Source organism: Ornithinibacillus californiensis, assembly GCF_001038485.1.
Classification (GTDB): Bacteria; Bacillota; Bacilli; order Bacillales; family Amphibacillaceae; genus Ornithinibacillus; species Ornithinibacillus californiensis.
Map to the genome: position 1 here is coordinate 1 of NZ_LDUE01000045.1, position 55,316 is coordinate 55,316.

A 55,316-nucleotide genomic window follows, 5' to 3' on the forward strand; every position below is an offset into this window, starting at 1 on the left:
CCGAAACCCCATGAAGGTATTGTAGGAATTTCTTTTGTAGTACCAGTCCACAATAGTATCTAATAAAAATATAAAAGCCTCTGGTTTAACCTTCTTCCTCGCCTCACAAAAGGCCTGTTTACTTACTGTTACCTCCTTTTTATTAAGAATTTTAAAGAAGTCATCCAGTTCAATCTGAATGCTCTTCTTTACAAAATTAAGCATAAATAACAATGTGCTTGTAAAACTCAACTTGTTTTGCCCTTCACGGGTAAAATAGGTTGGTTTGGATCGTGATTCACACTTAAAAATATAGTCATGAATGACGTTCCGAGTTACCTCAATAGCCTCTAAAAACATACTTTTCCCCATAAAAAATCACCACTTCATCGTTGATATACCTAAAAAATCGGTATTCAAATCGATTATTGTGGTGATTTTAAAAAGTCAAGTGCTTTTTGGCATATTTTGGTTATTTTTTGTCTTTTTTAATTCATTTACATATTTTGTCATCTTAGCTTGATGACATTGGGACTGTCCCCCCTTTTTAAGCTTAAAAGTCTACTAATGTTCGATAAATAAATATAGCGAATTGAGACCGTGTAATCGCATTGCCAGGGTTAAACGGGTCTGCGACGGTTACATTGTTAAAATAAATAGTGTTTACTGCATCGGGATTCCAGATTTTTGCATGGTCCTTGAAGATATGCATTTCTGTTGGTTTATCATAATAATCAGCGAATGCTCCCGTCATAACTTGAGCCATTTGGGCACGTGTGAAATGCTCACTTGGACGAAGCTTTCCGCCGCCACCTAACAAACCATTGTACTCTGCTTCAGCTAATTGTTCATAGTATGGGTGACTATCAGTAATATCATCTGCTTTTACCTTATAATCTGCTGGTTTAGTCAATTCTAGAATATTATCTAAGATAACGGCTACATGCTCCCGTTTTAATGGATTACCAGAACCAAAACTACCATCTGGATATCCTTTCACATAACCATTCATTACTGCAAATGCTAATGCTGCAGCACGCTGGTCATCCATAGGATCTGTAAATAGAAGATCCTCACTGCCTTTTAGTAAATAAGCAGAGGCAAGAGTCCCATTTGCTTTAACACCTTTTACTTCATAATAGACAAAATCATTATTAAAATTATCTGTCTCAACAGGTTCTGCTGTAATTGTTAATGGTGTATATGGCCACAATTTGCTAATAACGTCTGATCCATTACGTAGATTTACAGATCCATCTCTACCATCTACATATACAATGTCACCTTTAGAATACATTTGCTGAGATAATGTGGTTTTACTTGTTACATAGTTTATACCTGGTGGAAAAAACATGACTTCATTATTATCCTCGTAACGGAGGTCAAACTCAGGAAAAACAAACTCACCTGTAATAAATGATGAATTCGCGATTCGCTTATAAATTTTTTCCTGATACGTATTACCTGGATTCTCTTTCGGATCATTCGATTTAGAAAGTCCATTATAAGCCATAATAGCAAAGTACCAATCTTCTAATACAGCCTTATCATGGTTATTAATCTTTGGTAAGTATCCAAGGTTCCACTTCTCCAATAAAACTAGAGCACCAATCTCGATGTTATATTCGATATCCATTTTCAAACGGTCCATGTCAACAGGTATGTCGATCTTGTCTGGTGTAATCTGCATAATTCCGATTCCGCCATCTGAGGATATATTCGGGGTCCCGTCGTCATTAAATTGTTTATATTTAGATTCCTCTACGGCTATGGCTTTTAAAATCTCTGGTGGTATACCATGTTCTCTAGCTGTCTCTGAAATTAGCGTTTTGATTTCAGGTAAAGATAGATTAGTTGATTCTGACTCTGCAGAAACATTCAACACACCTATTACAAAAAAAATAAGCGTAAATAGAATAATTTTGTTCATGTATTTCACTTTATTCCTCCTCCCTATTACTCTACTTCATTATAAGGTAAAAATAGTATTCGTTAAACAGGTAAAATGAAGTATTTTAGAATAACAATACTTATTTAAACACACACTACCCTATATGTACTTTTATAAGCAAGTCAAAATTGGAGGTACTCATGAATATTATCAATTATCGGTTACAAGAAACTGATGACGGATATGAGGTTTACATATACTTGGATCCAGGCTTAGAGGAATTTTCTCAAGAGTTGGGAACCAAGCCTGAAGAACAAGAGAGAAATATTAAAAAAATGGTAGAGCAGTTTGTAAAAAAGCAATTAAAAGGGGCTAAAGTAACGACTGTTAAAGTCTTGGTTGGAACAACACTATTAACTTCCATAGTTTTTCCTACTGGCCAAGCTGATGCTCATGACGCCGATTTTAATATGTCTTACCTATATTTTGGAAACACTCAACAACAACTAAATGCAGTAGCACAAACTAATGGTAACCTAGATGTGATTTCACCATCATATTTTAATCTAAACGATGATGGAAGCTTGTATTTGACACCAATGCTTGATCCAACATTTATTGACGAGATGCATAAACAAGGTATTAAGGTTGTCCCATTTGTAAGTAATCACTGGGATAGGGCAGAAGGTCGAGCAGCATTGCAAAACCGGGAAGAATTGTCTGATCAGATAGCAGAAGCCATCATACAATATAACCTAGACGGGGTAAATATCGATATTGAAAATGTAACGGAGATTGACAGAGACAATTATACAGACTTTGTCCGATTATTACGGGAGAAAATCCCAAAGGATAAGGAAATTTCTGTTGCAATTGCAGCCAATCCAAATCAGTGGTCAAAGGGTTGGCATGGTTCCTACGATAATAAAGAACTAGCAAAATATGCAGATTATTTAATGGTAATGGCTTATGATGAACATTATCAAGGAGGGGAACCAGGTCCTGTAGCTAGTATTGGCTGGGTTGAAAAATCAATCCAAACATTGATTAATGTAGAAGGAGTTGCACCTGAGAAAATTGTACTTGGGCTTCCATTTTTTGGTCGGTACTGGAATCATGCTGAATCAACCGGTGGTAGGGGTGCCTCAATGCATCAGGTTGAAACATTAGTTGCCAAATACAATGGTACGATTACCTTTGACCAAGCTTCTCTCTCACCCAAAGCAACATTTACCATAACATCAGGTGATCCAATAACTAAGATTTCTGGAAGAACTCTTCTACCTGGCACTTACGAGGTTTGGTTTGAAAACAATGAATCTATTCACGCTAAAATGGATTTAGTTCATAAATATGGATTAAAAGGAACTGGAAGCTGGAGTCTTGGACAGGAAGACCCTGATATTTGGGATGATTTTTCCACTTGGCAGGTACACCATGCAGCACATGACTTTATAATGATTAATAATGATAACTTCCCATTTACGGACGCTAGAAACCATTGGACGAGAAATGAGATCCTATACACCTATCAAAAAGGATGGTTTCAAGGTAATGAAAGAAGTCAGTTTAATCCTAACGATGGACTAACTCGAGCACAAGCAGCGGCTCTATTTGTAAAGGTATTCAATCTGAATCCTTTGGAACCAATTGGTAATTCCTCCTTCACTGATGTAAAAGATAGTCATTGGGCAAAAGAACCAATAGAGATCGCTGTACAACATGGTGTCTTTAAGGGGAAGGAAGACGGGACATTTGATCCAAATGAGGTTCTTACCCGACAACAAATGGCAGCAATATTTGATAATACATTGAAAGATATTTATGATACAACCAAAATGAATGAACCAGTATCCTTTAAGGATGTATCGAAAAGCAGTTCATTCCACAATGCAATCGTGAATGTAAGACAACAAGGAATTATTATGGGGTCTGGAGAAAACTTTAGACCAGGAGATGAAGTAACAAGAGCTCAAATGGCAGTAATTCTAACAAATGCTGCAGATTATGTTGCTAAGAAAAATGGTGAAACTCTATTCCCAAGAACATTACGTTTGAAGGATGAGGGGGCGGATGTTACACTGTTACAGATTTACTTGAATCGAGCAGGTATATCTAACGCTTATGCAACTGGTATTTTTAATTCAAAAACTGAAATACTCGTTCAACAATTCCAAAGCGATAATCAACTAACAGTTGATGGAATGGCAGGACCAAATACAATCAATAAGCTGAAAGAAAAGTTACCTTAGGAAATAGAAGAGGGGCAGTACTTAAGGCTTTAATAGCTAAAAACTTAAGACTGTCCCTCTCCAATTTTAAATATCAACCTCAATTAAATGATACTCATTTATTATTCTTTAGTCACTATTACTCTAGATATTACCCGTTGAAGCTCCACTATGGACTACTTTAAGCCATTCTTATATTCAACTGACAAATACAAGAAAGTAGCAAATTGGCCACGAGTAACAATCTCTTTCGGACGAAAATTCTCTAATTGATTGGTGATGCCTAAATCTGCGAGAATCTGAACATTTGCTTTGTGTGATTCTCCCACATTATCCAACTTAATATCTTTCTGACTACCATTCGTTTCCAACCCAAAAGCATTCACCAATGTAGACGCCATTTGTTCGCGGGTTAAGTTTTGATTTGGTAGGAATTGACCATTACTTCCCTTGAAAACGCCAGCTTGTGCTACAGCAGCCATATACTCTGCGTATAGGTCATCTGCTGTAACATCCTCAAAGTAATCCTCAACTACTTTTTTATCAGGTACACTTAAGCCTAATGCTCTAACAAACATTATTGCTGCATGTGGGCGAGTTAACTGGTTACCAACACCAAATGTCCCATCTGCATATCCTTTAATCCCTCTTTCACTCAACCAACGAACACCGTCATAGTGTGTTTTTCCTGGACTCATATCTTTATAGTAAAGCCCATTTTCCTTCGTTACAGCATAAAAGATATTCGGCACGCCTCGTTGTCTACCATCTGACGGAGAGTTGGCAACTTCAACTTGAGTCCCACCAGGAAGACGAACAGCCATCGTAGTAGATCCTCCACCATCAATATTTAAAGCACGATCTACACCTAATTCAGCTAGATAGTTTGCAAACTGGGATAAGTTCATCCCTTTGCTGTAACCAGTTTGGCGGCCATCAACCGTGATAAAGTAATACTTCTCACCCGTTTTATCAATAGCAATTGCTGACCGTGGTGCAATCTCACGGGCACGCCTATTGCTAGTATCCATCGTAAGATTCACTTTTCCATCTTTCACAAGCATTGGTCCACCTGCAACCATGAACTCTGTGTTCTTCCATTTGCTATCAATATCCATTGAAATCGTAACAGAATCTCCTAGGTTAATAGTTTTAAATTTTTTCCCATGGAAAGACAGAACAAAACCATTCTCTGGAATAGCAATTTTTCGATTGTCTCCGTAATCGCGAAAATCAATTATCTCCCCGGTATACGTATCACCAAACTCAAAATCAGGTGCAGAAGAAAGTGAAACCACTACCTCTTGACCATACTCATTTGTTTCGGTGTAATCACTATAAAAGTCTGTAGTATATAAAATTGTTTCTCCTTCTGAGCGGGGTTTGTTCACACTTGTAATCGCATATGTATCTCCCACACCAATAGAGTAATTCAACTTCATGTTGTAATAATCAATGATTCCCTTTCCAGAGTTATCTACTCCAAATGCAATCGGATTATTAATATATCCACCAATTTCGCCACCAAAAATAAGTCTATTATTCTCGGAAATTAAACTCATTGGAAATCTTGGTTTTGTATCCAAATGGGCAAATGACCCATTAATCGCACCAACCACATAATTTCCTTCCATATGGTAGTTTAATGCTTGGGTAGTTGTAGCTTGTAAAGTAGTTATGTTATCAGGTCTTCCAAAATGAACAGAGAGGTCTGGATTATTTGTATTAATTTCTAATACACGAATAGCATTATGCTCTGTCAGAATATCATTTTGTTTTTCCTCTTCTCCCACTGGGCTCTCATTAATTGTTTCTTTCTTTATGCGAATATCCTTATACTCTACTCCCTTAGCTACCGTAAACTCATCTACACTAACCGTTTGAATTACTTTTACTTCAGCCGCTTCTGCCACATATGAAAAACAGCTAGAAGCAATCAACAACACTACAACTAAACCGATAAAACCGACGCGACTCTTGTTGTAAAACTTCACTTATTTCTCCCCTTTTTTAAAACTTAATTATATCTATCTATTATACTATGACCCTCTTAAAAATGATGTAGATATAAAGTAGGAAATGTCGTTTCTTGATGAAAAATAAAAAAAGATAGACCTTATTAGCCTATCGATTTCCTATAAAATCTCTAATTTGGGTAAAACTAGCACGAGGAACTAGATTAATCATCATACTGAACTGACTGAAAACTTCTAGTTGCGAGTATTTGGGATGGATTTACTTTTCTAATTCTACTAGTCAAGCAGGATCAATCTCTGAACTGAGCTGAGCCTCAATAAACTATTTAAACGTATATCTATGAAATATTCTAGGCAATACCAATTTATAACAAGTCTCTTGGTATCACCGATAAACTAAATTTATTTCTCCATTATAGTACAACCTAAGAAAATCCAGATAACCTTTTATAAAATGTATATGTCTGCATATTTCTACCCAATGTCTGACATCCTATTAATATCTAACAAATTTTGCCGATAAAAATATAAGCGAATTATTACACATTTTGACGATAATTAGCCTAAAACACGCTAGAATACTTGTATTTTACCATATTATGGTTTATATTTTTTATATTATAAATTTTTAATGGTTGCTATTGGGAAAATAACATTTTTATCCGTAACTTGAACTATTGTTATTTTTCCTTCATAATGATTTAACAATCAAATTTTTACGAGGTGCTTACATTTATGAGCAAATTAAAAAGAAATGAGCCTTGTCCATGTGGTAGTGGCAAAAAGTATAAAAAATGTTGCGGTTCCTCTAACATTGATGAAGTAAACCCTGGCGTTATTAATACTGATTTAAACCGCTTGCACCAAGATTTCATTTCTTTTGCAATTAACAAATATGAACATCAAATTAATGAACGGTTAAAACATTATGTAACTCCTGCTCTTCAGGCTCAAAAAGACACATTGGATGTGTATCATTCTGGCCTAACAACATGGGTTATATTTAATGATCGATTTCTAGAAGGAAACAGAACTATCTTTGATTTATATTTAAATAATCATTTAGAAATAGACAGACCTGTTACTAAAAATGTATTTACTAGTTGGGGTTATACACCACCCTCTGTTTATGAGGTTATTTCAGTTGATAAAGAGCGAGAGAACTTTGCAACATTAGAAGAAATTGTAACGAAAGAGTTTGTTTATGTTCCATCCAATCTGGGAGATGAATTCTTAGAGGGAAGTCTTATTGTTAGTACACTACTTCCAATGGTTGATTATCATACTTTTGCTTATGCAATGGTTAAATTATATCGCCATAACAAAGAAAAAATTATCGATTTACTCCAAGAACAATTAAACAAGCATGGTAGTCTGGATAAGAACTTCCCAGATTTCCTAGCAGATGCATTACTGATTGGATCAGATGCACATCAATGGGAAAACTCTACCTATGAGAAAGTTGCACAATTATATACTGAGCATCTTGTGGAGAAAGATGTTCCTGACAATATTATATTTGCTGGAATTGACTTATGGATTCGCTATTGCTTGCAAGAAAAACCAAATGTCAAAAAGATTGAGACATATGCGGCAGCAATAGAGTACTATGTACAACGAACCTTGTTGAATAACTCTTCGATAACACAAGGACAAATTGCTAAGGAATACGGAACATCGGCAGGCACCGTATCGACAAACTACCGTAAGCTAACAGCAGTATTCGACAACAACATATAATACTTAGGGGACAGTCCCTCAACGCTTTAAAGTGATAAAGTGTTGAGGGACTGTCCCCTAAAAAAAACCTATAGCCATTAATTTGGCTACAGGTTTTTTTGTGTTTATTAGTTCTGTGGTATGTTAATAGATACAGCTGTTGTATCTACAGTACCTTGAGCATTTGATAATGTGAAGATGATATTACCTTTGTCTCCAGCTTTTGTTTGGTAATCAGTATTAGCAGTTACCCCACTAATTGTACTATCAGCAACCCACGCAAGTGAACCAACGCTAATATCTCCTGCAGATTTTGTATAGCCTTTTTCCCCATCTTTATCAACATAAAGAACTAAAGAATCAAAGTATACCTTTTCACCAGTTGAAACTGTTACACCACTTACTTGATTCGTATCTTCATTAATAGACAATACTGTAGCAGCGTTTACTGTTTCATCAGCTTTTGTAATAGCTGATACTGATTTAAAGCTAACGTCGTTGATTACAGGAGTTGAATTTTTAACCGAAACTGTTTTCGTTACCAATTCAGTTGCTCCATAGCTGATTGTAACTTTCACTTCTCCAGCTTTTTGACCAGCTGCTACAGTGATTTTGTTATCTACTACAGTTACATTTGCTTCAATATTATTTTCAACTTGTACAGTATACTGATCAGCAGTTTGTGCTTTTTGTTCGATTAATTCTTCACCAATGTAATAACCAGCAGCATTATATTTGTTTAATGCAAATGTTACTGTTGAGTCCTTTTCTGCATCAGCACTAGAACCGATTGTATAGTAATCAATTGCTAGGTCAGCAGATTCTCCACCTACCACTTCAAGTAAGCGTGTTGCAACTTTAACATCATTAGAGATATCTACAGAAACAGTCGCTAATGTATTACCATCAGTTTCTTTGTCAGAAATAACTAGGTTACCTTTACCAGCATAATCACCAGCAACAACAGTGAATGATGCTTGGCCATCAGCTACGTTTAATGTTGTATTTTCAAGATCTACTAAGTTAACATCCGTGTTTTCCACTTTTACAGTTGGAAGTTTAACATAAACATCACCAGTGTATACTTCGCCAAATTGGTCTGTAACTTTTAAAGTTAATGCTTTTTCATTATCAGTTGTTAATTTAACAGAACCATCTATTGTTACGTTAGATGCAACACGCTTTTCATCAGCAGATACTGTTAATGTAAAACTTTTAGTCACATCTCCAGCTTTAATAGTGATTGTAGTTGTACCAGCTTTTAGTGTTGTAACAACTCCATCTGCACTTACGTAAGCAACGGAAGGATTAGAAGATTCCACTGAGTACCCATCTGTTGCAATTGCTTGTTCTTTATTTCCAGCTTTAGTTGTACCTTCAACTGCAGAAATATTTAAAGTTTCCCCTACTAAAACAGTTTTACTATTTTTCAGCTCTAGCTCTCCAGCTTTTAATACATAGCTGTCAATTGAGGTATATTGAGAATCCAAATCTTCCACTTTTACTTGTTGTAGTGCTGACTCGGCAACTACCTTACCTTCTTTATCACTAACTACAACTTTATAGCTGAACGTGTTACCAACAGTAAGGTTAGATACTAGTTTACCAGTATTAGAAGTAATAGCGGTAGTTGGTTGCCCACTTGCATCTTTAGCAGCAAAGATATCACTTGTTGCTTGGAATTCTACCTTATAACCAGCTCTTTCAACCGCTGCAAGATCAGCAGCTTTAGAATCACCATTAATCGCAAAAGCTAAAGTTTCTTCAGCACTATCGTCTACAAGTGTAGTTATTGCACTTACACTATTAACCTCAATTGGTGAAACAGCCAAATTAGCCTTATACAAGAAAGTTGCAAATTGGCCACGAGTAACAGCTTCACCAGGACGGAAATCATCTAATTGGTTCGTAATTCCTAGGTTTGCTAGAATTTGAACATTTGCTTTATGAGTTTCAGCAACATTATCAAGGTTGATTTTTACTTCTTTTTCAACTTTGATTGTATCAAGATCAAAAGCATTAACTAGAGTTGATGCCATTTGTTGACGGGAAAGTGGTTCGTTTGGTAAGTATTTTCGGTTACTACCTTTGAACACGCCAGCCTCAGCAACAGCAGCTATGTAATCGGCATATAAATCATCAGCAGAAACATCTGTAAAATATGAACCTACTTCTGACGCATTTGGGCGTTCTAATCCTAAAGCATTAACAAACATAATTGCAGCATGTGGACGAGTTAGTTCTTTACTAACACCGAAAGATCCATCTGCATATCCTTTAATTCCTTTTTCTGCAAGGAATTGAATGCCTTCATAATGTGAATCACCAGATTTTACATCTGTAAAATTAATATCTGCTGCAAGTACAGATGGTGCAACAGCAGCTACAACAGTAGTCGCAGCCATAGCGGATGCAGCGAATTTTTTATATGACTTATGATTTGCCATGAAATTATGTCCTCCTAAGGTGTATCTTATGATATATGGCTTAAGACTTATTCTAAAGCCTAGATTCATATTAACATAGATTTTATTATAAATCTTATGTGAAAAACATGTATTTTAGTTAGGTTTTACCAATTGAGGCAATAATCTCTTGGAGTAACAAAAAAGCCGCAATACCATAAATATACTGTCATTCTACCTATCTAGATTATGTATTACTTCTCCATACCATCTCCTGTATTGATTCCTGCCTAAACAGTTCAGAGCTGATGTAAGTTATAAGGCTGTTGTACGAAGTTTAACTAACATAAATAGCTCTCAGATACTACTGAGAGCTAATTTATAACTATACATTGAGTAACAGTTTCTCCTAATCACTCAATTTGATAATAGCTACTTCTCCTATAATTTGAATAGATTCCTTGGATGGCCATGGGACCATTTCTTGAACTAAATCACTCGCTTTTAAGGAATCTAACTCTTCTCTATTTACTAAACCTATCTTAGTTCCTAGTTGATTCTCTAGCATAGCTGAAAAATGGTAAGGCTGAACAAGAAATACTTCGCCCATCGCACCAGTCATTTTGGGAATGCTTTGGGTTACCCTATCGGTACTTATATTCGTATGAACTGGCTTTCTACCAATTATCGCAAGCTTGGTAACTTTTTCATAACCTTCTGTTTCTTCTACTCGATCAAGAATTCGATTAGCCAAAGAATATGATTTTTCATATTTGAGAGTCATATTAAAATAGGCGATATTACTAATGATAGCAAAATTAAATATAACTAAGGCTAGAGTTATCACTGCCCCCCAGGAAAATAACTTTCCTAAGGCGTTTGGTTTATCTAGTCTCTCATAAAATATTATTGGAACAAGGTATATAGAGACTAAAGCCATAACCATTAACATATGATAGCTAACTCCAGGGGATACAAAGTAAAGAATATATGAAAATACCGGTAACAATACTAGACTAGTTACTAATAAGGTGGTTTTAAGAATTGATAATTTATGTTGAATAAATAGAACTATGATTCCTATTACAATTAAAATTAGAAGGAAGATATTCAAAACTTCAAATAAATTCACAGGGAAATCTGATACGAAGCCTCTTAAGAAAAAATCGTTAACTGTCTCTTTAATAGTTCTGAGATTATCTTTAATCCCGCCTAGTTGTCCACCTATTTGATTTAGCCCCTGATAGCTGGTTATTTCTCCATGCTGTTGGTATATCTTAAATGTAATAGCATATAAAACCATGCCAATAACACCCATTATAACCAATCGACTAAGTTCAAATATCAAAGGTTTGTATTTCCTATGAACAAGTAACTCATTAATGAACCATAAGGTGATGATAGTCAATAATACTGATAGGTTTGCTTGATATATTCCCACACTAATGTATAGGATTAATCCTCCGGCTAAAAATCCAAACTTATATTTTTGGGTAACAAATATTGCTAAAAAAGCTAACAAGATACCTGCCATATATGCATCTGCTGTAAACATGTAGGAGAAAGTTGATGCAACAGTAGGAAATGTGACAATTAGACCCGAACTTAATATAATTGCTGAGGTTTGTTTTAATCGGAATAGCTCCACATATAGTACAGATGTTATAGATAAATATAGAATTGAAAATACACCGATTATCCAAGGCAAATCAAAAAATGATGTAATTCCACTACTTTGACTTAAAAAGAAACGACCCGAAGAGTACTTTTGTTGTTCACTATAAATATTAATTAACCCATCATGATTAGGTAACATGTTGGTAAATACATACATATGCGTTAAAAAACCAATAATAACTGTACTGTAAAAAGCTATTTTCCATTCCTTTTTGATGGCCAATCTAATCCACTTAAATACATCTTCTGGCATACTATTGCTCCTTAAAACTTTTTTCCTTAATCAGATAGGGTGGTCTTTGCTTTGTTTCATAATAAATGCGACCTATGTACTCTCCGATGATTCCTAAGAATAAGAGTTGTATCCCTCCTAGAAAAATAATAGTAGAAATAGTAGTTAAATACCCTGGCGCTACTACACCATTTAATAAATAGTTAATCAACAGCCAAACTATGTAGCAAAACCCAAATAAGGTAATCAATAAACCGCTATGGATAGCTATTCTTAAAGGCTTGTTATTAAAAGATAATATCCCATCTATTGCATAGTTTAAAAGATTTTTAAATGACCATTTACTAGAACCATTAACTCGAATATAATTATCAAACTCAATTATTTTCTCTTCAAAACCAATCCATGAAAATAAACCTTTTGAAAACCGATTACGCTCATTTGTTTCTAAATAAGCATTTAATGCCCGGCGGCTGATTAAACGGAAATCTCCAATGCCATCTGTAAAAGTTACATCTACTAGTTTATTAGCAAACTTATAAAAAATATTTGTAAGTAACCTACGAGCTATCTTTTCCTTCTTACGATTTCTCTTTGCAATTACTTGATCATATCCTTCTTCAAAGTATTTCCACATGGTTGGAATTACAGAAGGGGGATGCTGTAAATCGGCATCCATCAAAATAACTGCATCTCCAGTAGCATATTGAAAACCAGCAAGTATTGCAGCTTCCTTTCCAAAATTCCTGCTAAAAGAAATATACTTCACATCATTATATTGATTTGCTAATTTCTTAAGAATAGACAGAGTCCCATCCAGACTACCATCATCTATAAAGACTATTTCAGTAACAATTGGAAGATTCTTAATGTATTTTTGAGTTTCCGAATAAAATGAAGTTAAATTTTCTTGTTCATTATAGCAAGGCACTATAATGCTAAGTTTCATTTTTATCCCTCTTCTTAGACTTTAAAATTTTCCCCGATAAAATAAATGTAAAAGGTATTGCGAATCCTGAAGCTAATAGAGCTCCTAATTTAGGATCAACTCTAAAATACTCAGTCAATATATAAAGAGCACTAGTTGAAGCTAATATATTTACTAGGTATGTTAATGGAAATCTTAAAAATTTCCTCCAGCTAGGTTTAGTGTTGTAAGTAAAATAGGTATTTAGAAAGAAGGACCCTATCATACTTAGTAAAAAAGCTACCCAATGACTTATGATATAGTGTAACTGAAATAGTTCACTGAATAATAAATACCAAATATAATAGTGACCCGTATTAAAAAAGCCAACTAAAATAAACTTTATCATTTCATTTTTTATATATATCTTCATATGTATAATCTTCTTCACAACTAATATTTATTTTTTCTATCCTTTAGGATAAGTGGTACGGTTTATTCCTTTTCACTGCCCTAAGTGATAGTAAAAGCTTACCCCATTCATTATGGTCCTTGAAAAATGATGTTATACATTCATTATTTAGTTTTTATATTTTCACATTATTATAGACTATGCTCTTTTCCCTATAAATGTCGGTGCTAGTGAATAGTATTTCTAAAACTAAATATTATTGAAAATAATGCGAAACTGTAGTAAGTGAGGTTATAATATTTAAATTATTGAGCTAAACGGGAACCGCATACTCTACCAAAACGACAAATTGGCGACTATCAAAGATAGTCGCCATTAGTGATAAAACTTAAGTTACAACCCTCATAAATCTATGAAATTTATCACAAATATCATACCCATATACATTCGGCTTCCCCCAGAAATTCGTTACTATTTTCAATGGAGGAAACTCATGTATAGGTGTACCGTTTACATTAGCAACAACTGCCATTCCATTCCCGAACCTGCTCTTGGAATAGTCCCAATTACCGCCATGGTTTTCTATCACATACTCACCAAGCGCAGCACTTGCTTGAAGGATAAAGTCCCAATCTGGATTACTATTCTTGTTTATCCTTTCAAGCGTCTTCTCTTTTATTAGTGACACGTATTTAGAATAGTCTCCTGAAAAGCTAATTTCTTCATGAAAATCATTGGTTAAACTACTAGCATTACTTATGACTTCCTCATTTAGGCTAGAAGGAGGAACTAAATCAGGCTTTTCTGCCGCTTCTAGATACGGTAACCCAAATTCTAAAAGCAATCTTTTTATATCTTCCATAATTACTTCTAAACTTTCTTCCCGGTATTCCCACATGTATTTATCTTCTGTACTATTCTTCTCGAATACTAGTAAATTAACTGGATTAACAGTAGGTATTCCATCAATTTCTAAGAGAACTTTAAGGGAGTTTTTTGTAATATCGCTTTTCTCAAAAGCAATAATCTTTTCATAAACATCTTTTTTTGAAAATTCCCAGCGAAAAGATGCTATTTTACCTGTGTATTGATATCCTTGTTTTTCTAAAAGGGGGATAAAGTTATTCTTAATATTATTTCCTAAGCTCATTCCTTTAAGCACTTTCTCACATCCTTCAGTTGCCAGTAAGAGATTGGGAGCTTACTAGCCACATACATGATTTTTTCCAACCAATGCCTTTTCACAACTTTAAATAATAGTTTACTATTTTTCAAAAATACTATTGGCTGCAGCATATTACCATCAAAAGGTAAATTATTCTAATAAATTTTCCAAATCAAGATCTTCCGAAAAATAATTAAACATTTCGGAAACCGGTTTAAACCTAAAATTTGTAAACTTATTATTATAAACAAATATCCAGTTTATTTACAGAAATAGTGCCTATAGTTTCAATATATCCTTTTAACCACCCTTGATTGTTAATAATTTGAGGTGCAATAAGAAATTCATGTGATAATAAATTATCTGGTATTGCTTTTTGGCTAGAAAGATAATTAAAGATGAATATCAAATGTCCTTTGTTCATAATTGGGGCATTAAGTGTCATTTTGGCATTAATAACTACCCCAAAATAAAAACATCATCTTTTGGCTGAATAATGAATACGTCACCCTCTTTATCAAAAGGGAGTTCCTATTCATTCACTAAGTCACTTCTATTAACAGAAAAGGTGATAAATAGAATGAAAGTAGAGATAACTATTGCATAAAATACTACTGCCTTTTTGATAGGATCACCCCTTAAATGTTATGGGACGTTGGAGAACAGCTTTTTAAAAATCGTTCATAACTACACCTTGCCTTAATTGAAGATTCCAAATTCTAGCTCCATTATAACTTATATCAAAGTTACTTAAAGTATTTTTTACATCTATTTATTCGCTTCTACAACATTAGGAACTTGTGTAAACTTTCTTACTAGAATTTCTAATACACACGACTGCAATCATTATGGAAATGGCATGGCTTTTCTAACAGTATAATAAAATATGGAATTGACTGAATTTAAACTGAATTTAAAGGATATCTATTCGCTAATAAATAGAATGCGAGAGAACGATCCACCCATAAAGAGAACCTTGAAAGGCATTTAGCCAATCAAGGTTCTTACTAGATATTTCAATTAATTTAAATCATTTTTTAATTCTTTTAAGAAATCAGGATCAATCCAAACTTCTTCTACTTTGTAATCATCCAAATCATCTTCATGGTGATATGGTTTCATTAGACCTAAGAACTCTTCAAAATTTACCGCAACTTCTATTAGAGAGTTAGTAGACAAAAGATTTTCATTCATAAGTTCCGTATCATGGTCCCACAAACTTATTAACCCATTATCAATGTTTAAACAAACTATATTACCTCCCTCTACTCTGCATATAGGAATATTTCCACTTGGTATCCGTTCTTTATAAATTATATATTGTGATTTCAAATCATTTATATTCATCTTATTGACTCCAAAGAAATCTGTTACAGAGAATGACTTTATTTCTTTATTTTGAAGTAAAACAATATTTGATTCAGGAATTCCACCATTGTTTTTTTCTAGGAATTTTATATATTCCTTTGGCAAATTAACCCCTAGCTCTTTTTGAAAGTTGTTGAACTCTCTCTCATTAAACTTTACATTACTTGGTTTTATATTAATCATTATTACACCTCTTATAGATAACTTTTATCAAGGTCTACTTTAAACTGCCATAAATAATTCCACTAAAGCTATGATTATTTAATTCCTCATTTAGGTATAAACTCATCTCTTTTGAAGTAGGAACTACCTTACTAACTATAAATTGATAATCATAACTTTTGTAGATTAAATTGGCGACTATCATTGTGATAGTCGCCAATGTTGATAGAACTTATGTCACAATCCTTATGAATCTATGATATCTATCACTAATATCATACCCATATACATTCGGCTTCCCCCAGAAATTAGTTACTATTTTCAATGGAGGAAACTCGCAGAATTACCGAGAATTCTATAAATTATCATACCATTTATAGCCTATTGTACACTAAAGCTATTTGGTCTTATATACTTGCATATATACAAACGAGTAATTCTTGTTGGACAACAAATTGCAAAAGAAACCTTGAAAGGCATATAACCCTTCAAGGTTTTCAATGTATTACTGTTTCCACTTTTTTCTTAGTTTTGAGTAATCATTCTAGAATTTCAGATTACCCGCTCTCCATTGTCTGAGAGTCATTTTAGCTGAGAAAGGTAAAATCCCTTTTTTCTCACATAATTTTTCCAGAGTCTTTTCTGCTTTTTCAAAGTTAAGTGTCAATAGTTTTGTTGCTGCTTCAAATTGAACACCTTCATTCTCACTATCCAATAGTCCATCAAGTTCGTGAAGTTTACCTTCATTTCGAAGTTCTATAGCAATAGCGAGTAGCTCATCATAACAATTATTTGCTTTGGTGCTATCATCATTGTTGAGGTATTTCCATCTTTTCATTGCAATTTCACCAAAATTAACCACTCTTCCATCCATTCTAGTAGTTCCTCCTTTATTAAAATTCTTTAAATATCCATCCCTTATTCGTTGCAGTCACAGTACCAAATTGTTCAAGAAGCTCTTTTCCGTATTTAAATTGATCCTCAAATGATTGAGTCCCAAGCCAATCACGAACAGTTAAACCCTCAGTAAAGTCAAATTTTGATGAATAGTGAGCTGAGATTTTTGAGTGAATTGAACCACTTCCATGTGGTATTGAAATAACGTTATTTACATTATTTACTTGATTTGCTGGGAAATTAGCTCTCTTTCCAACTTGAGACTGTTCTACAATATGATGCCATGCTTTTCCTTCTCCTGGACTTCCTAAATAGTTTTTCAATTTAGGGAAATTGTCAAACCCCTTATTTGGGATTATATTAGGTATATATTTAAACTTACTAATTACACCCTCAATTAATTGTTTATCCCTAGGGGTAAGGTTATCTAACTTCCCAATTATGCCTTTACCAGAACCAATCTTACCAAATCTTAGAATATCATCAACATTATTCAAGCCAATTCTACTTGTTGGATTGATAACTTCTATCCAGATAGATGATAACACTTTTGTAGCATCCTCTGGACTTCCATAGGTAAGTACATTGAGCTTTTCATCGATTGTCATATCTTCTAAGTCTTTAAAATATTTATCTGCTGAGACCTGTCTATCCAATGTATCTCTAACATTAGTTAATACTTTACGGTCAGAAGAACTGATATCATTGGCATAATCAGTATATCCTGCGTAATAGTGAACTTCAAATGCTAAGAATTCATCAAGTTTATCTAGTAGTATTCTCTGGGTGCTGATATGTTGTTTGGATATTCTTGTTTCACCAGTCATCTCTTCCAACGTTACCGGAATAAATGCTGAATAACTATCTACAGCATTTTTACCTGTAAGCTCTGGTTCTGGGAGTTCACCATACAGGTCTTTTAATATTCCTTGCTTCATAGCAAATGTTTCAAAAGCGGAAATAATATCTGTGTAGTACCCCCAATAGGTTTCTGAGTAGAACTCCACTCCTGAATTTTTAATCATGAGTGCTCCATCATCCATTTTACCTTGGAAATAGTTATACAACCAGGTACTCTTTCTTAGTTGCTTATAATATTTATAAGTTTCTTTGTTATCACTAGAGACCTCGCTATATAAGAAGATCATTGGTTCTAACTCATAATCATCAGAAGCCTGAAGATACCACGCTTCAAAGTTAAAATTCAATTCATCTTGACGATTGCTATACTCATAATGGCTGTCATTTCCAACCCAATCTGGGAGACTGGAATTACCTATTCCTGAACCTCCACCATTACCAATATGCTCCGCCACATTCCCCGTCGGATCCCACATATTAATCGGATTATTTAACACATAAGAATAACGGTTCAATGTTAATGGATTCATCATATCGCCGCGATACGTATCTTGTGTTAGGAAACGTCCTACCGTTGGATCATACCAGCGAGCATTCATATCAACAAGTCCAGCTTTATCATCATAGCGTTGACTTGTATAACTAAAGTGGTTATATGGTGCTGTTATACCTGTTTGGATTCCACCGAACACATCATAACGATAGTTCTCAATGATATCTCCATGGCGATCGGTTACGGCACTTACCGTATTCAAGCCATCATATTGGTAGTATAACATGCCACCTGTAGTCTTCAGATCTGGATCATGGGATGGATTGCTTAGTCCATGATTTCCAAACATCTTACGAGAAACAAGCTGGTTGTTGGCACCCATATAGTACTCTGCATAAGGTGATCCTGATACACTGTACTCCTTATGGATGTTATTTGAAAAACCTTGATATAGGTAAGCTGTTTCTGTTACATCCATCTTACCTTTCAGTTCTTCATTTTCACCCCACTTTTTGTAGAGTCCGAACTTATTACCCTTACCAGGATTGTTTAATGGTCCATTTCCATTGTTTTGGCCTTTGCCCTTTCCATTACCTGGATTGGAATCACTTGGCGAACAATCTGCGAACTGTTGACCATTACCATTTCCTTTGCCTTTTCCATTAGAAACATTTTCTTCTTTTTTCTGCTGACCTTTATTGTCTTCTTTATTTTTGCCGTATGCGTTACCGTTGTTGCCTTTATTACCTTTGTTGCCTTTTTCTTGTCCATCGTAATCCTTCCAAGACATCTCCTCACGATAAACTTTTCTTCCTAGTCCATCATAAGAATAGCTAGCATAGCTACCATCTTCAAATTCAATGTTAGAAAGACGGTTTTGACCATCATAGTTGTAATAAGCAGTTCCTTCATCTGTTGTTCTCGAAATGACATTACCATTTTCATCATAAACATATGATAAGTCACCAGCTTGTAGGAGCTGATTAATCGCATTATATTGATAAAGGGTTGTACCTTCATCAGTTGTCATACTTAGACGGTTACCAACTGCATCATAGGTATAGCCTACTTTGTTATAAGGATCTACTAGGTAATCTGGTTGTTCGTTTATCGGCTTAATAATTTCAAGTTGCTCGATTACTTCTTCTGGCGTTAAGTCACTGGTTATACGACCTGGAGGACAGGCTTTATTATTTCCTTGGCCATTCCCATTCCCTTTTCCATTACCGTTGTTATTACCTTTGCCGTTATTGCCATTTCCAGCTTCATTAGGTTTTCCTTTGCCATTGTTGCCTTGATTTCCGTTATTACCGGCTGGATTATCGTTTTCATTCTCACTTCCGGATTCATTACCATTGTTGTTATTATTGCCTTTACCTTGGCCATTGGAATCGCTATTACCCTTTCCGCTGTTTCCTTGGCTATCATCAACAACTGGTTCATCCTGACCACTGTCAACCTCTGTATCCGCTGTTTCATCTTGGTTCTGGTTATTTCCATTACCTTTGTTGCCATTATTAGAACTATTTCCGTTAGAACCGGAAGTTGCCTCTTCTTCAGCTACAATTTCTTCGCTTGCATCTGTGTTTCCATTGTTTCCTTGGCCTTTTCCAGTATTACCGCTTCCATTGTTCTCGCTGTTGGCTGCATTCATATCAATGGTATACAATTCAACATTGGATGCTTCAACAGTCAGGTCTTCTTCTTTGCTTTCCTCATTCGGTTCCTTATCTGAATCTGCGTTACCTTCCGTACGACCTTCCTGTGGTGTATCTGGTTCATTCTTCAAATCTAAAATCTTTTCCTTAGGATAGGTCACTTCTGTTAATCGGTTTAAGTCATCATAGGTGTAATTAGATACCGCACCATCTTCCTCGATTTGCTTCACTCGGTTACCAGCTTTATCATACTGATACGTAAAGGATGAAAGAATATCGTTGTTTCCGTAATTAGTGATATTAAGTAAATTTCCATCTTCATCAAAAGAACGTGTAATACTGTTTCCGTTTGCTAAGCTGCGTTCTACTTCCCGGCCAAGTGCATCATAAGAGAATGTTGAAATGTTTTCATCTGGATCTTGGACACCTGTCAGTAGGTTTCGTTCATCATACGTATAACTTGTTGTCCTATCTTCGCTATTGGTTTGTTCGAGAAGATTTCCAGCTGGATCATATACGTAATTAATTGCCTTCTCAAGTCCAACGTTATACTGGCTAATTAATTGACCTACTCCGTCATAGCTGTATTGATCGGTTGAAAAAGGAGATGTCATCGACTTTATTTGTCCAAGAGAATCATATCCATATTCATAGGTCTCACCATTCGAGTTAATTGACGTTGTTAAACCAATCGCATTGTAACTATAATCAACGGTCATCCCATTTGGTTGGTTAACCTGCGTCATATGACCAGCAGCATTATATTGATAGGTTGTTTGATAACCTAATGCATTCGTTTCACTGGTTAACTGACCTAATAAGTTATAGCCAAATGAGGTAGAATTCCCATTAGCATCGTGAATCGTGCTGACTAACCCTTGCGCATTATAGTCATAAGTCGTTAGGCCACCGAGAGCATCTTTCACTTGCTTTAGGCGACTTAATGGATCGTATTGGTACGAAGTTTCGCTACCAAGTGGATCTGTAATCTCAGTCACATTATTCATCTCGTCATAATCGTATGAGTATACAGATCCTTTTGGTGTTTCAACCTCTGTAACTCTATTAAGCTTGTCATACGTATAAGAAGTAGATTCACCTAAAGCATTGATTACTTCCGTTACATTACCAAGATTGTCATACTTCCATTCTGTGCTGTAACCAGCTGGGTCGGTTTCTTTAACGATTCGACCAACATCATCGTACGTGTAGCTCGTTTTATTATGATTTGGATTCGTTTCACTTAATAGATTTCCTTCCGCATCATATTCATAGCTGTACGTATGGCCTAATGGATTCTTAACGGTTGTTAAATAGCCAAGCTCATTATAGTCATACTCCCAAGTAAACCCTTCTGCATCCGTCATTTTGGTCATTTGATTTAATGCATTATAATCATAGGCTGTCTTATGTCCGAGGGCATTAATTTCCTCAATTATATTCCCCACAGAATCATACGTATATTGCGTACGTGCCTGTAGTGGATTAATCTCAGCTATCGTCCGTCCTAATGCATCATATTGATAAGACCAGGCTGCTCCCTCTGGATCTACATAGTTTACTAGATTACTAGTTGCATCGTATTGATAGGATTCTGTCCCACCAGATGGATACACTACATTTGATAGTCTGTTAAGCTCATCATACGTATATTCTGTTTGTTCGTTTAATGGATTTGTTTCTAGTAATAAATTACCTGATAAATCATATTGATACTCATAGACTTCGCCACGCTTATCAATGTATTTCTCTATATTTCCTACCTCATCATAGTTGTACTCTACTTTCTGATTTAATGCATCGATAACTTTCGTCACATTACCTAATGCATCATACTCATAAGAAGTAGAATACCCCTTTGGATTCACAACCTCGATTAATTGGTCTAGGGCATTATACTGGTATACTGTCTCCTCACCCTCAGCATTTACTTCCTTCACACGGTTTTCTTTATCTAAATACTCATAGGAAGTAGTTTGATCCAATCGATTTGTCGTAGATAGAAGTCTACCTAGCTCATCGTACTGATAGGTTGTCTCGTTCTTCAATGGATCAATTTGTTTCACTAGCTGGTTAAGGGCGTTATATTGGTAGGATGACTCTTGCTTCATTGGGTCTACCATTGACGTAACACGACCTAAGGCATCATAGTCATAGCTAGTCTCTTGACCTTCTGCGGTAACCTCTCGGACTAATTGGCCTAATGTATTATACTCATAGACTGTTTCTCCTAAAAGAGGATCGATAATCTTGGTAGCTTGTCCGAGTTTATTATATTCATAGACTGTTTGATGTCCAAGCGCATCCTCATAGGTTAATAGTTCACCTGCAGCATTATACGTTAGTTCTTCTTTATTCCCTAAAGCATCAGTAACTGATGTTAGCTGACCTAACTCATTATACTCGTAGCTAGTTTTACTACCTCTAGGGTCAATTTCACCGATGACTCGACCTAGTTCATCAAAAATGGACTCCCACACTGCGCCATTTGGAGCAATCACTTTCTCAACACCACCAAGTGGATGATACTCATAGCGCCATTTATTCTTCATGGGATCTATGGAAGTAACGAGTCGACCTAAGTCATCATACTCAAACGTCGTGACATTCCCTAGTTCATCTTCCATGGATAAAACGTTTCCTAGCTTATCATAGGATAGTGTTTGAGTACCATGTAAATCAGTGATTGTCTCTATATTTCCAGCATCATCATACGTATAGGTAGTTTTTTGACCTAGTGGATTAATACTTTCTTCTAAACGGCCAAACTTATCATACGTATATTCGATTAATTCCCCATCAGCACGGACTTGCTTAACGATTTGATCTAGAGCATTATATTCAAACGTCTCTTCTTGTCCTAATGGATCAATTCTTTTCTCCAGACGACCCGCCTTATCATATTCTAAGATAGTTTCGTTTCCCTCTGGATCTACAATTGAAATCGGCTGATTTCGTTCATTATAGTTGTACGTAACTTTTGCGCCATTAGGCTGCGTGTAAATCGTTTTTCGTTCCTTATTGTTATATGACCATTGGTGAATACGACCTATTGCATCCTTTTGTTCTACTAAGCGATCTAGTTTATCATACTTAAATGTTACCGTATTTCCTTTTGGATCCTTCATTTCCGTTAGGCGTCCCGCTTTGTCATACCCATATTCAATGGTTTCCTCTAACGGATTGGTTACCGTTTCAACCCAAGAATTTGCATTATAGGTATATCGGTAGATTCCACCTGCTGGATCTGTTTGTGTTTCAACACGACCAAAATCATCATAATCATAACCCATCTGCTGTTCTAATGGATTTTGAATAAGAGCGAGCTGCTCATTGACATATGAAAAGACTTGGTTCGTTCCATTTCGTTGCTCCTTATCCGTTAAACGTTTTAAGGAGTCATAAGAAAATACCTCTTTTGTTCCATCATTGTATACTTTCTCTTTGATTAAACCTAACTGATTATAGTTATACGTGATTGATTGTCCAGTTGGTAACTTCTCCGTTTTTAGACGACCATGATTGTCATACGTATATGAAGTGACACGTTTATACGGATCCGTTATGGACTTCACACGATTATATTTATCATAGGTGTAATCGGTTTTTCTACCTAATGGGTCTTCTATATAATCGAGTAATCCTTTAGGTGTGTATTCATAATCCAACTTCCCATTAGCATCCGTGATAGCCTCAATTCCATAGGGCCCATATTCATATTTTGTTTTCCCATTCGTATTACTAGTTTGAACGGTTCTCCCTAAGTCATCTACAGATAGAGTGGTCTTTTCCCCAAGGGGATTAATAAGACCTACATTCTGACCTGCTTTATTATATTCGTACGTATACACTCTTTCTAGTGCATCCGTGTACGTTTCCAATTGACCAAGTTCGTCATAGCTATATAAGAATTTACTATCAAGTGGATCGATAATCGTTTCTAGTCTACCTGCATTATCATATTGATATTGGTAGACTTGCTCTCCCTTGGTCTTTTTCAATAAACGGCCCGTTTCGTCATTTTGAAAAACTTCTTTTGTTTGGCCAGGGTATTGGATAGCAGTTACATGACCAAGTGCATTTAAGTCATAATCGGTAACCTCATCGAGAGCATTGATAACCTTGTCAATGTTTCCAAAGGCATCATATTGAAAATCTAGCTCTTCCTTATTTTCATCAATTACCTTCGTCATTTGACCACGTGAATTATAGCGGAATTCAGCAGTTACCCCGTTATCAGTCTTGGAAATAACATTCCCTTTACTATCATATTGAAAGGTCTGTTTACGGCCATCAGAGTACACAATACTAGTTGGAAGCTCCCATTTATCGTGGTATTGATAATCCACCACTAAGCCATTCGGGTAAGTTTCCTTCATCTTTTTCCCATCTTTGTATTGATAGGACGTTTTTCCAGCTGTGGAAGTGTGCGACAAAAGATTTCCTTCGTCGTCATACTGGAACGTTACGCTATGATTGAGTGGGTCTACTTGCTTGGTTATTTTCCCATCCTTAATTTCATAATGCCATTTCTTTTTAAGGGCATTAGTTTTTATGATTTCAGTAACTTCATTGTCACCATTTACTTCATAAATATAGGAAAATACCGTTTCTTGCTTGTTGTTTTTAATCGTGTCTACACGATCATTGCTGTCATAGTCATAATATGTGGTTTCTTCGCCATTACTAATAGATGTAATACGATTGCTACTATCATACGTATAAGAAATGGTTCGCCCGTCTGGCTTAGTAACCGTAGTTAAACGATCCTGATTGTCATAACTATATGTAGTGGCTTGTCCTAGTGGATCGATAACTTTAGAAATGAGATCTCCATCCCAGGCAATTCGTATATGTCGATTGCTAGTATCATAGATATCAGTCAGTTTACCGTTAGCATTATAATCGTATGTAGTCTTGTTCCCAAAACGGTCTTGACGCTCAATCATCTTACCAGCCTTCGCATCTTGCTCTTCCCGCCAAGGCGCAAAATATCCATGATACGTAATTTTAGTACCTAAAGGTGTCGTTACTACATAATCATAATTTCCTGTCTTAGTATAATCATCATCACTGATTCGTTCTAATCGGTCTTGATTGACAGCTGGTTCATAGTGACCTTCATGTAGTTCATAGTTGGTCATGTCATCGCCATCATAACGAATCACGAATCCATCTGGATCATCCTTTATAAACTCATAGTTTAGGACTGTCCCATCGGCACGGTATTCGGCAATTGCAAACTCAGCAAACATTTGCAAATTAGAATGTAGATTATAATCCCATCCTTTACCAAATACACCTGTTTCTGTGTTATCACTCGAGTAACTACGCTTTAGTTGAAAATCGTTGCCTATCCCTGGTAGGAACATATCATTTTCTTCGATTGTTAAATATCCTGTTGTTGGGTTTATTAGATCATCTAATGTATCGATTGGGGACGATGGTCCATGCTGACTAGATACACTAGAGTCTACCTGGGAACCAGGAGCCATTTGCGTCAAATCTGTAGTTGGAAGACCTGGTTGTGTAGTCTGAGCTGGTTGTGGTAAGTACGGACTTTGCTGATTAAATTGAGGTAAATAATCTAAAATAGATGAAAAGTCCGTTGTGTTACTTCTACTCTCCGCTGCAAGAACTTGAAGTGGAGAAGCAAATAAAGAAAATATTAATGTAAAGATAAACAATACATTTAATGCTTTTATTGCAATTTTTCTCTTGCTCTTTGACATTTTATCCTCCTGTTTAGAGCTTTCAGTAATCCCTATTATTAGAAAAACTCGCATTCGCTCGTCCTTTAGCGAATGTGTTAGTTTTTCTTATGCAGGCAGGCTGGAAAGATTTTTATACTTTCCTATCTGCTAAAAAAAACAAAATCCTCCTTTATCACGAAAAAGACACCATGAAAAAGAGGATTATCTCTATATATGGCAGTCCAGCCGTCTTACATGATACTCATGCTTTAGACCCGTGACTTTGCGTCCCTATTTTTCAACAGGTTTGCCTTTTTCTATATATTTTTTGGTTTATTTGTACTATTTGATAGATAGTTATAATAGTCATATTAACCTATGTAATCGGCGCTATTCAACAAAATTTTCCAATTATTTTAGATTATTATGGAAAATGGTTATAAAGTCATGGTATCTATTGGCTAATAATGGGTATTTTGTCATGTGTTTTCATAGCTTTATTAAAATAGTTCTGGTAATATTGGGCACCGCCTCTCCTCTGTGTATCAAAGAAAAACCCTGTAAAGTTTTATCTTTACAAGGCCAAACATTTACTACCTATTGAATCTCTATGGTATAAGAGATTGGTTGAATTGGGATTGGTGAATTCTCAAATGAAATAATTAATTCTGCTTCTCCGGTGATTGGTGTTTCACTAACTATATCATTAATTGTTACATTATATAGGCTTAATCCGTTCAATTCTTTGGTATACTTTACACCGCCTTGTTCAACGGTTATCGTACCAGGAACACGTTTATCAGGCATTTTCAAATTATAATACTCTTTCAATGTATTAAAGCTCGTGACCTTATGGCCCAAACTATTTTTAATATATAGTCCAAGATAGTTATCTAAAGATACTGTTGCGTTGACAGAATTATCAGTGCCCATCCAATTTCCAACAATTAATAATCTATCGTTTGTTGTAATAGTTGTTGGTTCTTGAATGTCCATTGGACCTGTAGAAAATTGTATTTCCCAAAAATTAATATTATTATTATTCAGTTGATAGGTTAAATTTATCTTGCGATAGTTTCCTTTAGAGATTAGTATATTCTCTAATCCGCTGCCCGCTGCTCCAGAATAATCCTCTTCTGTACCTTTGTATGGAGTAACATAATAAAACTCATAATTAACCGGGGTGTACTGGTCAAGTTCTACGTTGATATTTACAATATCTGAATCGTTAAATTCTACAGCGTTATTTGTTTCAGAAATTGTCACACTTTCCTTGAAAAGATTATAGGACATTTCGGGTCTATCGAATTGAACATTCACATTATAAGTCCCATATGGAACACGTGTATCCTTTGATAGCATTACGTCGTAAATTGCTCCCGATACATCTTTCTTATAGATTCGAATCGGCATTAGATCATCTGCCTCTAGCGTTGCCCCTGGAATAGATACTTGAAATGGCCTGTATGTTTCATCTACCTTTATAACTTTAAAGTAGCCTTCCGCAGCCTCCGCTTTAGTCAGTTTATCAAAAAGTACATAACCATTTGTCTCAATTGATACAAATACATCTGGTGAAATATTTGCTATATAAAGGTCAGTAATCTCTATCCACATACCGTTTTCTACTAATGTTCTACTAATTTTTTTCTCTGAATATGCGGAGTCCTGAATCTGTACATAAGCAGATTCTTCCGCAAAATCATCACTTTCAATGAAGTAGGTGATTGATGAACCAGTAGTCATTTCGCTTGGCAACTCACTTATGACAGTTTCAATTTCTTGAACAACACTATCGATAGCAACTTGAGTTACTCCGTCTTCCGCGTATAATAGCTGACTTGCTTCTTCAATCAGTATAGTAAATTGGCTATAGGTATCCCCTGGGAAATCACTCTGTGGATTCTGATTAATAATCCGACCTGCCTTTGAATATGCATATTGAAGTTGAGTAAGGTCTACTACTACTTTTTTCGTCTTAAAGGTACCAACTGCAGCTTGTAGGACTTCAGCTTCACTGTCTATAGTTTGTTGGTTTTCTATCGTAACATCTACTATGTTATCAAGAACCAACTCTGCACTATTGATAGATGCTTCAAGGTTATCTATATCGCTTTGATTGTATTGTCCATCAGCACTTCCTGGGACTGCACTTTCAAGATAAAATCTAGCCTCTGTTAAGATTCGGTTTAATTGATGCTTGTCTAATACTGTCTCAAATACAACTAGTGAGCCATTGGCATATGTTGCTTCAATTTCAACGTCTACACGTTTTGTAGGATTAGTAATAGTAGCATTTTCACCTAGAACTAATGTCGCACTACTACGTATAACCAACTCATCCACTACATCATTAATTGTAACCTGGTGGTTATAAGAATCAATTACGACTGTTGAAACTGGTGCATCAATTTTTGTATTTGCTTCTGATTCAATCCAAATTGTTCCTTCTATTTTGGACTCTGGGTTGTCGGATGTAATTCGTAGGTCGGTACCACTTGTAATCTTAATATCTCCTACGAATACTGTATCACCACTTAAGTGAATCGAATTTGCTCCACCACCTGCAAATGTGTGTTCAGAGCCACTTGCATCTTTGACATTTTCTAAAGTAATATTTTCCACTTCACTGCCAATAAGCAATGTGGACACTGTAGCATTTTTAATGGTGATATTATCTCCATTAACTTCTAAACTGGATAAAGTAGTCCCATTAAAATCAAAGCTTTGTCCTTGAACGGAAGAAGGAACTACAATTGGTATATTTACAGGGTTATTATTGGATGCTGTGAACCCTGAAGTTAGTTCTATTTTTGTTATCGTGTTTTGCTGTAATGCCTGTGTAAATCCTTGATCAGAAGAAACAACTGCTGTTGCTCCATTATCCTTAAGTTGAAATTCTGATGTTTGCCCCCCATTTGAAGGCGACTCGACGGAAGGGATTTGTGTTAATTTCAGTATTTTATCTAGGAAAATAGCAAACTGTACTCGTTTTATGGTATCTCCACCATCAAAGTAACGATTACCTTCTTCGTCAACTTTCCCTACAGTAACTTGATGTTGAGCTAATATATTTACATTATTACGATGAGAAATGTCGATATCCTGTAAATCAATTAATTCAACTTCAAGATTATTATCCTGTAATTGAAACGACTTAACTAAGACGGTTGCTACTTGCTCCCTGTTAATCATTTTTTCAGGACCAAAGCTACCATTACTTCCTTGAAAGATATCAGCCTTTGTAACTGCTGCTATCTGTGATGCATATAGATGATTTTCATCTACATCATGATAGACCGAAAGTATTTCAGAAAGATTTTCTGGAATTGGTAGATTAAGAGCTTTTGTTAGCATCACGGCAACATGTTGTCGCGAGATATTTCCCCATGGTTTAAAGGTTCCATCTCCATACCCGTTAATAATTTCTCGTTCAACAAGTGACAGGACCTCACTATAGCCTTGATCATCAACTGATATGTCAGAAAATATAGTTGATGAAGTTTTTGCTGCTACTATTGGTGTGTACAGTGACAGGATAATTGCAATGATTGAAACAATGGATAGTATCTTTTTGTTAGTATGACTTTTATTACTAATCATGAGTTCCTCCTTCATCCTTTATTATTTAACTCATTATTATATTTCGACATATTTTTCAAATTGTTTAATCTATTTGTATTTGAAAGAAGTAACATTGAAAGAAGTTACATTAAAAAATCCTTGTAGAAAGTATTCATTTTGGATTTGAGGTTCAGGTGTGTAACCCGAGAAGTGGACAGAAAAAGGTAACGTAGAAAATAAAGTTGGTTATGTTCGGTATAATTTCTTTAGTACGTCACCAATAATGAATAGCTTTGAGGAATTGTCAGAAACACTTCGTGTTCAGTTAACGAAGGATAGAGAAAGGCTACACTATGAAAAAGATGAGTTAATTGAAAATCTTTGGATTAAAGAAACTAAATATTTATTAGACTTACCTTCACAAGACTATCCAGTATTTAAAGATACTGACGTAAAGGTAAATAAATATAATGAAGCTAAAATTAGATAACTCGGTTATACATATACCAAGAGCTGCAAACTATCCGGTCATTCATTTGATTTTAACATGGGACAGGTATAAAGCTGTATCTACTTATAGAGGCATTCTCAGTGAAGACTATAGACCTTATATGAATAAAAGTAGAGCAATTCCATGGACGACTGTGCTAAAGGATTGGATAAGGAAGCCTAGAGTGGTTCCTTACTCTAGGTATAAATAAGTATTTACCAGGTAGAGTACAAGATTATTTATTAGTGGACGATTTAACGCTTAGAAAAGAGAGATTAAAAGAATTAGTAAGCCTTTTGGTTACACATGACATGAAGAGAATTAATGAAGAATTCTATGATTTAATATCAGGAGAAAATGGCAACCCCTATGGGGTTAATTGATCACTTTATGATTCCCTAACCCCCTCTGAAGATAGGAGGATTGTAAAATGAGGGATCAAATCCGTTTCATGTGCAAATCGTTTAGACTTGCATACGTGGCAGATATTTACGAAGAGATACAATTTGACTCGCCAACACAATTTTTAGAGGCATTATTCACTGAAGAATTTCGTTTAAAAGAAAAAGCTAAATACAACGGTTGATTAAAAATGCAAAATTCTTAGATTCTAAGAATCTAAGTAATTACGAATGGCATGAGCAAATTAGATTTCCAGCACAATTAGATAAAGAGGAGCTAATTAGTCTTCAGTTTATTGAAAGAGGAAACAAAATGTCGTTCTAGTGGGATCGCCAGGAACAGGAAAAAGTCATTTAGCAACTGGATTAGGTAGAAAAGCATGTGAACTGGGATACGAAGTCAGATTTCTTAGGGTTTCACTTCTAGTAGAACAACTAGAGCATGCATTAATAGAAAACAAACTACCAGCTTTTAGGAGGAGATTGGAGAAGGTTGATTTAATCATTTTAGATGAGATGGGTTACTTGCCGTTTAGTAAGGAAGGATATGGATTACTATTTCAATTAATCGCGGAGTGGTATGAGCAGAAAAGTTTAATTATTACTTCTAACTTAGAGTTTAGTCAATGAGGGATCAAGGTTTGATATATAGCGAATGTTCATAAATATAAAATATGGTATATGATAATGTTTAAAGTTAGGTTTGTTTCCCTATGCTAGTCTATTAGCTTAAAAGGTATATTAACATGTTGAAGCAAAATACATAGATATAATAGAGTTTTTTTATGGTAAACCTTATATAGAATCGCGGTTACGAAAGGTGTTTCCAAAAATAAGTTGACTAGCCTAATTAAAAGTCACTGGTACTACTTTCCCTTTTACTACCAAACAATCTATCTCAATTGCTTTATATACAAGTGCAAGTAGCACAGTTATTAAGGATTAGAATAAACACTAATTAGCATAAGTTAGTGTTTAAACATGGTTAATTTATTCTATTTATAAATTCAATTAAAGATATATCTAGAATTCTAATCTTAAATTTTTTATAAAATTAAGATTATATAAAGGTTTAACAGCTGAAGATAATGAATGACAGATTTTTTAAAGTTTATTATATACCATGCACCATAGAAAGTAATAATCAATAATAAATGAAACAAGACTTCTGTAGCCTTTTTTCTACTGAACATTATGTAATTTATTTCATTACATGTAAAAGATCTCTCTTAGATTAGAAGTCTTTCTTTTAATAACCAGTTTAGATTGTCACTTTTTGATAGAATTGCCAAATTCCCGATACAAATCAGTCAAAATATGCACAAAAAAACAGAGAGTATTTAACTCTCTGTTTTTTACAAATCAATTATTAGCGAGTTGCAGTTTTTACTGTACCTACTACTAATGTATTTGAAGCACCATCTACTGGTAGAGTAGCATCGTCTAATGTTTTAACAGTAATTGTACCAGTTGCGAAGTTATAACCTGTACCAGTTACAATATATTGTGTTGCATTAGATGGGTTAACACCTACTACTAGGTTCCCAGAAGCAATTTTAGCACCGTTAATTGTTACTTCTAAGTCAGTAGCAGTTACACCAGTTACTGCTTCACTGAATTGAACTACTAATTTGTTAGAAGAATTAATTGACGCTGAAAGTAGTTCAGGTTTTGTATTATCTGTAAATGGAGCAGTTCTTGTATCAGTATCCATCACATTTCCAGCTAAATCTTGAACACCAGAGACTGTAACTAGTTTTGTTCCAGAGTTAGAAATTGTACCTTCAGGAACAGTAATAGTTGCTAATGTCTTGGCTTGATTTAAATAGATAGTAGTTCCAGATGGAAGAGTTACCCCATTAATTTTATAGTTTGCAAAGTATGTCGCAGATCCAGTAACATTTCCGCCTTTAACTGGTTCACTAAATAGAACTTCGAAAGTGCCTTTACTAGTTTCATTCACAGATGTTACTGTTGGAGCACCTGAATCAGATGAGTCACCAACAACGAACTGAATAGTGTGTGCAACTGTAGCATTTGGAGTGTTTGCTTCATCCGTAAACGCGCCAGCACCAATAGTTAAATTATAAGTACCGTTTGTGAATTCAGAAGCATTAAATACTACTGTATCTTCACCTGCAGCTACATCAACTGCTGCAATTAATTCTGTATCTGGTGATCCAGCAGCTGCAGCAGCATCAGTTACATCATATCTTACACCACTTGAGTCAGTTACAAATAATTTACCATCAAAATCAGCAGCTAATTCAGCAGCTAATCCTTCACTAAATGTAACAGTTAGTAATTCTGTATCTGAATCATATTCAGCTTTTTGAGCTACTGGTTTTACAGTATCTTTTACAAGAGTAACACTATTTTCATATTTAAGACCAACGTTATTTTGAGCATCTTTGTAACCTTCAATTACAACTCTTAGAGTTGAAGAAGTTTCACCTGCTGCATAAACATCACCATAAGCAAGATCAACACTGAAAGTTTTATTATCAGATGTAGCTGGAGAAGAAGAGATTAAGGATGCACCTTTATAGACTTTAACTGTTGTGCCGTCTACAAGGTTACCACTTAACGCTTCATCAAATTTTACTTCAATAGTAGTTTCACCATCAGCTTTAACTGAAGTAACTACTGGCATTTCGTTCACGATAGAATAAGTAAACGTTGAAGAATATAAACTCATAGCATTTCCAGCTAAGTCAGTTGCGCCAGATACTACTACAGTATATGATTCTTTGTTAGATAGAGAACTAACAGCTGGATCTGCAGCAGCAATTGTTACAGTACCGTCACCATTGTGTGTAACGTTAGCTTCATTAACAGTTACTTCATTTAATACGATATCTGGTTTTACAGATTCATTTAAACGCTCACTAAATGTTACAGTAACATCTCCACTTTCATCTGATTTTACAGAAGACACAGTTGGAGCTTTAACATCTTTGAAAACAATAGTTTTTGATTGAGCTGAACCTAATGTGTCGCCATTAGCCAAAACTAATGCTTTATTTACTGCAACTTCGTAAGCTGTGTTATTGCTTAGAAGTCCACCAGTAATTGCTCCATTAGCTCCTAATTTAATAACAACTGATTTCTTATCACTACGAAGTGAAACTTTATCGTCATTTGCCAATGCATCAGTATCAATAGAGTAGTTACCGATTGATTCAGCAGATGCTTTGTTTAGTTCTTTATTAAAGGTAACAAGAATTTCATTAGCGTTAATCGCACTTACACTTACAACTTCAGGATTAGCTACTACTTCTAGTGATTTAAACAAGAAGCTAGCAAATTGTCCACGAGTTACAGTTGCTTTAGGATTGAAATCTTCTAATTGATTAGTAATTCCTAAGTTTGCTAGAATTTGAACATTAGCTTTGTGAGTTGAACTCACGTTATCTAAGTTTACATCTACATCAGCACCAGTAGATGATAGATCGAAAGCATTAACTAGAGTTGAAGCCATAGCTTCACGAGTTAATTCTTTATCGATTTGGAATTCACCGTTGCTACCTTTGAATACGCCAGCTTTTGCAACTGCTGCAATATAACCAGCATATTGATGATCAGCATCAACATCTGAGAAATAGTCTTCTACTTCTGATGCATCTAATGCTTCTAGGCCTAATGCATTAGCAAATAGTACTGCTGCATGTGCACGGCTTAGGTCTTTACCAGGTTGGAAAGTACCATCTTCATAACCTTTGATTACTCCTTGTTCAACAAGACTAGTAATCGCTTCATAGTGTGAATCTCCAGCTTTTACATCTGTAAAGCTAGTGTCTGCTGCAATTGCAACAGGAGCGATTGCTGCAACTGCAGCTGTTGCTGCGATTGATGATGCAGCTAATTTACGATAAGTTTTCTTATTACTCATAAAACTTAATCCTCCCTTTTTTAAATAAAACTATTATTTTGTCTATCTTTCTAGGACTTTATTATGTATCGAGAAAAGAACTTATGTAAAGTCTAGAAAAACAGCAATTAACCTACTAATCTATTGGTTCCTACTTAGTATAGTGATTGCAGCGAATTTTGTCAACAAGTTAATAGGAAATTATTACAAATAATTCAACAATTTATTGTAGATTTCTAGAAAACCAACTTTTTAGCTAGGAACAATTTATATTTTACTAGATTAAATTATTAGAATCAAGCGTTATCATACAAATTTCCTAGTTTAATAGGTTGAAAATCTTGGTAATAGTTCCATCCCGTCCTATTATATAGAAGGAAATGGAAACTTATGATTATTATTTCTTATTTTTTAATACCATAATTAAAAATTTTGGCAAGGCAAGTTGTCTCTTCCACCGGGATGGTTCTAAAATCAGACGATACAACCATTCCAAACCAAATTTTCTAAATCCAGCAGGAGCTCGTTTAATGGAACCAGATAAAACATCAAATGAACCACCCACTCCTTGTAATACTTTCACATTTAATTTCGAACGATTTTCTCGGATCCATTCTTCTTGCCTTGGACTGCCCATTGCTACAAATAAAATGTCGGCTTGGGAATTATTGATTTCTTCAATGATTTCAATTTGTTCTTTTTTATAGCCATGGATGACTCCAGCTATTTTTAAATTGGGGAATTGTCTAAGCAGTTCCTCCATTGCCTTATCAGCAACACCTGGTTTTGCACCGTAAAGGAAAATACTTTTTCCTTGGTTAGCGGCTTCCTTTACCAATTCCATCATTAAATCAATTCCGGTAATTCGGTCTCTAATGTCTCCACCTTTTAACTTTGAGGCAATAAGTACTCCGACCCCATCCGGGATTTGATAATCGGCGGAATTGATTAGTTCTCTCAGATGGTCATCCGCTTTGGCTTTCATAATCTTCTCCGGGTTAACCGCAACTATAAAGGATTGTTTTCCTTCATTAATATAATGAAATAATTGTTTCACTAAACTGTCGTATGTTTCATTCGATACATCAACGCCTAGTATTGTTTCTTTCTTTGGCATGTTGTTCACCTATTCTTTGCATCTCCTAAACGAATAAATTGGAATCCTGCTTCGCGCCAGTCGATTTCGTCTAGTAAGTTTTTCGTATCGAATACCACTCGGCGGTTCATCGCTTGTCCAACTTCTTCTGGGTGGTACTCTTTAAATATTTTATGATCCGTTAGAATTACTGCAATATCTGCCTCTTCAATAACTTCTTGTAGAGAGAGTACTTGATGTGGTACACGAACGTCTTTGATATGTGGATCAAATACTTTATAGCTAATTCCTTCCTTATTAAGATGTTCCATAATTGTTAAGGATGGACTTTCGCGCATATCATCTACATTACCTTTGAAGGATAATCCTAGTAAAGCAACTTTAGGATTAGTAATTCCTTCAGTCAGCTGCTTAATTTTATCTACTGTATAAGCAGGCATGTCATCATTTGTGTGACGTGCAAGTGTAATGATTTTTGCAATATCTGGCTGTAACTCAGCTAGGAACCATGGGTCAACTGCGATACAGTGACCTCCTACACCAGGCCCTGGTTGGTGAATGTTTACACGTGGGTGATAATTCGCAAGTTTAATTGCTTCCCAGCCGTTAATACCAATTCGGTCACTGATTTTTGCAATTTCATTTGCAAAAGCAATGTTTACGTCGCGGTATGTGTTTTCAATAACTTTTACCATTTCAGCAGTCGTTGCATCTGTTAGGTGAATTTCACCTTCCACGAAAGATTTATATAGTTTTTTTGTTAGCTCAGAAGATGTTGGGTCAATTCCTCCAACGATACGGTCATTTGAAACTAACTCTTGAAAGATTTTTCCTGGAATAACTCGTTCAGGTGAGTGAGATACATAAAGTTCTTCACCTAACTTTAGTCCCGTTTTTTCTAATACAGGAAGCATTACATCTTCTACTGTTCTAGGTGGTACGGTTGATTCTAATATGACTAAGTTTCCTTTTTTAATGTAAGGCACAATGCTTTCTGTTGCTGTGCGTACATAATCAAGGTTTGCTGTTTTATCTTCACGAATTGGTGATGGTACAGCAACAATGAAGACATCCGCTTCTTGTGGTTCTGTTGATACTGATAAGTTTCCTGAATCCATTACTTCTTCTAAAGCTTCTTGTAAGCCTGGTTCTTCAATATGCAATTGTTTCTTGGCTAAAGTTGCTACTGCTTTTTCATTTACATCCATTCCATGGACTTGGAAGCCATGTTTTGCAAACATAATTGATGTTGGTAGTCCGATATATCCTAGTCCAATAACACATATTTTTTCCATTATATTGGTCCTTCTTTCTATAAATACTATTGATTAGTTATTTTCACGTCTTGGTACAAGTGGTTCGCTCTTTCCTCTTCTAACTGTTTCTAACCATGCTAATAGGGCGAAGAAGATCATCGGGAAGACTTGGTTTTCCCATACATTGTAAACAATGCCAACGACTCCAATAAATAACCAGAATAGAATGGCTACGTTGATTGTCTCTGGATAGTTTTTGCGCATAGTCCACATACGATACCCGATATTCAAAAGGAATAAGGCGAATAATAATGTACCGATGATACCTGTTTGTACAATAATTTGAATGTATTGGTTATCGGAGTAGAAATCCTTACCCATATAATAGTAGATATCGTTCAGTCCGTAATCTTCATAAATTGGTGACGAGTATACGAGTGCTGCAGAATCTCCAAATGTACCGAAGCCGGTTCCGATGATTGGGTAGTCCTGTAGAATTTGAAATCCTACTCGAACAAAGAACATGCGACCGGTATTTAGCGTACGATCAAATTCTTCGGAATCAACATCAAGTCGATCACCTATTCCACCTTCTCCTTGTACCAAGTTCGCTCTATCTTCGGCACTTAGGGAGTTATAAACTAATTTATCTCCTGCTACCATTGGTAAGTAGACCAGAACAAAACCAGCTACAACAACAATCGCGAACTTCTTCAGTAGCTGCCAATTTCTAGTTAGCAGGAAGAATGCAACGAAAGCTATCATTGCGCCTAGCCAGCTTCCTCGAGAGAAAGTTAGTAGGAATGTACCGAATGATAGTACTAATGGAACATAGTAAATTTTCTTTTTTGTCATTTGTAATAGTATCAAACTTGCGATAACAGCAACGAACATGTATAGTCCCATTGAATTCGGGTTACCTAGAAGACCATAGATACGATCTGCGTTTGCTGGTGAAACGAATTGTTCCTTCCATGCTGTTGGTAAGAGCCATTGTCTTTGGGATAGTTTTTCAATAAACCCATGTACAGTTAGTACTGCAGCTACTCTTAGGATTAACTTTAGTATACGGAACATATCTTCTTTGTCCCATGAAAGTCGTTTTATTCCATAGAAAAGTAAGTACATCGTTAGAAACTTTCTTAATTGGAAGACAATCGCTACTAATTCTACTCCTGTGATTAGGGCTGCGATTGCTCCTACTACGTTGAATAGGAGATATGCCCATTCAAACCATTGCAATTGGAAGATTGATTTGAAGTCCTTTCTTCTAACTGCATCAAATAATACTCTAAGTACTAATACAAATATTCCAATATCCCCTGCTAGTTTTAAGCCATCATTTATTTCGACTAGGAAAGGTCGAAATGGGAAATAGATGAATAGCATTGGGATTAATAATTTTGGTTTTAACCATGCAACTGCGGCAAAAAAGATAACTGATAAGATCATAGCTATATTGCTAGGTAAGACTAGTCCTACTAATAGTAATACAACAGTTGCAATGATGATGTTTGTGAATTTCAGCCAATTATCCATTCCAGTTCCTCCATGTGCATTTTACAAGCATAACAAAACGGTGTGCTTTTATTTTTCGCTACACACAACTAATTATCCACTTGTATTTCTCTTTGTGCAATTCTTATCATATTCTATCATAAAACGTATCATATGGCGTGTGTAAAATGTATTAAATTCTTATTACGTGTGACATAATTTTTACACATTTGGGGGGACAGTCCCTCTGTGAATGACTTCACAGAGGGACTGTCCCCTCAATATATGCTATAATGTTGAGTGACATTTTTAGGTTAGGTGAGGAGATAGATTTGCAAACATTATCCTTATTAATTCGACAGTTGCGGCCGAAACAATGGACGAAAAATTTGTTGGTTTTTGCTGCGTTATTGTTTTCTTTTCAATTTTTACATATTGAATCCATTATGCTCGCGCTTTTTGGCTTTTTTGCGTTTAGTTTTGTTGCTAGTAGTATTTATATTATGAATGATTATATGGATATAGAGGCTGACCGGAACCATCCGACGAAGAAGAATCGGCCGATGGCATCTGGTAATTTGAATCTGCGAGTTGCTTTAGTTACTGGTGGAATGTTATTAATTGTAGCGATGGTAGCATCCTTGCTAATTAATTCGTTGTTTTTTCTCATCTTATTGGTGTATTTTGTAGAGAATATCTTATATACCTTTAAATTAAAGCATGTCGTGATCATTGACATGATGCTTATTGCCTTTGGATTTGTTTTACGAGCTATTGGTGGTGCAGTAATTATTGATGTTCCGTTTACTCCTTGGTTCTTATTATGTGCGATGCTGCTTTCGTTGTTCTTAGCAATCGGAAAGCGTAGGCATGAGCTTACTATTGAAAGTAATAATCATCGTAAAGTGTTGGATGATTATTCACTACCATTTTTGGATCAATTGATGAGTATCGTGACCGCAGCGACAATAGTTAGTTATGCGGTATTTACATTTACAGCCGGTGAGACGGTACATTTAATGTGGACCATTCCTTTTGTGATTTATGGGATATTTCGATATTTGTATTTGGTGCATATTAAGAAGCAAGGTGGTGCACCGGAAAAGGTATTGCTGGAAGACAAGCATATATTAGTAACCGTGTTGTTATATGTTATTAGTGTTGTCATTATCTTAACGTTTTTTAACTAGAAGGAGAGATTACAGTGGCATATTCCGTTAAGAAAGATATGGCTGGATGGGGCAAATTCCCAATTGAGTCTTGTTATGTTTACCGACCTGAAACGATGGATGATTTGCGAATTGCATTAGGCGATGATGCGGTGGACTCACAGATTGTCTATGGACTTGGCCGAAGTTATGGAGATACACCGTTAAATAAAGATGCTGGGGTTATTCGTTTTGACCAGTTTAATCATATGTTAGGCTTTGATGAAGAAAGTTGCGTGTTGACCTGTGAGGCAGGTGTTTCATTGGATGAGATTATCAATGTATTTTTACCACGTGGATACTTTTTGCCAGTTACGCCTGGGACAAAGTATGTAACGGTGGGTGGAGCAATCGCAAATGATGTGCACGGAAAAAACCACCATGTCGATGGAAGTTTTTCTGAATTTGTTCTGTCGTTTGAATTAATGCTTGCTTCTGGTGAGGTAGTTACGTGTAGTCGGGAGGAGAATTCGGAGCTGTTTTGGGCAACAGTTGGAGGTATTGGTTTAACTGGGATTATTTTACGTGCGTCGATTCTACTTGCGCCTGTCGAAACTTCCTATATAAAGGCGACTTATGAAAGAGCGCGTAACCTAGATGAAGCATTTGAGAAATTTGTAGAAAATGATCATAACTATAAGTATTCGGTTGCTTGGATTGACTGTTTGAGTTCTGGTGATAAGTTAGGGCGTTCGGTCTTGATGCGTGGGGAGCATGCACGAGTAAGTGATTTAACAAGTAAGATACGGGAACCTCTAGTGTCCCCTCGAAAATTACAACTAATGATGCCTGTCAATGCACCTTCGTTTGCGTTGAATTACTGGACCATCTCTACATTTAATCAACTTTACTATTCGATGTATAAAGATTCGAATAAGATTGTGGATGTGACATCGTATTTCCATCCATTAGATGCTATAGATGATTGGAATAAGTTGTACGGTAAGAAAGGCTTTGTGCAGTACCAAGCTGTTTTTCCTAAGGTTAATAATCCTAAAGAAGGTATCCGAAAGATGATTGAGCGGTTGAGCAGTGAAAAGCGTTCCTCTTTCTTGGCCGTGTTGAAGAGTTCAGGCCCAGCGAACGAAGGAATGCTATCTTTCCCTATGGAAGGTTATACATTGGCATTGGATATTCCGATTAAGGATGATGGACTTTTTGTGATGTTGAAAGACTTGGATGAGTTGGTGTTGTCCTATGGTGGGCGTGTATATTTGGCCAAGGATTCTACAATTAGTCCGGAAACCTTCCGTGCGATGTATCCGAGATGGGAAGAGTTTATGAAAGTGAAGAATGAAGTTGATCCTGAAGGGCGTTTTTCTTCTTCGATGGCTAGGCGGATTGGGTTGATGGAGTAGGGGTTGTTGGTAGGTATTATTTAGGTAGGGGCTAGTTTTGGTTGTGAAATGATGTATAGCGAGCTTGTATATATCTTTTTGAGCTAATTGTGGCAGGGAAATGATGCTTAGAGGTTTTGTATGCGTCTTTTTGAACTAATTTAGGCAAAGAAATGATTCATAGAGGCTTTGTATGCATCTTTTCGAACTAATTAAGACAGCGAAATGATTCATAGAGACCTGGTATGCGTCTTTTCGATTTAATTAACTCATCAAAATGATTCATAGAGGCTTTGTATGCGTCTTTTCGAACTAATTAAGACAGCGAAATGATTCATAGGGACCTTCTATAAATCTTTTCAAACAACTAATGACATCGAAATGATTCATAGAAACCTTGTAAACATCATTTCAAACCCATAAAAGCAATAAATTGATTCATAAATCACATATATTAAAGTAACTCAATTTAACAGGAGGTTTTCAGTATGGGTGCAATTCTAGTACTAGGTGCGACTTCAACTATTGCTAGGGAAACCGTGCACCAGTTTGCAGCTGAGCGAAAAAAGCTTGTGCTAGCTGGGCGTAATATGGAAGAGTTAGAGCGGATAAAACAAGATCTTGAGGTACGTTATCAAATTCAGGTTTCGGTAAAAGCATTTGATGCGTTAGCTTTTGAGCAACATCAGGGATTTTTTGATGAAGTAGTTGTTGAGAGTGGTGAACTGGAAGGCGTCATATTGATGTATGGGGCTATGGAAGATCAGAAAGAGTCGGAGCAAGATTTCGACCTTTCGCGGAAAATGATTGATGTGAACTATACCTCTGCGGTGTCGATATTAAATATTGCTGCTAACTATTTTGAAAAGCAAAGACGTGGATTTATTTGTGCCGTTTCTTCGGTAGCTGGGGATCGTGGGCGTAAGAGTAATTATATTTACGGATCTACAAAAGCTGGGTTGACCGTTTATATGCAAGGGCTGCGCAATCGTCTGCATGAGGCTGGAGTTAATGTATTGACTGTAAAACCTGGAATGGTGGATACGAAGATGACATATGGTGTGGTGGATGATTCCTTCTTACTTGCTAGCCCCAAAAAGGTTGCGAAGGATATTAATTCTGGATTGAAGAAAAAGCGAGATGTCCTATACACACCTTGGTTTTGGATTATTATCATGTTGATTATTAAATTAATTCCCGAGAAGATTTTTAAACGGACGGATATTTAAATGGACAAGGCAGAAAGTAAAGCACCGGATAAACTTGTTCAGCGCTTATTGGTGGGCGTTGTTCTTGGTGTAATAGTGATTGCGGTTTTTCTATTTTTATCTGATTTACAAGAAGTAATGGGCTTTGTTCGGGACATGCCATTGCAATACTTAGCTTTGGCGTTTTTATTGACGTTTGGAAGTTATATGTTGCGACTAATGAAATGGCATTTATTTTCGCGTTGGTCTGGATTCGAAATTGGTTTGTGGGCGAATACGAAAATCTTTTTTATTGGATTGATGATGTCCATTACACCTGGTAAGGCTGGGGAATTAATAAAAGCTTACTTTTTACAGAAAGAAGCCGATGTCGCATATGCGAAGTCCATTCCGATTATTTTCTTTGATAGGCTGACGGATTTGTTGGCGATGATGGCTTTGGTTGGGATTGGCTTTTTGGCTTATCCATTTGGAGTTGCACCGATGATTATATTGGTCGCTTTGATTGTTATCTTTTTCATGATTATTCAGCGGAAGCCATTGATTACAAAGTTAATTGATTTCGTGACTAGACCTAGTAAAGTGCATCGGTTAAGAGGATCCTTACATACTTTTTATGAGCAGACGTTATTTTTAATGAAGTTCCGTTTGTTGAGTTTATCCTTTTTTATTAGTGTTTTAGCTTGGTTTTTGGAATGTGTGAGCTTGTATGTGTTGATTCAAGCTTTTGTGGATGGGTTTTCTTTACTAGCAAGTATCTCAACATTTAGCTTAGGAACCCTTGCTGGGGCGTTATCGATGATTCCCGGTGGACTAGGTGCTGCTGAAGGAAGCATCACCGGGTTACTTATGTATTTCGGAATTGGCGGAACACTAGCTATTACCATTTCACTTATTATAAGACTAGTAACACTATGGTTTGGTGTGTTTATCGGAATTCTGGTTTACTTATGGGGGACAGTCCCTCAGCGCTTTAAAGTGATAAAGCAGTGAGGGACTGTCCCTCCTAAAGGAGGTTGTGGGATGCCTTATTTTTTGGCTCCTTTTATAGGTTGGTTTGTTTCAGGAATTTTGAAGTTTTGTATTAATTATTTGAGATTCGGGAAGGATGCAAGACATCTAACAGGAAATGGTGGGTTTCCGAGTACGCATACTTCTACAGTAGCTACGACTGCTTTTCTGATCGGGTTTGGTGAGGGATGGTTCTCCCCTATCTTTGGACTAGCTGTTGCGTTTCTCTTCATTGTTATTATTGATGCAACAGGATTGCGAATTGCCGTTGGTAAACAAGCTACATTTCTAAATACGATGATGACTGATAAACAGCAAGAGCGCATGCGTGAACGAATGGGGCATACTAAGATTGAAATCCTTGGTGGTCTAGTAGTTGGCCTTGTTACAAGCTGGATTTTATTTATCTTGTTTACATAAGGAGGGACAGTCCCTCAATGCTTTAAAGTGATAAAGCGGTGAGGGACTGTCCCCCTTAGGAAAGGGGTGGATTTTTGGGGTGTCGTGGTTGAAGTCTGCTAATGTTTGGTTAGTTGTTATTTTTGGAATTATGAGTTGTTTTATTGTTATTCAATCGGTTGAGCATCCGGATGGGTATTTAACATCGGATTCTGCCCATTATTTGCAGATGGCGGAGAATCTTTTGGCTGGTGATGGTATGGAGACTGCTAGTTATGTTCCTGACATCAGCACCTACTTTGCAACATGGCCAATTGGCTATCCGGTTCTTATTGCCGGTGTTTCTCTAGTTACCTTTTCAGATGTTTTTTGGGCTTCTAAAATATTAAATATTATTTTGTTAGCTTTGTCTCTACTTCTAATAAGGCTACTATTTAAAGACAAGGCGCCATTTGTTGCACTTATTTTCTTTGTTAGTACTTTTACAACATTATTTTCCTATACTTGGTCGGAAGTACCTTTTCTATTTGGATTACTCTGGCTCGTCTATAGTATCGTGCGATATGTTGAAACGAATCGAATAGGCTTTGCTTGGCAGATGTTGTTTGCTGCTACCTTCCTATTCTTCATGCGCTACATCGGATTAATTGGAGCAGGAATTATCGGCCTTGTTGGATTTTATTTTCTTTTCCGCAAGCAATGGAAGAACATGCTAATATGTTGGATTGCAGGAACCATTCCGATAGTAATTGCCGGGGTGTATCTCGTATTGAACCACCTTAATACTGGATTAATGACTGGGATGGAGCGAATACCTCGAGCAGAGACAGCCTCCGAGTTTGTAACGATGCTATGGAGAGGCATTTTAGCAGAGGTAAACGTTTTAGCGACTAGTAGCCAAGTATATATCAATGAAAGCCTTATACTACTAGTTGTCGCTTTATTACTTTTCATACGCCCGAGACATATTAAAGCATTGTTTACTTTAGATAAAGAGAAGTGGCTCCTTCCTGGTATGTTTTTATTAGTTGGTATTGTCTACTTTACCGCTATCGTTTACATGCGTTGGGGTGCACATTTTGACCCGTTCAATTACCGTTTACTTGGACCAGCAACATTCATGGCATGGCTATTCCTGGCTTCGTGGTTTGCACAGACAAATGGCGATGGCTGGAAACGTTGGCGATTATTTTTATTCGTGGTACTTGGCGTGGCTCTAGTTATGAATGTTGGTTACCGAACGTATACGTCGGTGCTAAGTCCATCACCAGATTACGCTGATACGAAAAACAAAGTGACAGCCTTATATGAAGAGGTACCTGAGGAAAGTATTGTAGCCTTTGAAAATATTCACGCTCGTTATTTGAGAACAGACCTTCAGTTCATAAAAGTTCATTTTCAACCGTACTTTGCTACGAAGGAAACGGTTGATGAGTTCCTAGAGCGTGTCACACCGAACAATGCTGCAGGTGTTTACCTTGAGAATCACCCAATTCGTGAAGATCGTTATCATGAGAGTTTTGTGGAGTTGATTGATGCAAATAAAGATGATGGGAATTTTATTCAAATAGATTAATCCATGCTTCGATTAGGAGCATGGATTTTTGTTTACCTTAATTTGACTAGATTTGATATAAAAAATAGCAAAAAATATTAAGGGTGTGTGAAATGAAAGTTGTTAAAAAACGAACCCCCAGCAAAGAGCTACAGATTCTAGATATCTTATCTTACCGTAGTAATTTATCAGAGAAGGATACACAGCAGTTGCTTAAACTAAAAAAAGGCTATGAAGGTGAATTATTATTTGACCAGCTCCTCGACCAGCAACTCCAGTCCGAATGCCTCGTTATAAGAGATTTACTTCTAACAGTCAATAATAGTACTTTCCAGATTGATACACTTATTATTTTCCCAACCATAATTGAATTAATTGACGTGAAGTATTTTGAAGGAGAATATATTTACCAGAAGGATAATTTTTATAAAGACACCGATTACAAGATTAAGAATCCAGAACATCAATTAATACGGGCAGAAACACTATTACATCAACTACTCCAACGTCACGGAATGAAAACCCTAATAAATTCTTCAGTCGTTTTCATTAATCCAGAATTCACCCTATACAACTCTCCACGGGACAAGCCTTTCATCTTACCGACCCAGATTAACTCCTTTATAAAAAGACTTAATTCCAATTACTCTAAGGTAACTAAGCAAAATCAAGCAATCGCAAATAAATTGATCTCCCTTCACCAAGAAGATTCTCCATACCAAACAATCCCTGAATATCATTATGACCAAGTTCAAAAAGGAGTCGTCTGCCATCAATGTCATTCATTTTCCGTTGTGCTGCAGGGGCATTATTGTCACTGCAATGATTGTGGGGGCAAAATGTTATTATCCGAAGCAATAATTCACACCCTTCGTGATTTCACCATACTTTTTCCTGACAAAAAAATAACTACAGGTAATGTTTATGATTGGTGTGTCATTATTTCATCAAAACAAAGAATAAAAAGAATCCTGATGAAGCATTTCAAATTTGTCTATAATAGACGCTGGTCTTATTATGAATGGAAAGCCCCTGGGAGGTAGATAACTTGCCAGGGGTTCGTTGTTTCCACTACTCTATGATTCATATTAGGTACAATTCCCTTTCACAATGATGCATAAGCCCATTCCATGTTTCGTTTCGAACCCAAATCCTGCTCAAAGTGGTTCATAGCCTCTTTCTATGATTCTTTTCAAAATGATTCATAGACTTTTTCTATGGATTATTTCAAATACGATTCCTAATCAAAATGATTCATAGGCTCTTCCTATGATTCATTTCAAACACATTTTCCATCAAAGTGATTCATAGGCTCTTTCTATGATTAATTTCAAATACATTTCCCCATCAAAGTGATTCATAGGCTCTTTCTATGATTCATTTTAAATACATTTCCCCATCAAAATGATTCATAGACTCTTTCTATGATTCATTTCAAACACATTTCACCATCAAAATGATTCAAAAGCACTTTCTATGATTCATTTCATCCAAATCCCAACTCAAAATCCACCCAACAAAAAAAGCCGCCTCATCTAGGATTAACTCCCAACATGAGACAGCTCACTAATCTACTTCTTCTTCCCATCAATAAACCGTAACAACGGTCGATAATTTTCACTGATTAATCCAGTAACCTCTACAATCAACTCTACTAAAATCAATAATCCGATTAACAATAGTGTTGAGCCCCATAACGTTGCTCTTGTAAAGATGATTGCTGCAACACTGAATAGTCCACTCATCGCATAGATAATGATAACGGTTTGACGATGTGTAAAGCCTAGTTTAATTAAACAGTGGTGTAGGTGAAACTTATCAGGCGCTGATAGTGGTTGCTTTTTCACGATACGTCGAACGATTGCAAAGGTTGTATCTAGGATTGGAACACCTAGAATAATGATTGGTACAACCAAGGAGAAAATCGCCACGTTCTTGAACAGTCCCATTACCGCAATAACACTAATCATATATCCTAAAAATAGGGAACCAGTATCCCCCATAAATATTTTTGCAGGGTAGAAATTAAACACTAAGAATCCTAGTGTACTTCCAAATAATAATATCCCGATTAGTGCCATTAATGGATCGCCCATCGAAATTGCTAAGCCTGAAATAGTAAGAACAGCAATCGCAGAAACCCCTGCTGCTAATCCATCTAATCCATCAATTAGATTAATAGCATTTGTGATTGCTACAATCCAGATAATCGTAATTGGGATAGCAAAATAGCCGAATTCGATTTCATTTCCATTTGGTAGTGTAATAAAGTCGATTTGAATGCCACCTGCAACTGTGACAACTGCTGCAACCAATTGGCCTAACAGCTTTGACTTTGCGGGTAATTCCTTAATGTCATCCAGTACACCAACAGCTACAATAATCAGCCCACCTAGAAGAATCGGCCATGCCTGAATCGTATCTGGAATGAATAACAAGACTCCAATTAAAAAGCTTAGGAAAATAGCTAATCCACCTAGTCTAGGCATCGTTTGTTTATGTACTTTTCGATAATTAGGCTTATCGACTGCGCCGACTTTAATTGCTAGCTTTTTGACATAAGGTGTTAAAATTATGGAAGCAATAAACGTAACAACTAGAGCAATTATAAATTGCATGTTAAATCCTCCTAGAATAGTTCCTTGGACTAGATATAATTATAGATTTTAATTCTACTAATCAATTAGACGAAAACAAACATTTAAAAGTTTCACTGTTTCATATTTTTTTATCTCTTACCTATTATAGGCATTTGCAAATAAAAATCAATCACAAACTCGGGGGTTGTGATTAAAATGAATCGACATCCCCTTGCGTGACCCACCAGTCTTGTTTATTCGACATAGTTCTACCTTCTAACTGATGGATAACCAGTGCCATTGGACGGTCTTTTTCCTTAAATCCATACTTACTTAATACATTGGTTGCGGTGTTTTCAGGGAAAAACCAAGACTGAATCATATCGGTATCTTTTAAATGGTTTATTGCTCCCTTTAACAAGTACTCCCAAATTTTCTCATCTTCATATCCTAACCAATCCACAATATAACCTATCGTAGCAGCTCCCTTTTTTAAGGGGGTCTTTTCTATTTTTACAACGATGTAACCTTTAAGCTCATCTTTATGTAACAAGGCTAAAATAGTGTAAGTTTTGTCAGGATGCTGTTTAAAGCGCCAGTTTAAATAATTCGCATCTCGCTTTAGCATGATTGGTTTAAACGTACGAAGGTCTTCTGCTAATTTATCGAATCGCGCACCAGCCTGTCCAACTTCAACAAGCTCCCAATCACCTGAAAGATTGGGTCTGGTTCCTTTCAATTTTAGCTTTTTATATATTTCACCAATTGGCTTCAGGAGGGACTGTCCCCCTATCATGCCCGCACCAATTGTTATCGGATCCAAGATTGTCATGTACCGGGAGATGTTTTCTACATCAATGGCATTTGTGTATTTCATCAATAGTTCTTTTGCTTTCGGTGCTGGGAAGCCGTATAGGTAATTAATATTTGCGTTCTTTGCTTCTTCTAGCATCCGCTGATTTAACTTTCCATAAATTCCTTTTCCTCTAGCATCGGAGTCAACCATCGTATCGACACGGAGGCCAATCTTAGCCTTCTCCCCTTCTATATATGCATCCGCAACCCACAGTGCAATATGTCCAAGAATCTTCCCTTCCTCTTCAAACACAAGGACAAACGGGTTCATGGACTCTGGGTGATTGATATACTTCCACTCCCAATGAGATAGGCTACGGTCTTTTTTAAATACTTTCATATATAGTGCCTGAATGTTTTCTTCATCGCCTTTTTGGTAAAAACGAATGGTCAATTAGCTCACCTCTAATAAGAAAGTAGCTCTAATAATTAGAACTACTTTTCTATGCTTTGTTTATAAAATTGTTTTTTAGCATCTAGATTTTTATATATTGCCCATAATAGTGTATCCGTTCGATTAGCCTGTTTAAACATGGCTGGGAACTTTTTACTTTCTGTCGCTAATTTATCGCAGTGTTGAATAAAGGAATCAATAGTTGGCTCTACAAAGACCTCGACCGCTTCCACTTCTTCTTGTATAAGATTGGTCTTTAATCGATTTAATTCTACAAAACCATCAAAAGCAATCTTTTGTGAACTGAATACGTTTATCGCTTTCTTCTTTTCTTCAATTGTATCCGAAATGTCTACCACACAATTAATAAACTCAGGTGGTATCGGACAATTGATTTCATACATGCGGATAGTAACATCTTGGTATTCCGAATTACGTAGTACATCGGCTAATGTTTTCGCAGTTTGCGTGTGATCCGTGTGAGCATCAATAAAGGAAGTAGTATAAATGATATCTGGTTTTACTTGGTCAATCATTTCTTTGAACTTAGATTGAGATTCTTCATTACTTCTTACTTTGCCATCTGGAAGTCCTAAGTATTGAATCGACGTAATGCCTAGAATATGCTTTACCTTTTCCGTTTCTTCCATACGAATTCTTGTTAGCTCTTCTTTGGATAAATCACTAACACTATTCGATCCATCTGTGACAAAGACACAATGAACTTCTGCGCCCTCATTTGCATGTTTTCGAATAACACCACCAGGTCCGATTGTTTCATCATCCATGTGAGGAGCAAAGACCAATATCCGCTTAGCGTTTTTCGTAGTCGAAAGCTGCTTTTCTTGCTTATAATGCCGTTGCAAAATAAACCTCGTCAGCGGAATATTTATTGGTTTTAATATAGTAATTAATAATTGTTTTACGTTCATACAGTTTACTCCTCTGTCACTGTTCTTTTCTTTTTGAAAAATTTCTCCAGTAAAAACAGTAAGGATTGAGATTTTACAAGATAAGCCCCAACTAAGTAGACAAATGCTCCGATTGAGGCAACTATTATTATTTGAGCAATATTATGCCACTGATCTATAAATGGCAATATCGGATATATGACAGCAGCCATTACACCGGTTACAGCAGTGATTTTTAGAAACTCTACTGTCAGATATTTCAAGTTTAATCCACCGACTAATTTATGGAAGACAATAAATTGTGCTCCGACATAAAATAGCGCGTTAATTGATGCGGATAATGGTATTCCGAGATAACCAAACCATTTCGTAAAGATAAAGTTTAAGATAATATTTAAGAAAATGGACAAGCCACTTATAAATAAGATGAGGTGTCCTTTTTTTAATGAGTAAAAACCTTTATTAGTAATATTGTTTAAGCTAAAAAATAATACGGAGCCAAAATATAGGTAAGCAACTTGAGCAGTAGCAATTGTTGCTTCTGCAGTAAATGCTCCTCGTTGGTATAGGAGTTCAATAATATTTGGCATTAATAGAAGCATTCCAATTATAGATGGAAGTAAGATCAAATACATTAACGTAAATCCTTGTTCAATTCCTCGTTTAAATAATTTGGTGTTATCTGTTGAAATTGCTCTTGAAAGCAATGGAAAGATAATAGTACCGATTGTTACACCAAATATACCTTGAGGCATATGGACGAGGTTCTTTGCATAGTTAATATAGGTTACGGCACCTTCTTCAAAGTAACTGGCAAAAATCGTTCCTACCATGAGGTTGATTTGACCAACTGCAACGGTTAGACCTACTGGGATAAATACCCAATAAAAGTGTTTTATTTCAAACCAGTCCATTTTCCCTTTTAGTTGTAGCGTCTTTTTGGGAACTACCAAGATGAACTTAAAGACTAATGATAAAACAGTACCGATTAAATAACCTATTGCTAATGAATATACACCAATTTTGTTCGCAAACAAAATTGCGGCGATGATAGAAGATGCAAGCACAATAATTTGGGAGACTTGTGAGAGCGAGAATTTATTCTCTGCATCAAACAATGCCTCTAATACTGCATTCATACCGACGAAAATAATCGACATAAAGAAGAAAATCGCAACCCAGATCGCAATTTCTGTTCCGTGTGGGTTAAACTCTGGGTAGAACATCGGAATATAAATTGGAGCAAGTAGAGCTCCAATAATCGATACTAGGATGCTTATGACTAACGTACCTTTGAATACTTGACCTAGATGATGTTTTCCTTGTTGCTTCTCCAAAGCGTCTATGTAACTTGGGACGAATGCATTTTTCATACCAGTCGTCATGAATAGAATAAACATATTCGGGATTATAAATGCAGCGTAGTACGCACTTGCCGCATAGCTATCACCAAAGTAATTTGCAACAACCATATCACGAAGTAAACCTGATACTTTCAGTAGCAACGATGCCCCAATAAACAGTAGACTTGCTAGACCTAGTTTAGATTTCAACCATAATACCTCTCTCGTTTAACATTTCATGCTCCTAAAATTATAACTTTTATTTTACCATATTTCTCACAATAGCTAAACTATGTAATAAATCTTTGTTGAAAATGTTGTCTATAATTGCACTATGATTCATTTATGAGGCATTCTTTTATTAAGAGTAAGTAAGCTAGCTAGGTGGGCTATGATTCGTTTCAGCTGCTCATTTGTGTCAAAATGACGCTTAGGACTGCTCTATGATTCATTTCACCCGCTCGCTTGCGTCTAAATGATGCTTAGAACCACTCTATGATTCATTTCAACTACTCACTTGCGTAAAAATGACGTTTAGAACCACTCTATGATTCATTTCAACTACTCACTTGCGTCAAAATGACGTTTAGTACCACTCTATGATTCATTTCAGTTGCTCACTCATGTCAAAATGACGTTTAGTACCACTCTGATTCATTTCAGCTGCTCACTTGAATCAAAATGACGCTTAGGATCACTCTATGATTCATTTCAGCTGCTCACTTGAATCAAAATGACGCTTAGGACTCCTCTATGCTTCATTTCATCTACTCACTCATCTCAAAATGACGTTTAGAACCACTCTATGAATCATTTCAACTACTCACTTGCGTCAAAATGACGTTTAGAACCACTCTATGAATCATTTCAACTACTCACTTGCGTCAAAATGACGTTTAGAACCACTCTATGATTCATTTCAACCTCTCGCTTGTGTCAAAATGACGTTTAGAACTCCTCTATGCTTCACTTCGACCTCCCAATCATCTCAAAATGATGCTTAGAACCGCTTCATGCTTCATTTCAACGACCACTTATGCCAAAAATGACGTCTGCACACCTTAGCACTACGCCCTTCCTAAAAAAGCTAAAAACCATACGAACAACTTCGTATGGTTTTTAAATAATTCCTATTTATATTCTTCTCTTGTCAGGCTTTGGTAGTATGCATCTGACCATTCATAGAGTTGAAGCATTTTTAAATAGTATTCCTCAAAATGCTCTTGTGGATCTTCTATATCTTTATAGCGGTCTTGGCCTTTTAAATCATAAATCCGTATGTCATTTCTTGTCGTCTCTGGAATATAGAGAACTTCATCATTGAAAAATGCTCCTGCTGATAGGTAGTAACGCATACCTAACAAGTTATGCTCATACTGTAATAGATTTTGCCCGAAGTATAGTCCTTCTGGCTCGATTCCCATCAGATTGAGAACCGTTGGCATCATGTCCATTTGCCCTCCGGTAGTTTCTATCCGTTGTCCTATCGTTTCCGTTTCGCCTGGTATACTAACAATAAAAGGAATATTAAAACGATCCACTAAGGAATAGGGGCTCCCTAAAAAGTCTCGAAGCAACTTGACATCATGGTCTTCGACTAGGCGGCCATGCAGTCCAGAATGATCTCCGTAAAGGACAATTATGGAGTTTTCCCATAAACCTTCGTCTTTTAATTCTTGGAAAAACTGCCCCAAAGTCTCATCTGCATAGCGAACAGATTGGAAGTAATTCCCGACTAAAGTCCCTTCATATTCATCAGGAAGATTTAAATATTCTTTGTCCGCTGGCATTTCAAATGGCGTGTGACTCGTTAGAGATAAGACATGCGCATAAAATGGTTTTCCGTCCTCTTTATAATCTCTAAACACATCCATCGTTTTATTATAGAAATAACCATCCGATGGGCCAAATCCGACTAGATCCTCTTCCCCATAATATTCGATATCATAGTACTCATTAAATCCTAAAGCTGGGTACATAATATGACGGTCCCAATATTTAATAGTATCTGCATGGAATGTCGCAGTATGGTAACCCTTATCCCGCAGTAGGTAAGGTAAACTCGGTAATTCTTTGTCATCAATGACACTAGAAGTTGGTGTTTCACCAGCAGGATAAATGGATGTGTTCATAATGAATTCTGCATCAGACGTATTACCTGCACCGATTTGTTGGAACACATTCGTGAAGTAAAAGCTTTCTTCTACCCATTTATTCAAATTAGGAGTAATTTCCTGGCCACCTACTTTTCGACCTATAACAAAATCTTGTAGAGACTCGATTTGAATTACAATTAGGTTCCTGTCTTTGCCAATTCCATGGTAATTATGCTCGGAAAATGGTACCGGTTCATTCCCTTTTAATTTGATTACATCCTCTGTTGTAAAATCAATTGCTGCAGAAGATTTCGTTCTAATCTTATCTTGAAATACTTTTACAACTTGCGAATTGAGTACGCCATTGTGATCCGCAAACAAGGCTTGGTCAAGTATCTTGTCATCTCTTAGCACATAGAAATTAATCGCAATTATTACAACTGCTATAGCTAAGATTGGAGTCATTATTTTTCTGGAAATTGTTGTATTCTTGGGGTAATTGATAAATTTGCGCAAAACGAAAAACAGTAGTAATATTGCAATGTCAAAAAAGAAGAAGACATAGTCTTTTCCTGAGATAAGCATTAAGGCGCTATCACTAACAGAACCAACTTGGTTTAATTGGCCAAGATCGTGATAAGTAGGAAGTGTAATAAAATATCTTTCATAAATAACCATAGAAAATAAAGTTATCGACAATACTAAATCTATCACTAAATACACAATGAGCTTTAGTCTTTTTAGAAAGAGCTCTATTAATACAAATAGGATAATCACCCATGCGATTTCAAACCAAAGTATTTTTAGTATATTCAAGTCATCAAATAGTAATGAACGAAAAAGCATGAACTTAATGATAATTGCAACTGTAAAGAATAAAAAGTAACTTTTTGTAAAATTCAAGTACATTCACCTCTAGGTAATAGTACTCTTTTGTAAAATAAATGTAAAGAGGTCTATGTTTACTAATTGTATAGTAAACATAGACCTTAAATTTGATCCTTATTTTTAGCGGGTACAAAAATTTTCTTCATTAACCGCAGTACCGGTCTTTGTCCTCTACCAACCAGTCCTACTAATTCAGCAAAAATATGAAGTAAAAACCAAATGATAAATGCGATAATTAAAGAATGTCCTAGTGAGGCATTTGAGAAAATAAATCCTAATGCACCAAATAGAGCGGCAAATCCATAGATTATTAATACTGTCGTACGATGGCTATATCCTGCAGCCAGAAGCTGATGATGAATATGCTTTTTATCCGGATTCATGATCTTTTCCCCATTGAGGAACCTTCTGATCATAGCAAAAATGGTATCAAAAATTGGTACAGCTAGAATGATTACTGGAATGATAAAGCTAAATAGCGTTACATTTTTGAAGAGACCTAATATCGAAATAACTGCAATCATATAACCTAGGAATAGTGAACCCGTGTCCCCCATATAAATTTTTGCTGGGTGGAAGTTATGGAACAGAAACCCTAAATTACTACCTATTAATGTTAATGCCAAGTAAATTACTAATACCTCTTGGTCCATAATTGCCATGGTTAATATACTAATTAAGGCAATGGTTGATACACCGGATGCGAGGCCATCAAGTCCATCGATGAGGTTGATGGCGTTGGTGATACCAACAATCCATAGTAACGTAATAATCACACTAAAGGGTCCAGCTAATTCGACAACACCAAAAAATGGTAGCGTTATTCGTTCTATAATGAGTCCTGATAAAATTAAGAGGACTGCAGGTATAACTTGTCCAACGAGCTTATATATTGGTTTAATCGCATATTTGTCATCAATCATCCCAGTTGCAACAATAATAATTGCCCCTAAAACAATCGCAGGAAAATGCTCGAACGAGGTTGGCCAAAGATATAGAACTCCAAGACACGTCCCAAGAAAAATGGCCAAGCCTCCTAGCCTAGGCGTAGGATTCTTGTGGACTTTACGATAATTCGGTAAGTCGATAATATTCCATTTAACAGCAAGCTTCTTTATTGGATACACTAATAAAAGTGTCGAAATTAAAGAAATAAGGAATGCAATAATAAGATCAATGATAGTGTACATAACGACCCTCTTTTAATTAGCTATGTAGTAAATAATACTTCCCTAATTCTAAAGGATATATCCATTTTAAACAAGCTTAAGTAGGGGACTGTCCCAATAGTATTGCACCAATGTAAAAATAACCTATAATAGTAATTTTTTTACAATTAATTTCGGTATATAAAATTAAAAAAGGGATCAGGGAGTTAATAGACCTTGTTCCCATTTTTTTACATATTTAATTGTCGAAGTTAAGTGATTTACTTTCTCTTTTGTGGCTTAATTATAGCTATACTTCCTTCAAACTCCGTTTGTCGTCTCTTCTGATCGGGTACTTTCTGTCGTCCTTTAGATGTTTTACTCTTTTTTCGATGAAGCTCCTTAAAGAACTCGTTGTAATTCTTATACATATACGTTCTCATTAACCTTAGAAATGGCCATAGTTTCTTCTCTGTTTTCGTT

General features: G+C 35.9%; 33 protein-coding genes, 3 pseudogenes and 1 riboswitch. Of the genes and pseudogenes, 12 read left to right on the forward strand and 24 right to left on the reverse strand.

Annotated features, from left to right (window positions below):
* Positions 1-351, reverse strand: a pseudogene (locus tag TE34_RS09950) (IS4 family transposase); the annotation flags it as partial.
* Between the two features lie 181 nt (positions 352-532).
* Positions 533-1,909, reverse strand: a complete 1,377-nt coding sequence (locus TE34_RS09955; RefSeq protein ID WP_236687146.1) for an S-layer homology domain-containing protein — start codon at positions 1,907-1,909, stop codon at positions 533-535.
* 161 nt (positions 1,910-2,070) lie between these two features.
* On the opposite strand from TE34_RS09955, the gene TE34_RS09960 reads away from it, so the two are divergent.
* Entirely contained in the window at positions 2,071-4,122 is a 2,052-nt protein-coding gene (locus tag TE34_RS09960; protein WP_053075046.1) for an S-layer homology domain-containing protein, read from the forward strand.
* A 155-nt stretch (positions 4,123-4,277) separates the two neighbouring features.
* On the opposite strand, the gene TE34_RS20250 is transcribed toward TE34_RS09960, so the two are convergent.
* On the reverse strand, positions 4,278-6,095 hold the full coding sequence (locus TE34_RS20250; RefSeq protein WP_053075047.1) for a phosphodiester glycosidase family protein: 1,818 nt from the start codon (positions 6,093-6,095) through the stop codon (positions 4,278-4,280).
* 717 nt (positions 6,096-6,812) lie between these two features.
* Here TE34_RS20250 and TE34_RS09970 point away from each other — a divergent pair.
* A complete protein-coding gene (locus TE34_RS09970; RefSeq protein ID WP_047984676.1) occupies positions 6,813-7,817 on the forward strand; it encodes a YecA family protein in 1,005 nt (334 codons plus the stop codon).
* Positions 7,818-7,924: 107 nt separating this feature from the next.
* On the opposite strand, the gene TE34_RS09975 is transcribed toward TE34_RS09970, so the two are convergent.
* From TE34_RS09975 to TE34_RS10020, 10 genes and pseudogenes are all read right to left on the reverse strand, one after another.
* Positions 7,925-10,243 (reverse strand): S-layer homology domain-containing protein, encoded by a 2,319-nt coding sequence (locus tag TE34_RS09975; RefSeq protein ID WP_047984677.1) that lies wholly within the window; start codon positions 10,241-10,243, stop codon positions 7,925-7,927.
* A 367-nt stretch (positions 10,244-10,610) separates the two neighbouring features.
* The gene (locus TE34_RS09980; RefSeq protein WP_047984678.1) at positions 10,611-12,131 is read right to left on the reverse strand and encodes a glucosyltransferase domain-containing protein; all 1,521 of its coding nucleotides are present in this window, start codon (positions 12,129-12,131) and stop codon (positions 10,611-10,613) included.
* Between the two features lies 1 nt (position 12,132).
* Positions 12,133-13,059: a glycosyltransferase family 2 protein gene (locus tag TE34_RS09985; protein ID WP_047984679.1), complete on the reverse strand. Its 927-nt coding sequence runs from the start codon at positions 13,057-13,059 to the stop codon at positions 12,133-12,135.
* Complete coding sequence (locus tag TE34_RS09990; RefSeq protein ID WP_047984680.1) at positions 13,049-13,450, reverse strand: GtrA family protein; 402 nt, start codon at positions 13,448-13,450, stop codon at positions 13,049-13,051. Before TE34_RS09990 ends, TE34_RS09985 begins: the two co-directional genes overlap by 11 nt.
* Before the next feature lie 367 nt (positions 13,451-13,817).
* On the reverse strand, positions 13,818-14,591 hold the full coding sequence (locus tag TE34_RS09995; protein WP_047984681.1) for a hypothetical protein: 774 nt from the start codon (positions 14,589-14,591) through the stop codon (positions 13,818-13,820).
* A 244-nt stretch (positions 14,592-14,835) separates the two neighbouring features.
* Positions 14,836-15,057: pseudogene (locus tag TE34_RS21730) on the reverse strand (Imm26 family immunity protein); the annotation flags it as partial.
* A gap of 557 nt (positions 15,058-15,614) precedes the next feature.
* Positions 15,615-16,145: an SMI1/KNR4 family protein gene (locus tag TE34_RS10005; RefSeq protein ID WP_047984683.1), complete on the reverse strand. Its 531-nt coding sequence runs from the start codon at positions 16,143-16,145 to the stop codon at positions 15,615-15,617.
* Between the two features lie 523 nt (positions 16,146-16,668).
* A complete protein-coding gene (locus TE34_RS10010; RefSeq protein ID WP_047984684.1) occupies positions 16,669-16,998 on the reverse strand; it encodes a DUF2019 domain-containing protein in 330 nt (109 codons plus the stop codon).
* 19 nt (positions 16,999-17,017) lie between these two features.
* Positions 17,018-25,765 (reverse strand): RHS repeat-associated core domain-containing protein, encoded by an 8,748-nt coding sequence (locus TE34_RS21040; protein ID WP_047984685.1) that lies wholly within the window; start codon positions 25,763-25,765, stop codon positions 17,018-17,020.
* Between the two features lie 194 nt (positions 25,766-25,959).
* Positions 25,960-26,048: riboswitch (cyclic di-GMP riboswitch) on the reverse strand.
* A 275-nt stretch (positions 26,049-26,323) separates the two neighbouring features.
* A complete protein-coding gene (locus TE34_RS10020; protein ID WP_047984686.1) occupies positions 26,324-29,329 on the reverse strand; it encodes an S-layer homology domain-containing protein in 3,006 nt (1,001 codons plus the stop codon).
* A gap of 244 nt (positions 29,330-29,573) precedes the next feature.
* Between TE34_RS10020 and TE34_RS21320 the strand changes: the two genes are divergently transcribed.
* From TE34_RS21320 to TE34_RS21460, 3 genes are all read left to right on the forward strand, one after another.
* On the forward strand, positions 29,574-29,780 hold the full coding sequence (locus tag TE34_RS21320; protein WP_053075049.1) for a hypothetical protein: 207 nt from the start codon (positions 29,574-29,576) through the stop codon (positions 29,778-29,780).
* Between the two features lie 430 nt (positions 29,781-30,210).
* Positions 30,211-30,366 carry a hypothetical protein gene (locus tag TE34_RS21455; protein WP_236687144.1) on the forward strand — a complete coding sequence of 52 codons (156 nt, stop codon included), beginning with the start codon at positions 30,211-30,213 and terminating at the stop codon, positions 30,364-30,366.
* Positions 30,367-30,505: 139 nt separating this feature from the next.
* On the forward strand, positions 30,506-30,811 hold the full coding sequence (locus TE34_RS21460) for an ATP-binding protein (RefSeq protein ID WP_053075051.1): 306 nt from the start codon (positions 30,506-30,508) through the stop codon (positions 30,809-30,811).
* Between the two features lie 739 nt (positions 30,812-31,550).
* Here the strand turns inward: TE34_RS21460 and TE34_RS10035 are convergent.
* The 4 genes from TE34_RS10035 to TE34_RS10050 all read right to left on the reverse strand — a co-directional run bounded on the left by TE34_RS10035 (position 31,551) and on the right by TE34_RS10050 (position 37,943).
* Positions 31,551-34,073 carry an S-layer homology domain-containing protein gene (locus TE34_RS10035; RefSeq protein WP_047984687.1) on the reverse strand — a complete coding sequence of 841 codons (2,523 nt, stop codon included), beginning with the start codon at positions 34,071-34,073 and terminating at the stop codon, positions 31,551-31,553.
* A 376-nt stretch (positions 34,074-34,449) separates the two neighbouring features.
* The gene (locus tag TE34_RS10040) at positions 34,450-35,169 is read right to left on the reverse strand and encodes a WecB/TagA/CpsF family glycosyltransferase (RefSeq protein ID WP_047984688.1); all 720 of its coding nucleotides are present in this window, start codon (positions 35,167-35,169) and stop codon (positions 34,450-34,452) included.
* A 5-nt stretch (positions 35,170-35,174) separates the two neighbouring features.
* Positions 35,175-36,446: a nucleotide sugar dehydrogenase gene (locus tag TE34_RS10045; protein ID WP_047984689.1), complete on the reverse strand. Its 1,272-nt coding sequence runs from the start codon at positions 36,444-36,446 to the stop codon at positions 35,175-35,177.
* A gap of 30 nt (positions 36,447-36,476) precedes the next feature.
* The gene (locus TE34_RS10050; RefSeq protein ID WP_053075052.1) at positions 36,477-37,943 is read right to left on the reverse strand and encodes an O-antigen ligase family protein; all 1,467 of its coding nucleotides are present in this window, start codon (positions 37,941-37,943) and stop codon (positions 36,477-36,479) included.
* 290 nt (positions 37,944-38,233) lie between these two features.
* On the opposite strand from TE34_RS10050, the gene TE34_RS10055 reads away from it, so the two are divergent.
* From TE34_RS10055 to TE34_RS10085, 7 genes are all read left to right on the forward strand, one after another.
* Positions 38,234-39,091 (forward strand): decaprenyl-phosphate phosphoribosyltransferase, encoded by an 858-nt coding sequence (locus TE34_RS10055; RefSeq protein ID WP_236687145.1) that lies wholly within the window; start codon positions 38,234-38,236, stop codon positions 39,089-39,091.
* Positions 39,092-39,105: 14 nt separating this feature from the next.
* Positions 39,106-40,467, forward strand: coding sequence for an FAD-binding oxidoreductase (locus TE34_RS10060; protein ID WP_047984691.1), 1,362 nt, complete (start codon positions 39,106-39,108; stop codon positions 40,465-40,467).
* 467 nt (positions 40,468-40,934) lie between these two features.
* Positions 40,935-41,675, forward strand: coding sequence for an SDR family oxidoreductase (locus tag TE34_RS10065; RefSeq protein WP_047984692.1), 741 nt, complete (start codon positions 40,935-40,937; stop codon positions 41,673-41,675).
* Entirely contained in the window at positions 41,676-42,647 is a 972-nt protein-coding gene (locus tag TE34_RS10070) for a lysylphosphatidylglycerol synthase transmembrane domain-containing protein (RefSeq protein ID WP_047984693.1), read from the forward strand.
* 30 nt (positions 42,648-42,677) lie between these two features.
* On the forward strand, positions 42,678-43,085 hold the full coding sequence (locus tag TE34_RS10075) for a divergent PAP2 family protein (RefSeq protein WP_047984694.1): 408 nt from the start codon (positions 42,678-42,680) through the stop codon (positions 43,083-43,085).
* 88 nt (positions 43,086-43,173) lie between these two features.
* Positions 43,174-44,640 carry a hypothetical protein gene (locus TE34_RS10080; protein WP_047984695.1) on the forward strand — a complete coding sequence of 489 codons (1,467 nt, stop codon included), beginning with the start codon at positions 43,174-43,176 and terminating at the stop codon, positions 44,638-44,640.
* Between the two features lie 92 nt (positions 44,641-44,732).
* A complete protein-coding gene (locus TE34_RS10085; protein ID WP_047984696.1) occupies positions 44,733-45,662 on the forward strand; it encodes a nuclease-related domain-containing protein in 930 nt (309 codons plus the stop codon).
* A 528-nt stretch (positions 45,663-46,190) separates the two neighbouring features.
* Here the strand turns inward: TE34_RS10085 and TE34_RS10090 are convergent.
* The 7 genes and pseudogenes from TE34_RS10090 to TE34_RS21465 form a co-directional block, all read right to left on the reverse strand.
* A complete protein-coding gene (locus TE34_RS10090; RefSeq protein ID WP_047984697.1) occupies positions 46,191-47,237 on the reverse strand; it encodes a glycosyltransferase family 4 protein in 1,047 nt (348 codons plus the stop codon).
* A 172-nt stretch (positions 47,238-47,409) separates the two neighbouring features.
* Positions 47,410-48,447 (reverse strand): GNAT family N-acetyltransferase, encoded by a 1,038-nt coding sequence (locus TE34_RS10095; protein WP_053075053.1) that lies wholly within the window; start codon positions 48,445-48,447, stop codon positions 47,410-47,412.
* Positions 48,448-48,488: 41 nt separating this feature from the next.
* On the reverse strand, positions 48,489-49,379 hold the full coding sequence (locus TE34_RS10100) for a PIG-L deacetylase family protein (protein ID WP_047984698.1): 891 nt from the start codon (positions 49,377-49,379) through the stop codon (positions 48,489-48,491).
* Between the two features lie 5 nt (positions 49,380-49,384).
* Positions 49,385-50,911 (reverse strand): murein biosynthesis integral membrane protein MurJ, encoded by a 1,527-nt coding sequence (gene murJ, locus TE34_RS10105; RefSeq protein ID WP_047984699.1) that lies wholly within the window; start codon positions 50,909-50,911, stop codon positions 49,385-49,387.
* Between the two features lie 920 nt (positions 50,912-51,831).
* Positions 51,832-53,700, reverse strand: coding sequence for an LTA synthase family protein (locus TE34_RS10110; RefSeq protein WP_053075054.1), 1,869 nt, complete (start codon positions 53,698-53,700; stop codon positions 51,832-51,834).
* An 86-nt stretch (positions 53,701-53,786) separates the two neighbouring features.
* Positions 53,787-54,875, reverse strand: a complete 1,089-nt coding sequence (locus TE34_RS10115) for an MraY family glycosyltransferase (protein WP_047984701.1) — start codon at positions 54,873-54,875, stop codon at positions 53,787-53,789.
* Between the two features lie 239 nt (positions 54,876-55,114).
* Positions 55,115-55,316 (reverse strand): annotated as a pseudogene (locus TE34_RS21465) (IS4 family transposase); the annotation flags it as partial.

Bases quoted from the DNA above. Each gene is read 5' to 3' on its own strand.
- TE34_RS09955 (WP_236687146.1), bottom strand. From the start codon at position 1,909: ATGAACAAAATTATTCTATTTACGCTTATTTTTTTTGTAATAGGTGTG.
- TE34_RS09960 (WP_053075046.1), top strand. From the start codon at position 2,071: ATGAATATTATCAATTATCGGTTACAAGAAACTGATGACGGATATGAG.
- TE34_RS09970 (WP_047984676.1), top strand. From the start codon at position 6,813: ATGAGCAAATTAAAAAGAAATGAGCCTTGTCCATGTGGTAGTGGCAAA.
- TE34_RS09975 (WP_047984677.1), bottom strand. From the start codon at position 10,243: ATGGCAAATCATAAGTCATATAAAAAATTCGCTGCATCCGCTATGGCT.
- TE34_RS09980 (WP_047984678.1), bottom strand. From the start codon at position 12,131: ATGCCAGAAGATGTATTTAAGTGGATTAGATTGGCCATCAAAAAGGAA.
- TE34_RS09985 (WP_047984679.1), bottom strand. From the start codon at position 13,059: ATGAAACTTAGCATTATAGTGCCTTGCTATAATGAACAAGAAAATTTA.
- TE34_RS09990 (WP_047984680.1), bottom strand. From the start codon at position 13,450: ATGAAGATATATATAAAAAATGAAATGATAAAGTTTATTTTAGTTGGC.
- TE34_RS10005 (WP_047984683.1), bottom strand. From the start codon at position 16,145: ATGATTAATATAAAACCAAGTAATGTAAAGTTTAATGAGAGAGAGTTC.
- TE34_RS10010 (WP_047984684.1), bottom strand. From the start codon at position 16,998: ATGGATGGAAGAGTGGTTAATTTTGGTGAAATTGCAATGAAAAGATGG.
- TE34_RS21040 (WP_047984685.1), bottom strand. From the start codon at position 25,765: ATGTCAAAGAGCAAGAGAAAAATTGCAATAAAAGCATTAAATGTATTG.
- TE34_RS10020 (WP_047984686.1), bottom strand. From the start codon at position 29,329: ATGATTAGTAATAAAAGTCATACTAACAAAAAGATACTATCCATTGTT.
- TE34_RS21320 (WP_053075049.1), top strand. From the start codon at position 29,574: ATGAATAGCTTTGAGGAATTGTCAGAAACACTTCGTGTTCAGTTAACG.
- TE34_RS21455 (WP_236687144.1), top strand. From the start codon at position 30,211: ATGAGGGATCAAATCCGTTTCATGTGCAAATCGTTTAGACTTGCATAC.
- TE34_RS10035 (WP_047984687.1), bottom strand. From the start codon at position 34,073: ATGAGTAATAAGAAAACTTATCGTAAATTAGCTGCATCATCAATCGCA.
- TE34_RS10040 (WP_047984688.1), bottom strand. From the start codon at position 35,169: ATGCCAAAGAAAGAAACAATACTAGGCGTTGATGTATCGAATGAAACA.
- TE34_RS10050 (WP_053075052.1), bottom strand. From the start codon at position 37,943: ATGGATAATTGGCTGAAATTCACAAACATCATCATTGCAACTGTTGTA.
- TE34_RS10065 (WP_047984692.1), top strand. From the start codon at position 40,935: ATGGGTGCAATTCTAGTACTAGGTGCGACTTCAACTATTGCTAGGGAA.
- TE34_RS10070 (WP_047984693.1), top strand. From the start codon at position 41,676: ATGGACAAGGCAGAAAGTAAAGCACCGGATAAACTTGTTCAGCGCTTA.
- TE34_RS10075 (WP_047984694.1), top strand. From the start codon at position 42,678: ATGCCTTATTTTTTGGCTCCTTTTATAGGTTGGTTTGTTTCAGGAATT.
- TE34_RS10085 (WP_047984696.1), top strand. From the start codon at position 44,733: ATGAAAGTTGTTAAAAAACGAACCCCCAGCAAAGAGCTACAGATTCTA.
- TE34_RS10090 (WP_047984697.1), bottom strand. From the start codon at position 47,237: ATGCAATTTATAATTGCTCTAGTTGTTACGTTTATTGCTTCCATAATT.
- TE34_RS10100 (WP_047984698.1), bottom strand. From the start codon at position 49,379: ATGAACGTAAAACAATTATTAATTACTATATTAAAACCAATAAATATT.
- TE34_RS10115 (WP_047984701.1), bottom strand. From the start codon at position 54,875: ATGTACACTATCATTGATCTTATTATTGCATTCCTTATTTCTTTAATT.